At 61.4% G+C, this 55,718-nt stretch carries 57 protein-coding genes and 1 riboswitch (1 of these 58 running past the window's edge); of the genes, 23 read left to right on the top strand and 34 right to left on the bottom strand.

Annotated elements, in window-relative coordinates; genetic code table 11:
* The first annotated feature begins 34 nt into the window (after positions 1–34).
* From guaB to Q0L94_RS09475, 4 genes are all read left to right on the top strand, one after another.
* The gene (gene guaB / locus Q0L94_RS09460) at positions 35–1,495 is read left to right on the top strand and encodes an IMP dehydrogenase (RefSeq protein ID WP_296752807.1); all 1,461 of its coding nucleotides are present in this window, start codon (positions 35–37) and stop codon (positions 1,493–1,495) included.
* 31 nt (positions 1,496–1,526) lie between these two features.
* Entirely contained in the window at positions 1,527–2,237 is a 711-nt protein-coding gene (locus tag Q0L94_RS09465) for an SIMPL domain-containing protein (RefSeq protein ID WP_296752808.1), read from the top strand.
* Positions 2,238–2,254: 17 nt separating this feature from the next.
* Complete coding sequence (gene guaA / locus Q0L94_RS09470; RefSeq protein ID WP_296752810.1) at positions 2,255–3,832, top strand: glutamine-hydrolyzing GMP synthase; 1,578 nt, start codon at positions 2,255–2,257, stop codon at positions 3,830–3,832.
* A 296-nt stretch (positions 3,833–4,128) separates the two neighbouring features.
* Complete coding sequence (locus tag Q0L94_RS09475) at positions 4,129–5,382, top strand: tyrosine-type recombinase/integrase (protein ID WP_296752812.1); 1,254 nt, start codon at positions 4,129–4,131, stop codon at positions 5,380–5,382.
* Here Q0L94_RS09475 and Q0L94_RS09480 read toward each other — a convergent pair.
* From Q0L94_RS09480 to Q0L94_RS09570, 20 genes are all read right to left on the bottom strand, one after another.
* Positions 5,360–5,710, bottom strand: a complete 351-nt coding sequence (locus Q0L94_RS09480) for an AlpA family phage regulatory protein (protein ID WP_366799419.1) — start codon at positions 5,708–5,710, stop codon at positions 5,360–5,362. The two genes, Q0L94_RS09475 and Q0L94_RS09480, sit on opposite strands and share 23 nt — an antisense overlap.
* A 94-nt stretch (positions 5,711–5,804) precedes the next feature.
* Positions 5,805–6,062: a DUF2274 domain-containing protein gene (locus Q0L94_RS09485; protein ID WP_296752814.1), complete on the bottom strand. Its 258-nt coding sequence runs from the start codon at positions 6,060–6,062 to the stop codon at positions 5,805–5,807.
* A complete protein-coding gene (locus tag Q0L94_RS09490; protein ID WP_296752815.1) occupies positions 6,059–7,345 on the bottom strand; it encodes a TrbI/VirB10 family protein in 1,287 nt (428 codons plus the stop codon). Before Q0L94_RS09490 ends, Q0L94_RS09485 begins: the two co-directional genes overlap by 4 nt.
* 2 nt (positions 7,346–7,347) lie before the next feature.
* The gene (gene trbG / locus Q0L94_RS09495; RefSeq protein ID WP_296752817.1) at positions 7,348–8,352 is read right to left on the bottom strand and encodes a P-type conjugative transfer protein TrbG; all 1,005 of its coding nucleotides are present in this window, start codon (positions 8,350–8,352) and stop codon (positions 7,348–7,350) included.
* 2 nt (positions 8,353–8,354) lie between these two features.
* Positions 8,355–9,053, bottom strand: a complete 699-nt coding sequence (trbF, locus tag Q0L94_RS09500; RefSeq protein ID WP_296752819.1) for a conjugal transfer protein TrbF — start codon at positions 9,051–9,053, stop codon at positions 8,355–8,357.
* Positions 9,054–9,065: 12 nt separating this feature from the next.
* Positions 9,066–10,445 (bottom strand): P-type conjugative transfer protein TrbL, encoded by a 1,380-nt coding sequence (gene trbL / locus Q0L94_RS09505; protein ID WP_296752821.1) that lies wholly within the window; start codon positions 10,443–10,445, stop codon positions 9,066–9,068.
* An 11-nt stretch (positions 10,446–10,456) separates the two neighbouring features.
* Entirely contained in the window at positions 10,457–11,188 is a 732-nt protein-coding gene (gene trbJ / locus Q0L94_RS09510; RefSeq protein WP_296752822.1) for a P-type conjugative transfer protein TrbJ, read from the bottom strand.
* Positions 11,185–13,635, bottom strand: coding sequence for a conjugal transfer protein TrbE (gene trbE / locus Q0L94_RS09515; RefSeq protein ID WP_296752824.1), 2,451 nt, complete (start codon positions 13,633–13,635; stop codon positions 11,185–11,187). The genes trbJ and trbE overlap by 4 nt, the downstream gene beginning before the upstream one ends.
* Positions 13,636–13,645: 10 nt before the next feature.
* On the bottom strand, positions 13,646–13,915 hold the full coding sequence (locus Q0L94_RS09520) for a VirB3 family type IV secretion system protein (protein WP_296752826.1): 270 nt from the start codon (positions 13,913–13,915) through the stop codon (positions 13,646–13,648).
* Positions 13,912–14,289, bottom strand: a complete 378-nt coding sequence (locus Q0L94_RS09525) for a TrbC/VirB2 family protein (RefSeq protein WP_296752828.1) — start codon at positions 14,287–14,289, stop codon at positions 13,912–13,914. The genes Q0L94_RS09520 and Q0L94_RS09525 overlap by 4 nt, the downstream gene beginning before the upstream one ends.
* Entirely contained in the window at positions 14,286–15,326 is a 1,041-nt protein-coding gene (gene trbB, locus Q0L94_RS09530) for a P-type conjugative transfer ATPase TrbB (RefSeq protein ID WP_296752830.1), read from the bottom strand. The genes Q0L94_RS09525 and trbB overlap by 4 nt, the downstream gene beginning before the upstream one ends.
* Positions 15,323–15,787: a CopG family transcriptional regulator gene (locus Q0L94_RS09535; protein ID WP_296752831.1), complete on the bottom strand. Its 465-nt coding sequence runs from the start codon at positions 15,785–15,787 to the stop codon at positions 15,323–15,325. The genes trbB and Q0L94_RS09535 overlap by 4 nt, the downstream gene beginning before the upstream one ends.
* The gene (locus Q0L94_RS09540; protein WP_296752832.1) at positions 15,784–17,790 is read right to left on the bottom strand and encodes a conjugal transfer protein TraG; all 2,007 of its coding nucleotides are present in this window, start codon (positions 17,788–17,790) and stop codon (positions 15,784–15,786) included. The genes Q0L94_RS09535 and Q0L94_RS09540 overlap by 4 nt, the downstream gene beginning before the upstream one ends.
* A 221-nt stretch (positions 17,791–18,011) precedes the next feature.
* On the bottom strand, positions 18,012–18,287 hold the full coding sequence (locus Q0L94_RS09545; protein ID WP_296752834.1) for an EexN family lipoprotein: 276 nt from the start codon (positions 18,285–18,287) through the stop codon (positions 18,012–18,014).
* Positions 18,284–19,228 (bottom strand): LysR family transcriptional regulator, encoded by a 945-nt coding sequence (locus tag Q0L94_RS09550; RefSeq protein WP_296752836.1) that lies wholly within the window; start codon positions 19,226–19,228, stop codon positions 18,284–18,286. Before Q0L94_RS09550 ends, Q0L94_RS09545 begins: the two co-directional genes overlap by 4 nt.
* A 174-nt stretch (positions 19,229–19,402) precedes the next feature.
* Positions 19,403–20,602 carry an MFS transporter gene (locus Q0L94_RS09555; RefSeq protein ID WP_296752837.1) on the bottom strand — a complete coding sequence of 400 codons (1,200 nt, stop codon included), beginning with the start codon at positions 20,600–20,602 and terminating at the stop codon, positions 19,403–19,405.
* Positions 20,599–21,720, bottom strand: coding sequence for a sedoheptulose 7-phosphate cyclase (locus Q0L94_RS09560; RefSeq protein ID WP_296752839.1), 1,122 nt, complete (start codon positions 21,718–21,720; stop codon positions 20,599–20,601). Before Q0L94_RS09560 ends, Q0L94_RS09555 begins: the two co-directional genes overlap by 4 nt.
* Complete coding sequence (locus Q0L94_RS09565; protein WP_296752840.1) at positions 21,717–23,414, bottom strand: S-ribosylhomocysteine lyase; 1,698 nt, start codon at positions 23,412–23,414, stop codon at positions 21,717–21,719. Before Q0L94_RS09565 ends, Q0L94_RS09560 begins: the two co-directional genes overlap by 4 nt.
* A 10-nt stretch (positions 23,415–23,424) precedes the next feature.
* The gene (locus Q0L94_RS17910; protein WP_366799424.1) at positions 23,425–24,009 is read right to left on the bottom strand and encodes an acyl-homoserine-lactone synthase; all 585 of its coding nucleotides are present in this window, start codon (positions 24,007–24,009) and stop codon (positions 23,425–23,427) included.
* 83 nt (positions 24,010–24,092) lie between these two features.
* Entirely contained in the window at positions 24,093–24,530 is a 438-nt protein-coding gene (locus Q0L94_RS09570; RefSeq protein ID WP_296752842.1) for a DUF4902 domain-containing protein, read from the bottom strand.
* A 159-nt stretch (positions 24,531–24,689) separates the two neighbouring features.
* On the opposite strand from Q0L94_RS09570, the gene Q0L94_RS09575 reads away from it, so the two are divergent.
* Positions 24,690–25,403: a LuxR family transcriptional regulator gene (locus tag Q0L94_RS09575; RefSeq protein WP_296752843.1), complete on the top strand. Its 714-nt coding sequence runs from the start codon at positions 24,690–24,692 to the stop codon at positions 25,401–25,403.
* A 56-nt stretch (positions 25,404–25,459) separates the two neighbouring features.
* A riboswitch (FMN riboswitch) is annotated at positions 25,460–25,604 on the top strand.
* A gap of 97 nt (positions 25,605–25,701) precedes the next feature.
* Positions 25,702–26,346 carry a 3,4-dihydroxy-2-butanone-4-phosphate synthase gene (gene ribB / locus Q0L94_RS09580; protein WP_296752845.1) on the top strand — a complete coding sequence of 215 codons (645 nt, stop codon included), beginning with the start codon at positions 25,702–25,704 and terminating at the stop codon, positions 26,344–26,346.
* A gap of 62 nt (positions 26,347–26,408) precedes the next feature.
* On the opposite strand, the gene Q0L94_RS09585 is transcribed toward ribB, so the two are convergent.
* The 10 genes from Q0L94_RS09585 to Q0L94_RS09630 all read right to left on the bottom strand — a co-directional run bounded on the left by Q0L94_RS09585 (position 26,409) and on the right by Q0L94_RS09630 (position 33,899).
* Positions 26,409–28,367, bottom strand: coding sequence for a relaxase/mobilization nuclease and DUF3363 domain-containing protein (locus tag Q0L94_RS09585; protein ID WP_296752927.1), 1,959 nt, complete (start codon positions 28,365–28,367; stop codon positions 26,409–26,411).
* The gene (locus tag Q0L94_RS09590) at positions 28,364–28,807 is read right to left on the bottom strand and encodes a hypothetical protein (protein WP_296752846.1); all 444 of its coding nucleotides are present in this window, start codon (positions 28,805–28,807) and stop codon (positions 28,364–28,366) included. The genes Q0L94_RS09585 and Q0L94_RS09590 overlap by 4 nt, the downstream gene beginning before the upstream one ends.
* Positions 28,804–29,415: a S26 family signal peptidase gene (locus Q0L94_RS09595; RefSeq protein ID WP_296752848.1), complete on the bottom strand. Its 612-nt coding sequence runs from the start codon at positions 29,413–29,415 to the stop codon at positions 28,804–28,806. The genes Q0L94_RS09590 and Q0L94_RS09595 overlap by 4 nt, the downstream gene beginning before the upstream one ends.
* A complete protein-coding gene (locus Q0L94_RS09600) occupies positions 29,412–29,957 on the bottom strand; it encodes a DUF2840 domain-containing protein (protein ID WP_296752850.1) in 546 nt (181 codons plus the stop codon). The genes Q0L94_RS09595 and Q0L94_RS09600 overlap by 4 nt, the downstream gene beginning before the upstream one ends.
* A complete protein-coding gene (locus Q0L94_RS09605) occupies positions 29,954–30,214 on the bottom strand; it encodes a chromosome partitioning protein ParB (RefSeq protein WP_296752852.1) in 261 nt (86 codons plus the stop codon). The genes Q0L94_RS09600 and Q0L94_RS09605 overlap by 4 nt, the downstream gene beginning before the upstream one ends.
* Complete coding sequence (gene parA / locus Q0L94_RS09610) at positions 30,211–30,849, bottom strand: ParA family partition ATPase (RefSeq protein WP_167681844.1); 639 nt, start codon at positions 30,847–30,849, stop codon at positions 30,211–30,213. Before parA ends, Q0L94_RS09605 begins: the two co-directional genes overlap by 4 nt.
* Positions 30,850–31,114: 265 nt before the next feature.
* A complete protein-coding gene (locus Q0L94_RS09615; protein WP_296752854.1) occupies positions 31,115–31,972 on the bottom strand; it encodes a replication initiator protein A in 858 nt (285 codons plus the stop codon).
* A gap of 26 nt (positions 31,973–31,998) precedes the next feature.
* Complete coding sequence (locus tag Q0L94_RS09620; RefSeq protein WP_296752855.1) at positions 31,999–32,292, bottom strand: helix-turn-helix domain-containing protein; 294 nt, start codon at positions 32,290–32,292, stop codon at positions 31,999–32,001.
* 126 nt (positions 32,293–32,418) lie between these two features.
* On the bottom strand, positions 32,419–33,174 hold the full coding sequence (locus Q0L94_RS09625; protein WP_296752857.1) for a DUF2285 domain-containing protein: 756 nt from the start codon (positions 33,172–33,174) through the stop codon (positions 32,419–32,421).
* A gap of 374 nt (positions 33,175–33,548) precedes the next feature.
* Complete coding sequence (locus Q0L94_RS09630; RefSeq protein WP_296752859.1) at positions 33,549–33,899, bottom strand: DUF2958 domain-containing protein; 351 nt, start codon at positions 33,897–33,899, stop codon at positions 33,549–33,551.
* 316 nt (positions 33,900–34,215) lie between these two features.
* On the opposite strand from Q0L94_RS09630, the gene Q0L94_RS09635 reads away from it, so the two are divergent.
* Together Q0L94_RS09635 and Q0L94_RS09640 are read left to right on the top strand one after the other, a co-directional pair.
* Entirely contained in the window at positions 34,216–34,503 is a 288-nt protein-coding gene (locus Q0L94_RS09635; protein WP_296752861.1) for a helix-turn-helix transcriptional regulator, read from the top strand.
* Between the two features lie 25 nt (positions 34,504–34,528).
* The gene (locus Q0L94_RS09640) at positions 34,529–35,569 is read left to right on the top strand and encodes an endonuclease/exonuclease/phosphatase family protein (RefSeq protein WP_296752863.1); all 1,041 of its coding nucleotides are present in this window, start codon (positions 34,529–34,531) and stop codon (positions 35,567–35,569) included.
* A 53-nt stretch (positions 35,570–35,622) separates the two neighbouring features.
* Here Q0L94_RS09640 and Q0L94_RS09645 read toward each other — a convergent pair whose 3' ends face one another.
* Positions 35,623–35,937, bottom strand: coding sequence for a DUF736 domain-containing protein (locus tag Q0L94_RS09645; protein ID WP_296752864.1), 315 nt, complete (start codon positions 35,935–35,937; stop codon positions 35,623–35,625).
* Between the two features lie 898 nt (positions 35,938–36,835).
* Here Q0L94_RS09645 and Q0L94_RS09650 point away from each other — a divergent pair.
* Positions 36,836–37,699 (top strand): hypothetical protein, encoded by an 864-nt coding sequence (locus Q0L94_RS09650; protein WP_296752866.1) that lies wholly within the window; start codon positions 36,836–36,838, stop codon positions 37,697–37,699.
* Positions 37,700–37,828: 129 nt separating this feature from the next.
* Here Q0L94_RS09650 and Q0L94_RS09655 read toward each other — a convergent pair whose 3' ends face one another.
* The 3 genes from Q0L94_RS09655 to radC all read right to left on the bottom strand — a co-directional run bounded on the left by Q0L94_RS09655 (position 37,829) and on the right by radC (position 40,385).
* On the bottom strand, positions 37,829–38,653 hold the full coding sequence (locus tag Q0L94_RS09655; protein WP_296752868.1) for a DUF932 domain-containing protein: 825 nt from the start codon (positions 38,651–38,653) through the stop codon (positions 37,829–37,831).
* Positions 38,654–39,122: 469 nt separating this feature from the next.
* Complete coding sequence (locus Q0L94_RS09660) at positions 39,123–39,470, bottom strand: DUF2958 domain-containing protein (RefSeq protein ID WP_296752870.1); 348 nt, start codon at positions 39,468–39,470, stop codon at positions 39,123–39,125.
* Between the two features lie 408 nt (positions 39,471–39,878).
* Entirely contained in the window at positions 39,879–40,385 is a 507-nt protein-coding gene (gene radC, locus Q0L94_RS09665; RefSeq protein ID WP_296752871.1) for a DNA repair protein RadC, read from the bottom strand.
* A 410-nt stretch (positions 40,386–40,795) separates the two neighbouring features.
* On the opposite strand from radC, the gene Q0L94_RS09670 reads away from it, so the two are divergent.
* The 14 genes from Q0L94_RS09670 to qatC all read left to right on the top strand — a co-directional run.
* The gene (locus Q0L94_RS09670) at positions 40,796–40,990 is read left to right on the top strand and encodes a ribbon-helix-helix domain-containing protein (protein WP_296752873.1); all 195 of its coding nucleotides are present in this window, start codon (positions 40,796–40,798) and stop codon (positions 40,988–40,990) included.
* A 3-nt stretch (positions 40,991–40,993) separates the two neighbouring features.
* Positions 40,994–41,401, top strand: a complete 408-nt coding sequence (locus tag Q0L94_RS09675; protein WP_296752875.1) for a very short patch repair endonuclease — start codon at positions 40,994–40,996, stop codon at positions 41,399–41,401.
* Entirely contained in the window at positions 41,394–42,581 is a 1,188-nt protein-coding gene (locus Q0L94_RS09680) for a DNA cytosine methyltransferase (RefSeq protein WP_296752877.1), read from the top strand. Before Q0L94_RS09675 ends, Q0L94_RS09680 begins: the two co-directional genes overlap by 8 nt.
* Positions 42,582–42,600: 19 nt before the next feature.
* Positions 42,601–44,949: an ATP-binding protein gene (locus Q0L94_RS09685; protein ID WP_296752879.1), complete on the top strand. Its 2,349-nt coding sequence runs from the start codon at positions 42,601–42,603 to the stop codon at positions 44,947–44,949.
* Position 44,950: 1 nt separating this feature from the next.
* A complete protein-coding gene (locus Q0L94_RS09690; RefSeq protein WP_296752881.1) occupies positions 44,951–46,627 on the top strand; it encodes a DEAD/DEAH box helicase family protein in 1,677 nt (558 codons plus the stop codon).
* On the top strand, positions 46,624–47,160 hold the full coding sequence (locus Q0L94_RS09695) for a hypothetical protein (RefSeq protein WP_296752883.1): 537 nt from the start codon (positions 46,624–46,626) through the stop codon (positions 47,158–47,160). The genes Q0L94_RS09690 and Q0L94_RS09695 overlap by 4 nt, the downstream gene beginning before the upstream one ends.
* On the top strand, positions 47,153–47,881 hold the full coding sequence (locus tag Q0L94_RS09700; protein ID WP_296752885.1) for a hypothetical protein: 729 nt from the start codon (positions 47,153–47,155) through the stop codon (positions 47,879–47,881). The genes Q0L94_RS09695 and Q0L94_RS09700 overlap by 8 nt, the downstream gene beginning before the upstream one ends.
* A gap of 137 nt (positions 47,882–48,018) precedes the next feature.
* Complete coding sequence (locus Q0L94_RS09705) at positions 48,019–49,098, top strand: type IV toxin-antitoxin system AbiEi family antitoxin (RefSeq protein ID WP_296752886.1); 1,080 nt, start codon at positions 48,019–48,021, stop codon at positions 49,096–49,098.
* A complete protein-coding gene (locus tag Q0L94_RS09710; protein ID WP_296752887.1) occupies positions 49,098–49,994 on the top strand; it encodes an antitoxin in 897 nt (298 codons plus the stop codon). Before Q0L94_RS09705 ends, Q0L94_RS09710 begins: the two co-directional genes overlap by 1 nt.
* A gap of 18 nt (positions 49,995–50,012) precedes the next feature.
* Positions 50,013–50,930, top strand: a complete 918-nt coding sequence (locus Q0L94_RS09715) for a restriction endonuclease (RefSeq protein ID WP_296752889.1) — start codon at positions 50,013–50,015, stop codon at positions 50,928–50,930.
* Positions 50,931–50,933: 3 nt separating this feature from the next.
* On the top strand, positions 50,934–51,599 hold the full coding sequence (locus Q0L94_RS09720) for a poly-gamma-glutamate hydrolase family protein (RefSeq protein ID WP_296752891.1): 666 nt from the start codon (positions 50,934–50,936) through the stop codon (positions 51,597–51,599).
* Positions 51,596–53,539 (top strand): Qat anti-phage system ATPase QatA, encoded by a 1,944-nt coding sequence (gene qatA, locus Q0L94_RS09725; RefSeq protein ID WP_296752893.1) that lies wholly within the window; start codon positions 51,596–51,598, stop codon positions 53,537–53,539. Before Q0L94_RS09720 ends, qatA begins: the two co-directional genes overlap by 4 nt.
* Complete coding sequence (gene qatB, locus Q0L94_RS17915; RefSeq protein ID WP_366799432.1) at positions 53,539–54,423, top strand: Qat anti-phage system associated protein QatB; 885 nt, start codon at positions 53,539–53,541, stop codon at positions 54,421–54,423. Before qatA ends, qatB begins: the two co-directional genes overlap by 1 nt.
* Positions 54,420–55,718: the 5' portion of a Qat anti-phage system QueC-like protein QatC gene (qatC, locus tag Q0L94_RS09735; protein WP_296752896.1), read on the top strand. The gene runs 69 nt beyond the window's last position; 1,299 of the gene's 1,368 nt are visible here — the first part of the coding sequence; its start codon is at positions 54,420–54,422; its stop codon lies beyond the right edge, outside the window. Before qatB ends, qatC begins: the two co-directional genes overlap by 4 nt.

Genomic DNA, 55,718 nt, shown 5'->3' on the forward strand with positions numbered 1-55,718 from the left:
CGCGTATAATTCCGCTTTGCGTTAAGGAAAGCCCATGCGTGTTCTGCAAAAAGCGCTGACGTTCGACGACGTTCTGCTCGTTCCCGCCCATTCCGCCATCCTTCCCCGCGAAGTCAGTCTGTCCACGCAGTTGACCCGCACGATCACCCTGAACCTGCCCCTGCTGTCGGCTGCCATGGATACGGTGACCGAGGCGCGCCTGGCGATTGCGCTGGCGCAGGAGGGCGGCATCGGCATCATTCACAAGAACATGAGCGCCGAATTGCAGGCGGCACAGGTGACGGCAGTCAAGCGTTTCGAGTCCGGCGTAGTCAAGGATCCGATTACCGTCGCGCCGCAGATGACGGTGCGCCAGGTGCTCGAAATCACCCGCGCGAAGCGTATTTCCGGCCTGCCGGTGATCGACGGCGGCAAGGTGGTCGGCATCGTCACCAACCGCGATCTGCGCTTCGAAACCCAGCTCGACCAGACGATCGCCAACATCATGACGCCGAAGGAACGGCTGGTGACGGTGAAGGAGGGCGCCGGCCGCGACGAGGCTTTGGCGCTGCTGCATAAACATCGGCTGGAGCGCGTGCTGGTGGTGAACGACGCCTTCGAACTGCGCGGGCTGATTACCGTCAAGGACATCCAGAAATCCAGCGAGCACCCGCAGGCATGCAAGGACGCGATGGGCCGTCTGCGTGTCGGCGCGGCGGTCGGCACCGGCGAGGGTACCGAAGAGCGCGTGGCCGCACTGGTGGCCGCCGGGGTCGACGTGATTACCGTCGATACCGCGCATGGCCATTCCCGGGGCGTGCTCGAACGGGTGCGCTGGGTCAAGCAGAACTTTCCCGACGTGCAGGTCATCGGCGGCAACATCGCCACCGCCGCCGCCGCCGCCGCGCTGGTCGAACACGGGGCCGACGCCGTCAAGGTCGGCATCGGTCCCGGCTCCATCTGCACCACGCGCATGGTCGCGGGCGTCGGCGTGCCGCAGATCACCGCCGTGGCGAATGTGTCCGATGCGCTGGCGGGCAGCGGCGTCGGAGTGATTGCCGACGGCGGCATCCGCTACTCCGGCGATATCTCCAAGGCGCTGGCCGCCGGCGCCGACTGCGTCATGCTCGGCAGCCTGCTGGCCGGCACCGAGGAAGCGCCCGGCGATATCGAATTGTTCCAGGGCCGCTCCTACAAGTCGTATCGCGGCATGGGTTCGCTCGGCGCGATGCAGCAGGGTTCTTCCGACCGCTATTTCCAGGACACCGAAAAGAGCGCCGAGAAACTGGTGCCGGAAGGCGTCGAGGGCCGGGTGCCCTACAAGGGCAGCGCGCTGGCGGTAATCCACCAGCTGATGGGGGGGCTGCGCTCGTCGATGGGCTACCTGGGCGTTGCCAGCATCACCGACATGCACGCCAAGGCCGAGTTCGTCGAGATTACTTCGGCCGGCATACGCGAATCGCACGTGCACGATGTGCAGATCGTCAAGGAAGCGCCGAACTACCGAGTGGAATAATTCAGTCGGCGCCGATCGCATAGGGGGACGCATGGGGAACAACCGCCTGGCGGCAGCCTTGGCATTGGCTTTGGGGGTGGTGGTCGCGGCCTGGCTGCTGGCTGACAGCCTCGTCAAGTTCAAGCAGTTCGAGCGCAGTGTCGAGGTCAAGGGCCTGGCCGAGCGCGAAGTCCCCGCCGACACGGCGATCTGGCCGATCGCCTTCAGCGAGGCGGACTCTGACCTGCCCCGCCTCTACCAGACCCTGCAAAGCAAGAACGCAATCATCGTCGGCTTCCTGCAGTCGCAGGGATTCAAGACGGAGGAACTCTCCGTTTCGGCGCCTTCGATCACCGACCGGCAGGCGCAGGATTACGGCAATGCCGAACTGGCGAACCGCCTGCGCTACACCGGCAAGTCCGTGATCACCGTCTACACCCGGCAGGCGGATGCTGTGCTCAAGGCCATGCCCGAACTGGCGGTTCTGGGCGAGCAGGGAATCGCGCTCAACACCGGCGATTACGAGAACCGCGCACGCTTCCTGTTCACCGGACTCAATGCGCTGAAGCCCGCGATGATCGAGGAGGCCACCCGCAACGCCCGCCAGGCCGCGGAAAAATTCGCCAAGGATTCCGACAGCACCCTGGGCAAAATCAAGCGTGCCAGCCAGGGGCAATTCAGCATCGAGGACCGGGACGGAAGCACCGCGCACATCAAGAAGGTGCGCGTGGTTTCCACCGTGGACTACTTTTTAGCCGACTGAACCACCATACAAACCATATGCACCAGAAAATCCTCATCCTCGATTTCGGTTCCCAGACCACCCAGCTTATCGCCCGCCGCGTGCGCGAGGCAGGGGTGTACTGCGAACTGCATCCCAACGACGTCACTGACGCTTTCGTGCGCGAGTTCGCGCCAGCCGGGATCATCCTGTCCGGCGGCCCCAGTTCGGTTTACGAGGAAGAAACCCCGCGCGCGCCGCAGGCCGTGTTCGAACTCGGCGTGCCGGTGCTGGGCATCTGCTACGGCATGCAGACGATGGCGGCCCAGCTGGGCGGCCAGGTGGAAAGCGCGGCCCGGCGCGAGTTCGGCTATGCCGAAATCCGCGCGCACGGACACACCGCCTTGCTGCGCGACATCCAGGATCGCGTCAACGACGAGGGCCACGGCCTGCTCGACGTGTGGATGAGCCACGGCGACAAGGTCACCGCGCTGCCGGACGGCTTCAAGGTCATGGCGTCGAACGCCGCCACGCCGATCGCCGGCATGGCCGACGAAACGCGCAGGTTCTACGGCGTGCAGTTCCACCCCGAGGTCACGCACACCCTGCAGGGCAAGGCGCTGATCGCGCGCTTCGTGCACGACGTCTGCGGTTGCGGCAACGACTGGAACATGCCCGACTACGTCGACGAGGCGATCGGCCGCGTGCGCAGCGAAGTCGGCAGCGACGAAGTGATCCTGGGGCTTTCCGGCGGCGTCGATTCCTCGGTGGTCGCGGCGCTGCTGCACCGCGCCATCGGCGACCAGCTCACCTGCGTCTTCGTCGACAACGGCCTCCTGCGCCTGAACGAAGGCGAGCAGGTGATGGCGACCTTCGCGAAGAACCTCGGCGTCAAGGTCATCCACGTCGACGCGGCGGAGCGCTTCATGCGCGAGCTCGCCGGCGTCGCCGACCCCGAGCAGAAACGCAAGATCATCGGCCGCGAATTCGTCCACGTGTTCCAGGAAGAAGCCGAGAAACTGCCCAAGGCCAAATGGCTAGCGCAGGGGACGATCTATCCCGACGTCATCGAATCGGCCAGCGCCAAGACCAAAAAAGCGCACACCATCAAAAGCCACCACAACGTCGGCGGCCTGCCCGACACGCTGCATCTGAAATTGCTCGAACCGCTGCGCGAGCTGTTCAAGGACGAAGTGCGCGAACTCGGCATCGCGCTCGGCCTGCCGCACGACATGGTCTACCGCCATCCCTTCCCCGGCCCCGGCCTCGGCGTGCGCATCCTCGGCGAGGTGAAGCGCGAATACGCCGACCTGCTGCGCCAGGCCGACGCCATCTTCATCGACGAACTGCGCGCCCACGGCGACGGGGAAATATCCTGGTACGACAAGACCTCCCAGGCTTTCGCCGTGTTCCTGCCGGTCAAGAGCGTCGGCGTCATGGGCGACGGCCGCACCTACGACTACGTCGTCGCCCTGCGCGCCGTCGTCACCAGCGACTTCATGACCGCCCACTGGGCCGAACTGCCCTACACCCTGCTCGGCAAGGTGTCCAACCGGATCGTGAACGAAATCCGCGGCATCAGCCGCGTGGTGTACGACGTGACCGGCAAGCCGCCGGGCACGATCGAGTGGGAATAATTTCTATGCCTTCTTGGTCTATCGGCATCTATCAATATGTTCATGTAACATATTGAAAATAAATATAAAACATATCGAAGGCTATCGTCATCTATCGCTGGTAAGCGGACCGAGATGACGGTAAGTCTGACGGTAGCCAGAAGGCCTCCTGATGTACTACAATTTATACCGTCAGCCCGTTTTTGACGTGTGACGGTAAAAAAGTCTGGCGAAGCGCTAGATTTCATGCGGGTTTCAAGCGGGTGTGCAGTCTGAATTGCGGGTGACGGTAAAACGTTCCCGCACAGGAGAACGCCATGCTTACCGATACTGCGCTGAAGAATCTCAAGCCCAAGGAGGCTATGTACAAGGTGGCCGACCGGGACGGGATGTACGTTACTGTTTCCCCGGCCGGAACCATCACCTTTCGCTACGACTACCGGCTCAACGGCCGCCGGGAAACGCTCACAATCGGGCGCTACGGGCCAAGTGGCATTTCCCTGGCCAAGGCGCGGGAACGTTGTATCGAGGCTCGCCGTGCGGTTGCCGAGGGAGCGTCTCCCTCGCAGGAGAAGCAGCGACAGAAGCGTCGCGTGGCTGAAGCAAAAACTTTCGGAGAATTTACCGTCAGGTGGGCGGAGGAGGCGCGTATGGCCGACAGTACGCGTTCGATGCGTCAGAGCATCTTGGATCGCGACATCCTCCCCGTCTTTCAGAATCGGCTTCTGACCGAAATCACCGCAAACGATCTGCGTGACCTATGTAACAAGGTCAAGGCACGGGGCGCACCGGCTACGGCTGTTCACGTGCGCGACATCGTCAAACAGGTCTACGGTTTCGCCATCCTGCATGGCGAGAAAGTACCCAACCCCGCGGACGATGTGGGGCCGTCGTCGATCGCCACCTTTGTGCCGAAGGATCGCGCACTCTCACCCAGCGAGATCCGCATCATGCTCTCGCAGATGGAGCATGTTGCATCCTATCCGACGATCAAGCTTGGTCTGCGCCTGATTCTGCTGACGCTGGTGCGCAAGGGGGAGCTGATTCACGCGACGTGGGATGAAGTGGATTTTGAGAAGGCTGTCTGGAGTATTCCCAAGGAGCGCATGAAGACATCCAAGCCGCACAATATCTATCTCTCGCAGCAAGCCCTCGACATCATGGTGGCTTTGCGCACCTGTGCCGGCGGATCGCGTTACCTGATCCCATCGCGCTACGACGCGGACAAGTGCATGTCCAATGCCACGCTCAACCGTGTCACCCAGTTGATTGCCGAAAGGGCCAAGACCAACGGACTGACTCTTGATCCCTTCACAGTGCACGATCTCCGGCGCACTGGTTCGACGATCCTCAATGAATTGGGCTTCAACAGCGACTGGATCGAGAAGTGTCTGGCTCACGAAGACGCCCGCTCCTCGCGCGGCATCTACAACAAAGCCGAATATGCCGAGCAGCGGCGCCACATGCTTCAGGAGTGGGCTGACATGATCGATGCTTGGGTCGCGGGCAAGCCTCACACGCCGACGCTGCTACCGCCCTCGATGCCGGTCATGACGACACAGGCGATTTGACGGGGCGAGTCTTTCGCTGGCGTACATCGGGAGATGGCGCGCGTTTGATCTGTGCCTGTTCCGAGGCAAGTCGGCGTTCGGCCAACCAAGCCTCTACCTCGGCCAGATCCCAGACAACGCAGCGAGCCGTCAAGTTGAATCGCCTGGGGAAATCGCCGCGACGTTCCATCTCATAGATGGTGGTGTCCGCCAGCGGAACCATTTGACGCAGCTCGCTACGGCGAAGCGTGCGCCGATACTGGGCCGAGACAGGCAACGACTGTCGTAAGGAAACATCTCCAGGTCCTGGGTTGGAAGAGCTTTTGCTCATTCTGACATCGCGTTCCATGATCGGCTCCCGGTGCAATCGCCATGCTGGGGGTGGCGATTAGTTGCCTACATGGTGCACGTTCCAGCATCTATCGAAAACCTGCGCGGTCGCGTCATGGCGTAGTCGCGCCAGGCTTTTCTGGCCTTGCAGGGCGTGCGCACGATGATCTGAATCCCCGATCCCTCGCCATGAAGGCCTCCAGCATATGGGGGATCAGTGTTGCCGCATCGACCGCCTCGCCATAGGCCTGCGCGTGCAGCGCGGCGTAGCGGTCGAGGTCCGCCTTGAGGCTGGCGTGGCACGTGAAGGTCAATTTGATGCTCTCGGTCTTGGGCAGCGGACCCAGCCGCAGCTTGCGCGTGGTGCTCATCGTGAAGTTCCTCGATTGAAGAACAGCGGCTGATAAGCCCGCAGCACCAGATCCCGATTGACGATGATGCGGACTGGCAAGCCCGGCCGCTCCGTCAACGTGGGCTGGATGTTGAGGTTGCGCCGGGTCATCTCTTGGCCGGCCTGGTTCACGCTGTCCTGCAGGCTGTCGCGCCCAGCAATGATGACCCGATTCCCGTCTTGGCGGCTCTCTGGCGCGGCCAACTCGGCACCGACACCCAGCAGCGTCGTCAGCGCTGCGCCGGCAAAGATGCGGTCCCAATGCCAATCGACGCCATCCTCCAGGCCGGCGTAGCCGGCCGGGTCGGTGCCGGCCAGGTTGTCCAGCGTCAGCGAAGACGTGTCGGGCAGGATGATCCGATTCCATACCACTTGCACCCGGCTTTGCCCGTAGCTCACCTGGCTGTTGTAGCGGCCGAGGACGCGCGAGCCTTGCGGGATTAGCAGAAACTTACCGGTGGCCGTGTCGTATATCGACTCGGTCACCGTGGCAATCACGTCGCCCGGCAGATCGGACTTGATGCCCGTGACCAGCGCGCCAGCGATCACCGTGCCGGCCATGACCTGATACGGCGAAGCCGGCATTTTCAGATTTCCGGAATTACGGGTTTCCGTAGTTCCGGCTTTCAGGAACGCCTCTTTCTGGTCCTGCCGGTTCTGCACGGCGGTCGGATCGGCCGGCTGAGCCGCTGTCGAGGCTGGCCCTGCGGCCATTGGATCGAAGCCCGCAAGGCCGGACGCAGGATTGGCAGCAGCCACCTGCGTTGACGCAGCAGCGGCGCGCTGGTTGCTGGAGCGGAAAAACACCGATGCCGCCGCCGCTTCTGCTTCCTTGCTGTGCGCGTCATGCTGGGCGGTAGCCGGAGCATGGCCGGGCGGCGTGTAGGTGGGCGCCGCAGGCTGCTGCGATTTCACGATGGCCGGCCCCAGGTCGCCGGGTAGCGGCGGCCCAAGCTCGGGTACATGCGGTGGCAAAGCCGGCGGCAGTTTGGAGTAATCGGTCGGAAGCCGGTCCAGCCCTTCCGAGCGCGAGACACGATCCACGTTGTACAGCTCGGTCTGATCCCCCACGGTTCGTTTGCGCGGTTGCAGCGACCACATCGTGGCGCCCAGCACGGCCACGGCGAGGCCGCCGGCCAGAATCGCCAATGTGCGCCGGTTCAGGCGTGTCACCGGACGCGGCTGGGCGCGCAGCGCCACCGCCTCGGGGGCTACCTTGCCCGCCTGCGACATGGCAAGGTCTGGGGTGTCGTCCAGGCTCATGGTCAGTTCCTCCGCGCTACGCCGTCCGTGCGCTCGATGCGCACCACGTCGCCCTTGTCACCACCCAGGCGCAGCTCGGCTGCGCCGAACAGCCGATCGACGATGTAGTACGGCGGACGGAAACGGTAGTTCACCAGTTGCCCATCGCCCTGAGCGCCGATCACGAACAGCGGTGGCAGCTCGCCTTGCGCGATGCCCGGCGGGAACTGGATATAGACCTTCTCGCCGTCATCGAAGGCGCGCAGCGGCTTCCACGGCGGCGTGCTACCGCTGATGGCGTAGCGGAAGCGAATCTTCTCCAGCGACAAACCGGTATCGATCGGTGCCGTCGCCTGCGCGGCCTGCGCCTGACGCTGCAAGGCCAGCATCCGATCCTTCGGGTACTCCCACGATACCGAAGCCATCCAGGCACGTTCTGTCGAGGTCAGCTCGATCAAGTAAGTGCGCCGACTGGTGGTTATGACCAGATTGGTCTTGAGACCTGAGCGGATCGGCTTGACCAGCACGCTGACGCGCAGGGCATCGCCTGTACCACTGGAGGTGTCACCGACAATCCAGCGCACCGTATCGCCAGCGGCAACCGTTACCAGCTCCTCGCCCGGTTGAAGGGAGATCACCGTAACCCGTCCCGGTGCCGCATAGACCTGGTACAGCGCGCCATCCGTGAAGGGCCAGACCTGAATGGCGTTGACGTAGCCCTCGCGCGTGGGCGCGATGCGCGCCTCGGCGTTGGCACGCGAGACCCGCAGCTTTTCATCGGCGGGTTCAGGCGCAGCCTTGGCTTCGCTGCCCTCTGGCAGCGGTTTCATCTGCGCCGGCATCGGCAACACTTTCGGCACCTCGACCACTTCGACTGGCTTGGGCGGTTCGGGCAGCGGTTGCGCCTGCACCGGCTGATCGAGCGAGATGACCGGTGGCGGCGTGCCCCGCGTGGTGCAGCCCTGCAACGACAGTGCAGAGGCTGCAAGCATCAACACAAAAGCGTAATAGCGGAAAGACTGGTTCATGGCTAGGCTCCTTCGGCGGCATCGAGTTCGCGGCTCCACGACAGGCCGTTGACGTAGATGCCCAATGGGTTCTTGCGCAAACGCTGCTCGGTGCGCGGGGTTTGCAGGACGGTGGAAATCACGGCGTTCCAGCGTTCGGTGCCGGTCGGCGCGCCGTTGACGAAGCGCTGCTCGGTCCAGCGCACGTTGAAAGACGCATCGCTGGCGCGCACGACGCTGGTGATCTGTACCGTCACCGACTCTTTGCCAACGCGCGCGAACGGGTCATGGGTACGCGCGTACTCGTTGAGTACGCCCGCGCCGCGATCGGTGGTGTAGTCGTAGGCATCGAGCCAGTTCTGCCGCACGACGATGGGATCGATGGACAGCGAACGAACCAGCACGACGAAGTGCGCCAAGTGGTAGGCGATCTGCGCATCGTTCGGTCGGTACGGTGTGGCAGCCTCACCGACCGCCCGAACCTGGCCAGCCTGATCCACCTCTACCACGTAGGGCGTGACGATGGACTGCGCCGAGCGCCAGACCAGGCCACCGGCCATCAACAAGGCAAGCACCAGACAACCGAAGGCCATCAACCGCCAGTTCTTTGCCTGCACGCGGGCCGAACCGATGCGCTCGTCCCACGCTTGCGCAGCGGATTGGTATGGAGTGGCAGGCTGCGGTGTATCGGCATAGCGCACCTGCGGTCGTTTGAATCGCATGGTTTGTTCTCCTTATGAATCGGAATCGTGCAAGCTCGGGCCGCTGCTTGAACCACCGCCGTCGCCTCCGCGCAGAGTGTGGGCGGCGGTCGTGGCGGCATGGCCGATCTGCTGGCGACGATGCAGGCGATTGGCCCAGGCGGGTTGGGCCTGTTGCCGCTGGTTGGCAGCGCCGGCATTGGCTTCGCCGGTGGCAGATTGACCCGTTGCGGCGGCGCCACCGGATGCAGACCCAGCTTCGTCAGAACGGAAAGCGGCCGCTGCGCGCTGCCCGAGGGAGCGCATCCCGGCGGTGGCCTTTTGGCCGACTGCCTGCGCACCGGTCTTGGCGACGTTGCCCACGCCGGCAGCGGCGCCCTTGAGACCACCGCCGGCCGCTACAGAACCCGCTTGATATGCCGATCGCGCACTGCCTGTGGTCGAGGCAGCGGCACGCGCACCGCTGCCAGCTATCTTTGCGGCGGCGGGTGCCATGCGTGCCCCGGCTACAACCGCGCTGCCTACGCCGGTCGCGGCAGCACCGACCGCGACGGCTGCACCGGCCGCGCCCAACGCTGCACCGGCCATTGCACCCGCACCAAGCTGCGGCGCACCGGACACCAAGCCCGTAGCGATGCCAGGGCCGAAAATGCCGAGCGCCAGCATGGCGAGCGAAGCCAGCATCACCACCAGCGCGTGGTCAATGGATGGCTCACTGGGTGTGACCTGGAACTCGGCGAACAGCCCCGTACCAATACCCACGATCACGGCCAGCACCAGCACCTTGATGCCCGAGGACACCACGTTGCCGAGCACCTTTTCGGCAAGGAACGCCGTCTTGTTCCAGAGTGCGAACGGCACCAATACGAAGCCGGCGAGCGTGGTCAGCTTGAATTCGATCAGCGTGACGAAAAGCTGCACCGCCAACACGAAGAAGCAGACGATGACGGTCAGCCACGCAAGGAACATCACGACGATGGGCGCGATGTTGATGAACACCTCCGGGAACCCGGCCATCTCGCTGATCTGCTGCAGGATGGGCGCAGCGGCGTCGATGCCGGTCTTGGCCAAACGACCCGGCTGCAGGAAGGTCGCCATGGTCAACGTCGAACCGGACGCCGTCAGGCCGAGGCCAGCGAAGGACCGGAACACGATGCTCGCCAGCCAGTTGAAGTTGCCGATGATGTAGGCGAAGGCGCCGACGTAAAGCACTTTGCGCAGAAGCTTGGCCATCACGTCGTCACCCTGGCCGGTGGCATGGCCTAGCGCCCAGTAGAGGCCGGCCAGGGTCATATCGATCGCCACCAGCGTCGCAGTCAGGAAAGCGACTTCGCCGTGCAGCAGGCCGAACCCCGAATCGATGTACGTGGAGAAGACATTGAGGAAACGGTCGATGACGGAGACGTCGTTCATGGCCGCATCCGTCAGTTGCCGTAGAAGTTCACGGACTGCGGCGTGTATGCTGTGCCGCTGCCGAGGAAGCGGCGCGTCACCTCGCGTCCACGCTCAACGGCGGCGGCTTGCCGAGCCAGTTCCAACGAGGCTGCGCGCCCCTGTGTGAGCTGGAGCTGCTGTGTCTGGATGGACTGCTTGGCTTGCAGGGCCAGGAGCTGATTGGTGGCTTGCATGGCCTGCAAGGCGCCGGTGGCTGATTGACTCTGGTCGACCAGATCGGCCAGCACACCCTCATCCTGGTTCAGGTTCTGCGACACCTGCGCCTGCATGCGCATGGCGGTCTGCAAGCCCTGGAGCGTGTTTTGCCAGCGCTGGTGCGCGTCCTGGAACATCTGGTTGCCGCTCACGGTAGCGGCGTACTGCTCCGGGTACAGTTGCGCGAACTGCTGGTCCATGTTCTGGATGTCGAAGGCCAGCCCTCGCGCCTGGGCGATCAGTTGCCGCGTGGTGTCCAGGTTGCTCCGCAGGCGATTGACCACGTTGAACGGCAGGCTCGCGAGGTTGCGGGCCTCGTTCATCAACGACTGCGCTTCGTTCTGAAGCTGCTTGATCTGGTTATTGATCTGCTCCAGCGTGCGAACCGCCGTCATCGTGTTCTGCACGAGATTGGTCGGATCAATGACGACCCATTGCGCTTGTGCGACCGGCATGGCGCCGACGAATGCGAAAACAAGAGCAGCGGCAAGAAGACGTTTTTTCATGGCGAAACCTCCAGAGGTTGGGAAGCAAGGAAGGACGCGGCCGAGGGAGCGGACGGCAATAGGTCGGCCGCCCAATCGAGGCTGCGGTGACGCAGCCAGGCACCGACGAAGCCCGGTGTTCCGGCATCGCGCAGCACGCTGTCGATAGCGCGCTGGTCTTGGGGCGTCGAAGCGCCCGCGAAGGCGAGCGTGACCGGCCCGAGGTCCAGGTCGAACAGACGGTTGCCGAGACGCGACTGGTAGTAGTAGTCGCGCTTGGGCTGCGCGGTGGCGACGATCTCGATTTGCCGGGCATTCAGCCCGAAGCCCTCGTAGATGGTGCGAATCTGCGGCTCGGTCGCCTGCGGATTCGGCAGGAAGATGCGGCTCGCGCAGCTTTCGATGATCGCGGGCGCGATGGTCGAGTCTTTGATATCGGCCAGCGACTGCGTGGCAAAGATGACGCTGACGTTCTTCTTGCGCAGCGTCTTGAGCCATTGGCGAATGCGCGCCGCAAACACCGGGTCGTCCAGGAACAGCCAGGCTTCATCGAGGATCAGCAGCGTTGGCGCGCCATCGAAACGCTCATCGAAGCGCGCGAACAGGTAGCCCAGCACGGCCAGCACCGCCGCCTTGCTGTGCATCAGTTCCTCCATCTCGAAGCCCTGAACGTCGCCCACGCCCAGCCGGTCGCTGTCGGCATCCAGCAGCTTGCCGTGAGCGCCGCCGAGCACGTAGGGCGCGAGCGCCTGGCGCAGCACGTTGGATTGCAGCAGCACCGATAGGCCGGTGAGCGTGCGCTGCTCCACGGGCGCGCCTGCGAGACTGCCGAGCGCCGACCAGATAGCCACCTTCTCATCGGGGCCGATCGCAATGCCTTCATGCCGCAGGCGGCCTTCAACCCACTCGGCCGCCCAAGTGCGATAGCCTTCCCGGTCGATGCGTGCGAGCGGCTGAAACGCGATCGCACCGTCGGCGCCCAAGTCGTAGTGCTCGCCGCCCAGGCCGAGAATGGTGGCGCGCATGGAGCGCCCCATGTCGAAGGCGAAGATGCGCGAGCCGGGATAGCGGCGGAACTGCATCGCCAGCGTGGCGAGCAGAACCGACTTGCCCATGCCGGTCGGGCCGGCCACCAGCGTATGTCCCACGTCGCCGATGTGCGTCACCAGCCGGAACGGCGTCGCGCCCTCGGTGCGCGTGACGATCAGCGGCGGGCCGTCGAGGTGGGCGTTCTTCTCCGGCCCGGCCCACACCGCCGACACCGGCATCAGATGCGAGAGGTTCAGCGTCGAGACGATGGGCTGGCGCACATTGGCGTAGGCATTGCCCGGCACCGAAGACAGCCAAGCCTCCACAGCATTGAGCGTTTCAGGGATGGTCACGAAGCCACGCCCCTGGATGACGCGCTCCACCCTGCGCAGCTTTTCGTCGGCCGTGTTGGCGTCAGGGTCGAGCACTGTCACGGTCGCGGTGACGTAGCCGAAGGCGACTTGGTCGCTGCCCAGTTCCTGCAAGGCCGAGTCCGCGTCAGCGGCCTTGTTGCTGGCATCGGTATCGACCAACGGGCTTTCCTGTTGGAAGATGGTTTCGCGTAGCAGCGCAAGGACGTTCTTGCGCTTGGCGAACCACTGCCGGCGCAGGCGGCCCAGCTCTTTCTCGGCCTCGGCCTTGTCCATACAGAGGAAGCGCGTGCTCCAGCGGTAGGCGAAGCCGAGCCGGTTGAGGTCGTCCAGAATCCCCGGCCAGGTCGAGGTCGGGAAGCCGCGCACCGTCACCACACGCAGGTGCTGGTCGCCCAGCATGGGTGCGAGGCCGCCGACCAGCGGTGCATCGGCCAGCAGCGCGTCGAGATGGAACGGCACTTCCGGCACACCGATGCGGTAGCGATGCGCCGAGACAGTCGCATGCAGGTAGGTCAGGGTCTGGCTGTCGTCGAGCCAGGTGATCTCCGGCATCACGCCGTCCAGCAGGTCATAGATGCGGTCGGTTTCGGCGACGAAGGCCGACAAGCGTTCGCGCCAGTCCACGCCTTGCGTGGGCGTGTTCTCGTAGAGCATCTTGGCCGCGCGAGCGCGGGACTCCTCGGGCGGCAGGCATAGGAGCGTGAGGTGATAGCCACTCTCGAAGTGGTTGCCCGATTCCTCGAAAGTCGCGCGCCGCTCCTCGTCGACCAGCCAGGACAACGGTTCTGGGAAATCCGAGTGTGGATAGTTCGCCGCCGGCCGGCGTTCGGCTTCGACGAACAGTGCCCAGCCCGTGCCAAGCCGGCGCAGCGCGTTGTTCAGCCGCGCCGTGGTGGCGATCAGCTCACTCTGCGTCGCACTGTCCAGGTCCGGCCCACGAAAGCGCGCCGTGCGCTGGAAGCTGCCATCCTTGTTGAGCACCACGCCCGGCGCGACCAGACCGGCCCAAGGCAGCCAGTCGGCAAGCAAGGCCGGGCGCTGGCGGTATTCGGCGAGGTTCAGCATGGCATGGTCCTCACACGTCCAGCAGCGGCTTGTGTTTCAGGTGCGTCGCAAACACCTGCATGAACTGCGGATCGACGCGCGCTCCCCACATCGCCAGCGAGTGGCCGACGATCCAGAGCACCAAACCCGGAATCCACAGTTGCAGGCCTAGGCCCACGGCGGCGGCCATGGTGCCGTTGGCAATCGCCACGGTGCGCGGTGCACCGCCCAGCAGGATCGGCTCGGTCAGCGAGCGATGCAGCGGAATCTCGAAGCCCGGCAGGTCGTTGGCCGTGCTCATACGACGGCCCCGCCGGAGAAGCTGAAGAACGACAGGAAGAACGAGGATGCGGCAAACGCGATGGACAGACCGAAGACGATCTGGATCAGCTTGCGAAAACCCCCAGACGTGTCTCCGAAGGCCAGCGCCAGGCCGGTGGAAATGATGATGATGACCGCGATGATCCGCGCCACCGGCCCCTGGATGGAGTCGAGGATAGACTGCAGCGGCCCTTCCCAAGGCATCGAAGAGCCGGCTGCTTTCGCCGTTCCAGCCGTCATCAGCATCGCTGCGGCCAGCAGCAGGCCGTGATGGGCAGGCTCGGCCAGACGGCGCAGGCGGACGAGGATCGAAGCCGGATTTGCGGAAAAGCGGAAAGCATGGGTGTGCGTCATGGCAGTTCTCCAGTGTGGTTGGGGGACGGGGAAGGAACGACGGAAGAAAGTGGCAACAGCTCGGGAAACGGTGTTTCCAGCATGTCCGCCAGGCGATAACCCGCGCCATCGAAGCCGGCGACGCGGGCAATGGTTTCGATGCGACGCTTGCGACCGCGGCCGACGATGAATACGACGACGTTCACCGCCTCGGCGATCAGTGCGCGCGGCGGATTCACCGCGACTTCGAGAACCAACTGTTCCAGGCGCAGCAGCGCGCCCAACGCGGAGCCGGCGTGGATGGTGGCGATGCCGCCGGGATGGCCGGTGCCCCAGACCTTGATGAGATCCAGCGCCTCGCCGCCGCGCACCTCGCCAACGACCACGCGGTCGGGGCGCAGCCGCATCGTGGCGCGCACCAGCTCGGCCATGGACACGACGCCCGCGCGGGTGCGCAGCGGCACGTGGTCGCGCGCGGCGCATTGCAGCTCGATGGTGTCTTCGAGCACCAGCACGCGGTCGCCGGTGACGGCGATCTCTGCGAGCAAGGCATTGGCAAGTGTGGTTTTGCCGGTACTGGTGCCGCCGGCAATCAGGATGTTCCGCCGCTCGCGCACCGCGCGGCGCAGGAACTCGGCCTGTGGTGCGGACAGGATGCCGTCGGCCACGTAGCGATCCAGGCCGATGATATTCACGGCCCGCTTGCGCAACGCAAAGGCAGGCCCCGGCGCGGCCGGCGGCAGGATGCCCTCGAAGCGTTCGCCCGTTTCGGGTAGCTCGGCGGTCAGCAGCGGTTGGCCGCGATGCACTTCAGCGCCGACGTGCGCCGCGACCAGTCGGATGATGCGTTCACCGTCTTGCTCGGACAGTTCCACGCCCAGCGGTGCGCGGCCGGACGACAGGCGATCCACCCACAGTGACCGGTCAGGGTTGAGCATGATTTCCACCACGTCCGGGTCTTCCAATGCGGCGGCAATCACTGGTCCCATGGCCGTGCGCAACATGCGGATACGGCGATCCAGCGACGTGGTGATGGGCGACTGCGGAACGGCACTCATTGGGCACGCTCCTGCGCTTCGGCCAACGCAGCCGCGTCGTCCAATCGAACGCTGTCTGGCTGCAATTCCTCCACAACGTCGCGCACCAGACTGCGCCCGCGCAGCAGGTGGCGACCGAGCTGTTCGACGAACTGCTCGAAGCGGACCTTGCCCTGGGCGCGGGCCGCGTCCTGATGCGCCTCGGGAACCGGCGTGCTGACAGTGAGGAAGTAGCGGATGAACAGTGCCAGCGTCTCGATCTCGATGTTCTGATCGCGCTCCAGTCGCTCGAACTGGCGTGTCAGCCGGTCGAGCCGCTTGGCGATGGCCGCCTCGCGCTGGTCGCCCGCGTCCGGCGATAGCCAGGACGCCAGCGCCGCCGCGACGATGGACGACTTGGACACGCCTTTCTTGGCGGCCAGTTCGTCCAGACGCTTCGCATGCTCGGGCGGAATGAACAGGTTGAGGCGGTATTGGCTCATAGCTGGATTCCGTCGTCGGGATCGAGGGACGCCAGCCGGGCCGTGCGCTGCATGGCCGGGTCAAGCTGGCGAGGGAGCGGCAGCGGCAAGTCGTCGTCATCGAGCAGCGCGAGGTCGTTGCTTGCTGGCTCTTGCTCGGGGCTGTACGCGGCAACCTCGGACAGCTCGGGTTGCCGACGTGGCCCGCCGTCGTCGGCGGTGCTGGTTACGCTGATGGTCAGGGCTGCGGCTGTGGTTGGTTCTGTCGGCACGGCCGGGATTGCGATACCGCTCCAGTCGTCGGGACGCAAAGGCGGTGCGTCGGTGTAGCGGTTGGCCGCAAGTGTTGGCGGCGGCAGCACGCGCCGCTTGAAGTTGGCATCCGCGAAGTAGCGCAGCTTCTTGGCCTTGATCGGCGCCACGCTGGACACCATCACCACAGCTTCGTCGGGCGGGAGTTGCATCACCTCACCAGGCGTCAGCAGCGGGCGGGCCGTTTCCTGGCGCGACACCATCAGGTGTCCCAGCCACGGCGCAAGCCGGTGACCGGCGTAGTTGCGCTGCGCGCGTAGTTCGGTGGCCGTGCCCAGCGTCTCGGAGATGCGCTTGGCGGTGCGTTCGTCGTTGGTGGCGAACGTCACCCGGACATGGCAGTTGTCGAGGATGGAATGGTTCTGGCCGTAGGCTTTGTCGATCTGATTGAGCGACTGCGCGATCAGGAAGCTGCGGATGCCGTAGCCGGCCATGAACGCCAAGGCCGTCTCAAAGAAGTCCAGGCGTCCCAATGCCGGGAACTCGTCGAGCATCAGCAGCAGTTTGTGGCGACGTGCGATGCCGTCGCTGCCGTCGAGCGATTCGGTCAGGCGTCGGCCGATCTGGTTGAGGATCAGACGCACCAGCGGCTTGGTGCGGCTGATGTCGGATGGCGGCACGACAAGGTACAGCGAGACGGGATGCTCGGATGCGATCAGGTCGGCGATACGCCAGTCGCAGCGCGAGGTGACTTCGGCCACCGTGGGATCGCGGTACAGGCCGAGAAAGGACATGGCCGTTGACAGCACGCCCGAGCGCTCGTTGTCGCTCTTGTTGAGAACTTCGCGTGCGGCCGAAGCGACGACGGGATGCGGCGTGTCACCGAGGTGCCGCGTCGTCATCATCCGATGCAGCGTCAGCTCAAACGGGCACGCCGGGTCGGACAGGAAGTTGGCTACGCCACGCAGCGTCTTGTCTTCCCCTGCATAGAGCACATGCAGGATGGCACCGACCAGCAGCGCGTGCGAAGTCTTTTCCCAATGGTTGCGGCGTTCGAGTGCACCTTCGGGATCGACCAGGATGTCGGCGATGTTCTGCACGTCACGCACTTCATGCGCACCGCGTCGGACCTCCAGTAGCGGGTTGTACGCGGCTGATTTAGGATCGGTGGGATTGAACAGCAGGCAGTGCGAGAAGCGCGAGCGCCAGCCTGCGGTGATCTGCCAGTTCTCGCCCTTGATGTCGTGGATGACAGCAGACGCGGGCCAGGAAAGCAGCGTTGGCACCACGAGGCCGACGCCCTTGCCGGAGCGCGTCGGCGCGAAGGTCAGAACGTGTTCTGGTCCTTCGTGCCGTAGGTACTGATCGTCATACAACCCGAGAAAAACGCCGGCTGGCTGATTCAGCCCGGCTTTGCGAATGTCGGCTGCATCGGCCCAGCGCGCCGAACCATAGGTCGTGACCAGTTTCGATTGCCGCGAACGCCACACCGACATGCCGATGGCAACCAGCACGGCGCCCAGGCCGCTGCCGCCTGCGATCGCGCCGCCGATGTCGAAGACATGCGGCGCGTAGGCATCGAAGAAGAACCACCACTCGAACAGCCGCCAGGGGTGATAGACCGGCGTACCGAAGAAATCGAACCACGGCGAGCCCAGGCGTAGCTGGTAGCCCAGGGCGGCGGCTGTCCATTGCGTGGCTCCCCACACACCGGCGATCACGATGCTGAATACAGCAACGATTTGCCCGAACAGCACACCCTGACCTTGCATCTTGACCTCCCGATTTCTCCTGCGCGGCAAATGGCACGAAAACATGCCGCACACGCGAGATTCGGGTCTGGATCAAGGCCGGTCAAAGACCGTTATCGGGACAAAGATGCTTGATAAAACATCAATTCATGTAGCGGCGAAGTCAATAAAAACGCCGCAAGCGACGGAGCGTTGCAGCGTATCGAGCAAATAAATGCGGTTTTGTTGCAAGTCGTCCAAGATCAGAACTTGGGCTGCTCCTTCGACGGCGTGTAGGGTGTTTTGCCGTCGCCGAGAAAGCGTCGGTTCGTCGCTTCAGCCACTCGGTTGCAGAGTTCATCGCCGAGCTTCTCGCGATCGGTCTTGCACTGCTGGCGCAGTTCTTTCAGGCGTTCTGGATTGGCTGCGAGCGATTCAACCGTTTCGTTTGGCACAGACCTCCTACTCGCCTCGGTCGACTCGGGTTTGCCGCAAGCCACAAGCATTGCGGTAAGCAGAAGCGGGGCAATTTTTCTCATGGCCCGATTTCCTCCGTCGGATCAGGTTTTTCTCTTGCTGCAGATATCTTTCCGTTTGAAGGCTCAACGGCATAGACCCTTTCGATGAAACGGATCAGAGCATCCGAAGGTTCGCTCCCCACTCGCAGTAGGTAAGTAGTGAGCGTGTGCGAGCCACCGGCCAGCGGTCGCGCTACGACGCTTGGTTCACGGCTGGCGGCTATTTGGGAGGCGCCGGCCAATCCCAGTGCAAAACCCGCTGACACCAACGTCATCATCAGGTCGAAGGACGCAACCCGTTCGGCGATCAACGGTTCTTGATCAACCCGGCGCAGCACGCGTTCGACTTGGCGAGCATGTCCCTCGCATGCGTTCGTGTCGCCGAGTACCAAGGGGTAGCGCAGCACCTCATCCAGAGGCACTTGCTTGTAAGCAAGCAAGGGGTGGCGTGCAGGCACTGCCACCATCAATGGATCATGCCAGACGGGTTCCGCAATAAGTTCATCGCCGACCTCATTCGATTGAGCGAACCCTACGTCATACAGATCGTCGTGCAGCCCCTTGATCTGTTGCGACAAGGGAACCACCGCGAGGCGAACCTCGATCTCTGGCTCTTCCTGCCGGCTAAGCGCCAGAAGGGCAGAAAAGCACGTCGGTGTAATGCAGTCAGACAAGGCGATGCGCAATTGACCGTGGAAGCCGTTGGTGGCGGCCTTCACGCTGTCGCGAGCCTGCTGAATGGCAACGAAGACACGTGGCACGTGCTGCAGAAAGAGTACTCCCGCGCGCGTCAAACGGGTGCTGCGCGTAGTACGGGAGAATAGCTGAGTGCCCAACTCCTCTTCTAGATCCCTTATGGCACGTGACAGAGGCGACTGCTCGATATGCAACCGCTCGGCCGCGCGAGCGAAGTGGAGTTCTTCCGCTACCGCAAGAAAGCAACGAAGGTGGCGAAGCTCCATCTATCTCCCCCTCTCGCTCTTTTCCCACAAGGACGCCAGTGCGCAGGAAATGTCAATTGTGTAGCGTTGCGGGAGATGAACCATATGTGCAGGGTAAGCATTCCTCCTACAACCTGTATGCTAAAAAGGGGATAGGTCAATGTGTTCCTAAATATGCTCTTGTAGAGCCGGAATCTACTTGTTCTGCGAGTCGGACGGCTCTGCGATCAGAAACGGGATATCTTCGCTGGATTTCATCTTGGTGGCGATAGTCAGACCAGCAAGCGTGCACAGCAGACCGAGCAAGTACACAACTCCAATCGTATATGCATCAGCGAGAAGGCCTGCTAGCGGTATAGCTGCTCCGAATGCCAGATCGAAGAAAGCCAAGTACCCAGCCATGGCCGCGCCGCGGTTTTGATGGGACACGCGCCGCACCGCTTCCACCCCGAACGCAGGTACGACCAGAGAGAACCCGGCTCCACTTAATGCCGCGCCTAGTAACGCCACATATTCGTTTGAACCAAAGAAAAGCAATGCCTGGCCCGTTGACTCGATTATCAATGACCAGATAGCGACTTTCACGCCGCCGTATTTGTCTGGTAGCCCGCCAAAAAAAACTCTCACCGCGACATAGGCGAATCCAAAGCAGGAAATGGCGAAAAAGCCGGAACTCCATCCGTTATGTTGGAAATACAAATTGACGAATCCCAGAATTGCCCCGTAGCCGACACTTGCCAACAACAGGCCTAGTCCCGGCTGCGCGACCAAGCGTAGCGTATGGCGGAATGGTGCGCGTATACCGCCTATTGGGCCGTATGGACACAGACGAACAGAAATGGATATCCCTACGATGGCCAACAAGATCGATACCCAGGCTACAGGTTCGAAGCTACCTGAAACGCTCAGCAGACCAGCAAGCGGCGCTCCAACGGCGATGCCTCCATACATCGCGTTGCCGTTCCAAGCCATGACCTTGCCAGCATGAGCGGGACCAGCGTGTCTTATTGCCCAGCCAAGCGCACCCGTTACGATATAGCTCTCCGCGATGCCGAGTATCAGCCTGGCAACTATGAGTACAACCAATTTGATAGAAGCGCCATCGGCCATCGCTGACAATAGATAGCCGATTCCAGCTAGCAGGAAAAACAGCAAGCCACGTTGAAGAGCAATTCTTGGTCCATTTGTGTCGACTGTGCTGCCAGCAGCAGGACGGGCAAGCAGCATCGCTACGTATTGGGACGCCACCACCATTCCGACGACGAATGAGCCAAATCCGAGCTGCGCGCTGACATAGACGGGTATTACGCTAATCGTCGCGCCGATGCCGACAAAACAGAAAAATACAGCCCACACTGCCGGTGCGATGCGCGCTAATCTGAAGTCAGAGTTCATGCGGCAACTTCATCGCCAAATTCTCTTTCGAGAATTTCAACCGCACTACGTATCTCATCACACCTCAGATCATTGATGAAATCGCAGGCACCGATGGCTGTCGGAACTGGAATCGACTGCTTTCCGTCTCGGTGCATTACTCTTTCACTGACCCCGTCCCAGAGCAAGTCGGGCGTGATATGACTGCTCCACATCGGGATGCCTAGGGATTCATACAGGGCGACAATGCGCTCAAACTCCCGGATAGAGAGGATTCCCCTCTGAAGGGATAGGTACGAGGACAGCAGTATGTCAATCGCAACTGCCTCGCCATGCATGATTTTGTAGCCCGACTCGGACTCGATGACCAGGCTGAAGGTATGACCGAAGTCCACTTTCCGCTGCAGCTCTGTTTCATACAGGTTGGGAGACAATTCGCGGACCATCCCCGTAATGGACTTGTCGAGGACGACTTGACCCAACTCGTCCTGGAACTTGTTCAAGACGAGCGATTCCCCTCCGCGTTCCATGTCCTCGAAGAGACCAGCATCGAGAATGACAGCCAATTTGATGATCTCCCCGATGCCGTTGACAAGATTCCGCTTGTCCAGTGTCCTCAGAAACGCCTTGTCGAGAATGACCCCTGCCGGAATTTCGAAGCTTCCCATTCTGTTCTTGAATGCTCCGAAATTGACCCCGGTCTTGATGCCCACGGAAGCGTCGATATATCCCATCAGAGTGGTAGGTACTTTGAGGTGAGGAATACCCCTCCGATACGTGCTGGCAACAAATCCAGCAAGATCAGTTACCACGCCGCCCCCAATGGCGATGATCGGCTCACTACGTCGTTTGAGATCGTATTGGCATAAGTCGCCGAACAAGGAAATGTAGTTCGTTTCTGACTTGTGCTTATCCCCAGCATTGACCACCCTGATGTTCGCCGCCACTCCCCTTTCGGCGAAATAGCATTCAATTTGCGAACCGTACAGGCCATAAACATTCTTGTCGACGATGATGAATCGCCGCGCACCGGGGTGGGCGTCGCCCCCGGACAGCAAGGCATCGTTATCGATGTCGAAAATGCTCTCGGTTCTCGTAATTGAATATGAGTAGCTTCGTTCACCTTTAACAGTAATCATGGCGTATTTCCCAAAGTGCGTGTCATCGCCGCCGCGACGGAGCCCGCGATGGATTTCGCTCCGGGCAGGTCATGATTTTTCGCCATGCCGCAAAGGATTTCGTTTCGATACGGAACTTCTTCCATTTCCATGATTCGATTGAGTGCGATGGTGATCGCTTCTTTCATGAATCCGCTCTCAAGGGGATACGCCGTCGTGAGATAAAGGCCCGTCTGACATCCCATCGGAGCGACGCAAAGAAATCCGGGTACAAGGCCAGGCAGAATCCAGAGAAGGCAATGTTCCAGGGTATGGAGCGCGTTGGCGGGGAGCGCAACCGTATTGGGCTGACATAATCGCAGATCGTAGAGAACTGCAACACCACCTTCCTGTCCCATTTGAGCATCGGCAACCCGAATATATGGCGCGACCACTTTTCGATGATCGATATGACCAAAACGGGAGGCATCCCAGCCGAAATACCCGATTACATGAGAGAGGATGAACTTTGCGGAACGTGGGGCGATGTCGCGCCAAAGCGACGCGTGGTTATACAACTCGACGGTGCAGTATCCCGCGTATCCAGACGTGATGAGCGCGGAAATGGTCTTCGCATAATCGATTCTCCCGTTGCCGAATAAGTCGTGGTAGTGGACTTTGCCCTTGATGGTGTTGCAGACCGTTTCCACAATTACTGGCGGCCGCAACGAATTGCCAAGGCGAAGACAGGCAACCGCGTCATAGGCACGCAACACTCTTTCGTAGTCGATGCCGGATATCGAGTCCAGGTAGGCAAGAATCTCGTGCTTTATGGCCACAGTCTCATTTGCATTCAAATGCGCTTTATCAATGATCAATGCTTCCACTGCGTTGTATTGGCGAGCAGCGTCCTTCGCCGCGCTTTCGGATGCGACAAATATCCGCCTTGCACCGTGAACAAACAGATACAACCCGATATTGTCAATGTCATATATTGTTGCTGCCCCGCGGTCTGACTCAGGGCCCAGAAGCCTTCCGACATCCGCAGTGGACGCGGCTTGGTACTTTAGATTGAAGCCTTCTTGGATGTCGGCGATATGCACGTATTTCACGTCACGGGCAAACGCACGTATTGTTTCGAGGTAGTCTTCCTCGGAGCAGAACACATGGCCGACATCCATGTGCAGCCCAAACCTGGCGTCGTCAACTTGGCCAATCAACTCCCTTGCGTCCGCGATTGTTTCGATGAACATTCCGGGTTCGGGCTCGATTACCAAGTTCACGGTGCTCCGAATTTGTGCCAGGAGGGCCTTGATTTCGGCGGTTAAGGTTTGCAGAACGGCTGACCGCGACAAGCCAGCGTGTTCATCGCGAAGATATCCGCTTTGGAACGATACGAGAGGTATCCCGATCATGTCGGCCAACTTGATTCCTTGTCCGATCAGCGCGCTGCGAAGGGCGCGGTTTTTCTCATCGATATTGATCAAGGACGGTTCATGCGGAACATTGGATAGAAACTTCGTGGTCGCGGTGGAAATGCATACCGGCTTAATCAACGCGTGTGCAAAATACTCACGCAATTCTTCGACCCTCGTTTCGGATATTTGGAACGGATCGAATTGACCGCGTTGAAAGGAGAGTTCAACGCCGGAGTAGCCAAAGGACAGGAGGCTGTTGCACACCTCTTCCACTGGGAGCAAGTCGGCGCTATTTAGGCTGTAACTGAGTTTGAACATCACTGTATTCCTATGGTGCTAGCTGCGCCGGAACGATATTTCCGGCCACTTCGATCCAGCAGGCAACGATCGGATGCCCATCGACAACCATTGGCGGGCCGGCTCGATGCGCGTGAATACCTGCTCTACGTAAGAGTCGTTCAATCCCAATCGGAGATACGGTAATCAATCGTCTTGCGCCATGTTCTGCTGCGCATGCGATGGATTCCCGGAGCAACTGGATAGCTATAGACGACGAATATTGGCCCAATGGCGATGTCATCCTTGAGTTGAAGTCCACTGACGCAAATCGGGAAAGCTCCCAGATGTCAGGCGAGCATGGGTGGGGTAGCCCATTGAGAAGTTGGGGAAAGACTTCGCTTAGAAGATAGGGGCGGGTCGTGGGGAGTAACCGAGCGCATCCGAAGATATGCCCATCTTCATCTTGTGCCACCACGTAGACAGTATCTGACCGGTCAAACTGATCCTGCTCTCCCTCTCCGAGGGTTGGAAGCTGCCAGCCGAGCTGTTCTATGAATACCTTGTGGCGGTAGTGAGCGACCTTTGAGAACAGGCCCTGCGGAAGTGTTCGTGGTGCGCCAGAAATGACAACCATATACCCCCCAAGCAATGACGATAAGATCAGGGGGATTGGACTGTGCCACTGGAAATTACGTAACTGGCAACCTTGACAGGTTGCTAGGCGTAGCGGGCGACGATATGCTCGTCAACCTCAGTCTGCCAGCGCATTAGGTCGATTATGGATTCAAGCAAGGCCGCAGTTTTGGGGGCTCCCAAGTCGCGCAAATGCTCATCGATAAGCATGACGTTGCTATAATGGCGACCTAACCGGCAGTACGAGTACTGAAGGGTGGCTTGTGACACCCCGAGCTGCCAGTCCCATCCTAGACTGAGTAGCGGTTTCGATGTGCTAACCCACTCGGTGTAGCCGTAAGTGATTGAGAGGCGCGCTCCTTCACCGGCAGAAAATACAGTGTCTTCGTACACGCCTGATATCGAGTGGGAAAACTGAATAGTCAGCAACGTATCCAGCGTTAGGCGCACATAACCGTCAGCGGAGAGGGTTATCTGAGGGGGCTTGGTACGGATCCCGGCATCGGTTTGTCGATCCTTCATGGCATATCCGCAAGAGTCTGACAGTGATTACGGTACATGACAGGATTGCCGAACAACAGTGTCAAGTCTGACAGTTGAATTGTGGCAACTAAATATTGGCGGCATTGTCACAATGACAGACAAATAAAGAAATTGAGGGTGTTTTTCAACGGAGCATTCGTGGAAGCCTGGCAGGAAGATCAGCTATCAAAGCTGCACTCCATCCACTGCGAGAATAAATTGTTTGATGCGCTCGCAGAAGTAGCCCGCGACTTGGGCTTCGAGCATTGCGCCTACGGTCTGCGCACGCCGCTTCCTATTTCATGTCCGAAAACCGTGATGTTCAACAACTATCCGGCGGCTTGGCAAGTCCGGTACAACGAACGCAATTACCTTGACATTGACCCGACGGTACAACACGGCATACGTTCCCTGCGACCCGTCATCTGGTCAGATGATCTTTCCGTTCCAGTTCGTGAATTTTGGGAAGAGGTCTACTCGTTTGGGTTGAGATTTGGTTGGGCGCAGTCCAATCGCGACGCGAGCGGAACAGTCGGAATGCTAACACTCGCTCGCTCTGGCGAACCGCTATCCGATTCCGAACTACGCGACAAAGGCTTCAAAATGGCTTGGCTCGCCCAGATTGCGCACTTGGGAATGTCAGAACTCCTCACCCCAAAAATGATGCAGGAATCCACGGTTCAACTCACTGAGCGTGAAATTGTGGTGCTGCGCTGGACAGCGGAAGGGAAGACGTCGGGCGACATTTCCAGCATTCTTGACATCACCGAGCGTACGGTAAACTTCCATATTGCGAATGCGATGGTCAAGCTGAATGCGGTCAACAAGACTGCGGCCGTCATTCGTGCGGCGATGGTGGGCTTGTTGTATTGAGCCTCGTGACTCCGAGATTGCATACTCACTTTACATGCTCCCATGCTACTCTATGGTCACGTCTTCAGGGCGGGGCGAAATTCCCCACCGGCGGTAAGTTCATTTATGGACGAGCCCGCGAGCGCTTGCGGTTTCGCAAGGTCAGCAGACTTGGTGCAAAGCCAAGGCCGACGGTCATAGTCCGGATGAGAGAAGATGTGATACCCGTACGAGTTCCAAGAAATTGGCGCTCGGTGCGGGTGTTTACGTTTGCCCTGAAACGTTTTTCGCCACTTTATTTTTTTGCGAGGAGCGTTTCATGCTTGTTCAATCACTTCCCTCCAATTTTTCTGCTCTTACGGATGCCAGCCAGCGCATGAAGGATGCTCTTCATGCTATGCGCATTGGGCGTCCGGTGATTCTGATGGACGATGCCGATAGGGAGAACGAGGCCGATCTCATTGTGGCCGCCGAGAAACTTACGGTGTCAACCATGGCTCTCCTGATCCGGGAATGCAGCGGAATCGTTTGTCTCTGCCTGACAAAGAACGTTGCCAGGCGACTCCAACTTCCTCCCATGGTCACGCAGAATGAGAGCAGATTTAGCACCGCATTTACAGTGTCAATCGAGGCGCGCCACGGTGTCACCACTGGTGTGTCCGCTGCGGATCGAGTTACGACCATCAAGGCGGCAGTTGCCGATGACGCAACCCCCGACGACTTGGTGCGCCCTGGTCATGTGTTTCCGTTATGTGCTCATGATGATGGTGTATTGGGTAGGCGCGGCCACACGGAGGGCGCTGTTGATCTAGCCCGATTCGCCGGGCTTAATCCTGCTGCGGTGTTATGCGAACTCATGAACCCAGACGGTACGATGGCAAAGGGTGAGGATATCCGTCGATTTTCTCTGGAGCACGGTTTTCCTGTCATTACGATCGGCGACCTGATCCATCTGAGATGTTAAGAAGGATTCTGATTACGTAGAGTAAGTGTCCTGGTCTGGACTAGAGGCAACAGTTTTGTGGCTTATCCAATTGCGAGTCCGCGTTGCCGTCCAAGTTCCCAGGACACGCCATTGATACCCATCACCGCCGTCACGGTTTGCCCAAGATGCCGCTCAATCACGGGCTTCCACGGCACCAGCGAGAAGCCCATGCCGTCATCGAGCATCGCGTAACGGCCGCTAGCGAGTATGACGCTGCGGCGATAGATCCCGGCCACGCGCTGCCCCTCGGACACCGGCCGATGCTCCAGGCCGGTTTCTGTCGCTATGTCCTGCGCGACCTTCGTAAGCTCGCGCCCGCGAAGCGTCGCCAGCAGGTTGCGCGCAAGGATCACACGCTGCCCGCGTCGCTCGACCAGCCCCTGTTCGGTCAGGAAGTCGGCGCGCAGTTGCAGCGCGTCCTTGACCTCACTGCCAAAGCCCAGGTCGCCCAGTCCCTTGCTGCCGCCGATCAACTGCTGGTCGAGCCAAGTCGCACCGATCACGCGAGTCTGCCGCTCGATTGGCAGGTGCGATTTCAGCTCTACTGCCACTCCGCCGCCCAGGCGCTGGGTGTCGTATTCGCGCCCCCGCTCGGCCAGGTCGTTGGGCACACGCCAGACGCCTTCAGCCATGCGCTCCACGACGCCGGCGCGGCGCAGGGCTTCGAGTCGGCGGACGTGGGCCGCGACCACCTCGCGTGGGTCGCGGTCAGGCATTGCCTGGCTCTGGGCGACCGCGAGGTGATGGTCGGTGCGATAGATGCCAGCCGTCGCCAGCGCGGCGATGTTCCGGTCGGCCGCGCGCACGTCGGCCGAGCCTTTCACCTCCACCACGGCACCGGTCGGATACTGTTCCAGTTCCGACTGCGGCGGCAGCGCGACGTAGTGCGCCTTGCCATCGATCCCGTCGATGACCAGATAGCCCTTGTCGTACAGCTCGTCGGCCAGCCCTTTGCCGGCCACCCGGCCGACGATGGCGCGGCCTTCCTCGCCGGGCGGGAACACGACCAACTCACGCTGCTTGCCGCTTATGGCGCGCTGCATGGTGCGGATGATGTCGCCGCGCTCGCCCATGGCTCGCAGGGTTGGCTCAGCCTCGGCACGGATGGCCCATACGCCGGGTTGCTGCTCGGTCGCCAGCCCCATGCGCTGCAAGCGCTGCAGACGGCCGATCAGCATTTGCCGCTGGCGTTGCAGCCGGGGTTCGGCCAGCGTTTCCGTCCGCACCAGGCCATCCGCGGCCTCGCGCTGCAAGGTGCGATCCAGTCCCGTCCACCTCTCCTGATCGACTTCGCGCTGCATGGCGCGCTGGATGTCCAGCTCGGTGCGCAGCCCCAGCCAATCGGTCGCCAGTTCAGCGGCCCGGCGGCGCATCCCCTCGGCGACGTAGTCGCGGGAAATGATTAGGTCTTTTCCGGTGTCGTCCTTGCCGCGCAGGACGATGTGGGTATGCGGGTTGTCGGTATTCCAGTGATCCACTGCCATCCAGTTCAGCCGTGTGCCCAGGTCAGCCTCCATGCGCGCCATCAGGTGCCGGGTATAGGTGCGCAGGTCGTCGAGCTCTTCGGCATCCTCTGGCGATACGATGAAGCGAAACTGGTGCCGATCCTCGCGCCCGCGTTCCTCGAAAGCGGCGGTGTCCACCGCGTCGGTCGTTGGGCCATAGGCCCGGCCCGGCCCGCCTTGGCGATCAACCCCTTCGCGCTCGATGTAGCGCAGGTGCGCGGCGGTCGAACGCGGCCCAGCCGTGGTCAGATTGACCAGCCGCGCTTTGATCGTCACACGTCGGGCGTTGGGCATGAGCGAGGCCCCGGCGAAGCGGGCTGCGACGTGGCCTCGTCCCAGTCGGGAACCGGGCCGCTGGCCGACTTTGCCGACCGTCTTGCAGAGCTTGGCGCCGGCCTTGTTGGTCTGGCGCAGCACCTTGTTGATGAAGGCGTCGTCGCGCTGTTTCGGCGCGCCAGGCCGCACCCGGAAATGGTCGTCGTCTTGATTGCTCAGGCGGTGCCTCCATCCAAGATCAGCGCAGCCGGGCGGGCGAAGCACGCGCCTTCGCCAATGCCGATACGGCCTTGCGCACTCTCGCGGCACGCTGCCGCCTCTTGGCGCGTGCCGCGCCACCCCCAAGTGCAGACAGGGTTTTCAAGCGGCCAGGTGCCGCGACCTTTTATCTTGCCTTCCGCCTTTGCCCTTCGCTGTCGCTCCGGGCGTCGGCGGCCCGGCGACTCGGTGCTGCTCGCAGCCAGCCCGCCGGCGAACGCGGCCACGGCCACCGGCCGGTTGCGTTCGAGGCAAGACGCTTGCACGTGGAAAGACGGCGCCGGATGGTGCGCGAAGTGCGGTGCGAATACACGTGCACTGTATGCGCAATGACACGGCGGCGGCCACCGGAACGACACGCCGGATGGCACGATGAAGCGCAGCAAATCGTTAGCCATCATCGGAGCGTCTCCAGCCAGACTGGATGCGCAACACCGATCACGTCGGACGCAACAATCGGCCCGAAGTAGCGGCTGTCGAACGACGCCGGGTTGGTCGTGCTCAGCAGGAACAACTCCCCGGGGTGAAGCAGCCGGCATTGCTGCCAGGATGGCAGCGGCCGGCCCATGCGATCGGCAGGCAAGACAGCGGCCACCGGCACGCCGTCAATGCGCACGCTGCGGCCGACGATGCACACTCGCTGCGGCGACACCGCGCCCACGCGCTTGAGCAACGGAATGCGCGCCGGCAGGTAGCCGCGCTGCGCAGCCAGCTCGGCGGCGTCGGCCGGAAGCTGGGCCAGCACGATGCTGCCCACGGCCAATGGAGGTGGCAGCGAGTCGGCCCGGCGGTCGAGCGGATCGACGCGATACCAGCCAACTGCCACGCTGTCGGACGGGTTGTAGATCAGGCGCGGCAGCGGCCGCATGTGGTCAGGAAGGAAGGACGCCCAGGCCAGCGCAGCGAGGCCGCAGGCGGACAGACCCGCCTGCGCGATGCGAGCGCGCAGGCGCGAGCGGGGACGCGGCGCCGTTTCCGTGGCGTTGGCGGACGTGGAAATCGTCGTCATGGCAGCGCCTTCCAGGCCAGCCAGGCAGCGTGCCGTTCGGCCGTGTATTCGGGCAGCGGCAGGCGTGCAGCGAGCCGGTTGCCAAGCGTGCGCCAGTACGCGGGCGACACGTCGACGGCGGCTATGCCCAGCGCCTCGATGGCGTCGATCTGAGCCAGCACAGCGCGCACGGCCGGCTCGCCCTCGGCGTGCAACACCAACCGCGCACCGGGCAGCACGCCGGGGATGCGCTGCGCCGCGTCCAGCGGCGTGCAGGCCTGCATGACCATGAGCTGCCATCGGATCGTCCCGTAGTCGTTGGCATGCCAGCGGATGCGACAAAACATCGCGCCGGGCGGGAACACCGCGACGCGCCGCCAGCGGTCGAGCCGGATGATGCGCGTCGGCTCGCCGAAGCGCAGGTAGAGGTCGATGCGCTGTTCGACGTAGGCAAGCGATACGTAGGTCAGCGGCGCGCCGCCGGCCCGCCCGGCGAGCACTGCGAGTGGCCGCGCAATTGTGGATGACGTGGCTGCCACGGCCGCCAACGCGTGAGTGTTCATGGTGCGTTCTCCGGGAACTCGCGTTCCAGCAATCCACGCAGTAGTTCGGCCACCGTCACGCCCTGCGTGAAGGCCGACACCTTGATGCGCGCCCGCATCGCGGGCGTGATGTCGAGGGTCAAGCGCGCGGTGTAGAGGTCGCCTTTCTGGAGGTCGTTGGCTTCGCCCTGGCGAACCCACGCCTCGGCGTGCGGGTTCGCGGGCGGACGCGCGCCGATGCCGACGCGCTTGCCGCGCGTAGGTGGTTCTGTGGTCATGTCGGCCACCGCAGCAGTTCATCGACCAGCGCGGCGATCTCGCGCGTGGCGGCGCTGTCGGGTGCCGTCTCGCGGGCCAGCCGACCGGCGGCCACGCTATCGGCGAAAACGATGCGCTGATGCACCTCCGAGCGCAGCGCGGGCAACGGCTGGTCGGCCAGCGCTTGGCGCGCTTCGCGGCCAATGATGGTCGTGCTGACGCGCCGATTGATGGCGAAGGCCGCGCGCAGCGCCGGCCGGAACACCTGCGCCTCGCGGATCAGCGCGACCATCTCGGCGGATGCCCACAAGTCGTAGGGACTGGGCTGTACCGGGATCAGCACGCGCTCGGCCGCGAGCAGCGCCGAGCGCGCCAGCGCAGCGATGCGTGGCGGGCCATCGATGACGACGTGATCAGCCCTGCGTGCCAGCTCTGGCGCTTCCTGATGCAGCGTCTCGCGTGCGAGGCCAACAGCGCTGAACAAGCGTGGCAAGCCCTGCTGGGCGCGCCGCTGCGTCCAGTCGAGCGCCGAGCCTTGCGGGTCGGCGTCCAACAGAACGACTTGCTGACCGCGCATTGCCAGCTCACCGGCGATATGTGTGGCGAGCGTGGTCTTGCCCACACCGCCTTTTTGGTTCAGCAAAGCGATGATCATGGCGCGGCCCTCCTTTCTGGAAAGCCGGCTTTTCTTCGCCGTGCGAAACGCTGCGAGCCGTGCCGTTTGGCGGTTATCCACCGAAACGGTGCGCTTCTATTAAAAGTTAAAGAATTTAAGTTAGGGAAGTTAGAGGGTCCGGAAACCAGCGTCGTTATTGGCTTTCCGGCTGTTTCGCACGCCTGATAGCACGATAGGGACACGCCCGATAGCACGATACCCGGCACGCCTGATAGCACGAGGCCATTCACAGCTTCTCCCCGAGTTATCCCCGTGCCGTCCGCAGCACGGGCCGGAAAATCAGCAGTTCGGCCCCGTCGTCCGGCATCCGTTCGATGCCCAGGACGTAGCCCGGCATTGACTGCCGCGCCACCAGCGCACGCAAGTCGCAGGCGAAGTCGTAGGGCTTGGCCGTGCTGCCCGATTTGCGGTGCAGGTGCTTGAAGTCGAACTGCCAGCCGCCCGGCTGCTTGCCGCCGTGCTTGCGCACCAGGCGGTACAGCCAGCGCTCGATGCCACCCGTCAGCTTGAAATAGGCCGGGTCGATGGTCAGCACCAGCGCCGCATCCATCACGCCCGCGTAGAACCAGTCCGGCAGGATCAGTTCGATGCCCAGCGGCGTGCCGCGGGCGTCGGCCAGTTCCTTCCATTCGTTGATCCACGAAAAGCGATGCAGGCGCCGCCCGGTCGTCTCGCGGATGGAGGTGGCCACCGTGGTCGATTGCAAGCGATCCAGGGCCGCCTTGAGGCGCTGGTAGTCGCGCAGCGACGTGCCGCGCCCGATGAAGCGCAGGATCTCGTAGGGCGTGGCGCGCATGAGCCGCGACGGGCGAATGCCAGCGTCGCGCGCTTCCACGATCTGGCTGGCCGCCCAGATCAGGATGTCGGCATCCCAGATCGTGGCGATGCCGTGCTCCTGCGTCCCCTCCACGCGGATCGTCACGCCGCCGGCGCGGAAGTCGATCGGCTGGACGCGCTTCGACTTCGCCAGCGAGAAGAACGGAAAGGCCATCAAATCCTGGCTGTCGCGCGGCGCCATGTCGCCCGGTAGCGCGCGGAACAGATCGAGCTGTTCCCGCTCCTGCGCTGGCCGCTGTCCGGATGGCAGCGAAGGACTTAACATGGCGATGGCCACCGGCGAAGCGCCGATCAGCGCGCACGGCTGTCGGCCGAGTGGTGCTCGGCGTATTCGGGATCGGACGTGGCCTCGAAGCTGCGCTGGTCGGCCCAGGCATCGAGGTCGGCCACCGCGTACATGACGCGACGGCCAAACTTGCGGAAACGCGGGCCGCCGCCGATCACGCGCTGCTTTTCCAGCGTGCGTGGCGACAGGCGCAGGTATTCGGCGGCCTCGTCGTTCGTCAGGTAGCGTTGGGGTTGTGCAGCAGCGGGTTGCTGCTGCGTGGCGGGTGCGGCAGCAGGTCGCAAGGGAGCGGGTCGCATCGGGTAAGCCTCCATCGGTCAGGACAGCCCAGCCGCACCAGCGCGGCCAGATGTAGGCAGTCTCAAGAAAGGGGTGCGTCCCGTTGAGGGTCGTTTTGCAGTGAAGGCAAAACGACCCTGCTCAAGTCACTGGAGTTGAGCCAAGCGGCGATACCCACCGCGCATCAGCGTCAGGCCGCGTCGCACCAGGCGGCGTACGCGGGAACGCAGACCGCCATCGGTATACCAGCCCGTGACCACGGCATCGGAACCGAACAGCCCCTCGGCGACTTCACGCAAGGACGCCCCTGCCAAGGTGGCGTCGAGCGCCTGCAAGGTATGCAGCTCCTGCAGCGCAGTCGGCGCGGGCCGGGGCCGAGCCGCTGCTGCGGGCGTGCCTTCGGGTGCCACGGCCAGCTTGTCCAGTTCGGCCCGGAGCACGCAATGGCGCGCGCAAGGCATGTCGCGCGCGCGGATGGCATAGACGTAGGCCATGCCATCCTCCAAGCCCGGTGCCAACGTCAGACGCAGGCAGCAGCCGGGCCAGCGCGTGGCGAGCATCAGGCGTCGGCCATCATGAACCAGGTGCTTGTGACCGGGGATGCGCCAAAACTCAAACGTGGCGGCTTCCGACGGTGGGTCAATGTCCGGATGAAGCTGCGCTATGCAGGGATGGCCAGAAAACCATGCAGGATGCGCATCGCGCGCATCCAAGGCCGGGTCTTCCAGCATGCTCAGCCCCCAACTGTGGGCGGCGTCCGGTTGGCGGTGACGGCGCAGCCAGTCGCGGCGGTAATCTGGATGGCGGCGCAAATACTCCCAAGCCAGTGCCAAGTCATCCAGATGCAGCACGTAGAGATACGCGGCGGTGGGATACCAGGGTTCGGCGCTTCGATCAGCCATGACGCAACCTCCTGTTGGGCAGGGATCGTCGCCACGGTTGTCGGCACGCTGGGGCTACGCCATCAAAAGCTCAACGCGCCACCAGCAAAGGGATAAACTCAAGCTGTAATGAGCGGTGTCAAGACTGATTGGCTCTGAAGTCTTACGTGGATTGTCCGAATGTGACGGCTGCGCAGCCCGGAAATGGGGCGCAGCACCGGACATCCTGCCGCAAGCCGCTCAGTACATCATGTCCCTTTCGGTCAGGGCCGTACCTTCTTGTGGCAAGAGTGGCGATTCTGATTGCCTGCGTCATAACACAGACCGAAAAAGACACAATGCGCCGCAAGGGCGTGTGTCTGGATGGCCCGCCGCAGTGGGGCCGCACGGATTGATCAGTCGGGGATCGAGCCGTCAATCTGCGCCAATCGGACATACTCCGATAACGGCCGCGATGCGTGGAAATACAGGTCGCGTTGGATGGGCCGCTGACGCGGCCCGACGATGCCTGCCAAGCCGGACAGCTTGACCGTCCCCAATTCCGGCATGCCGATGCCGAGGTCGATGAGGCCCCAGGCCGTATCGCCATCGGCCGGGTCGAGCGCAGCCAGCAACCAGGTCGCGTGCGCATCCGGCGTGAACAGCCTCACCACTGGTAGCGGGTCGATGATCTGACCAGCCGCGCGCACCTCGCCGTTGGCGAGCAGTTGCGCGCGTTGGTCGGCGGTGGTGAGTGGCTGGGTCATGGTCAGGAACCCCACGAAACCGTGGATGCACGAATCCGCCTTTCCGCGAAAGCGTAGAACCACCGAACCGGATGTGCGCTTTCGTGCGGAAACACGGAAGCGCAAGCCATCCAATCCGTACATGCACGGAAACGGAAAAGCGAAATTGTGGAGGTCAGGAATGACACGGATGCGGCTCTCCGGTTCTGGCGAAATCCGCAGATGCGGTTTTCTGTAAAGGCGCAAAGCCGAAAGGCTTACCATCAAATGAACACTATAGATTGTAGCCCTATAGGGCGCAATCGACTGTCATCTTGGTTTTTGAGGGAACCACCGGATGACAGCGAAAAACTCATTGGCGAAGGCACTGAAGACGGTCAGGAGGGCACGCGGCCTGAGCCAGGAAGCGTTCTCCGACGTGTCCAGCCGGACCTATCTGAGTTCGCTGGAGCGTAACCTGAAAAGCCCGACGCTCAACAAGCTGGCCGAGTTGTGCGAGGTGATGGAAGTGCACCCGCTCACGCTGCTGACGCTGGCCTATGCTGGCAACGACCCGGCCAAGACCGATCAACTACTGGCGCGGGTGCGCAAGGAACTGGAAGCAATAGCGGACACGGCCGGATAGATGAGACCGAACATGGGAGGGAAATATGCCTTACTACGCCGGGTTGAAAAAGATCAACGACACCGCGGTTCGCCGACGCACCATCGACGGCCTGCAGCGCCTGCGACCAGCATTGGCCGAGGCCATCCCGAAGCGCACGGCCACCGACACGCTGCTGCTGGCGACGTGGAACATCCGTGAGTTCGACTCCGGCAAGTACGGCTATCGGAGCGATGAACCTTACTACTATATCGCCGAGATACTGAGCCGTTTTGACCTGGTCGCCATTCAGGAGGTGCGGGACGGTCTGTACCCCTTGCAGCGCCTGCGGCGCATGCTGGGCGACGACTGGGATTTCCTCGTCACCGACGTGACGCTGGGCACGTCCGGCAATGCGGAGCGGATGGCCTATCTGTACGATCGTCGCAAGGTCAGTTTCACCGGCTTGGCGGCCGAGTTGGTGCTGCCCAAGGCGAAGAACGCCAAGGAGGAGCCGGTGCAGTTGGCACGCTCGCCCTATGTGGCGGGATTTCGTGCCGGCTGGGCCTACCTGACGCTGGCCACGGTCCATATCTACTACGGCAAGGGCGTGGCCGTTGACCCGCGCCGGTTGGCCGAGATCACAGCATTCGGTCAGACGATCGCCAAGAACGCGGTCAAGCTCTCCGGGGCACCCCAATACGAACCCGGCGCGCCACCGCTGCCCGACAACCTCATCATGCTGGGCGACTTCAACATCTTCAACCGCAAGGACGTGACGATGGAGGCCATCGAACAGGCCGGCTTCATCGTCCCCGAAGAACTGCAGACCATTCCCGGATCGAACGTCGCCAAGGACAAGCACTACGACCAGATCGCCTATTACAAGCACCTGGCGCGCTTGAAACTGACCGGCCAAGCCGGTGTGTTCGACTTCTTCGAGCACGTCTACCGGCTCGAAGACGAAGCGGCTTACGCCGCCGAGCGGGCCGAGAGGCCCGGTCGCGGTTTCAAGGACTGGCGCACCTACCGCATGAGCGATCACCTGCCCATGTGGATCGAGCTGGGCATCGACGACAGCGATGCCTATCTGGGCACGCTGGCGTGATGTAGCGAGAACCAAGCGCCCCGCCGCAATGGGCGGGGCGCTTGGGGTGGCCGTCAGGCCACTTGCGGCTTGTTGCGCGACCAGATCAGGTTGTGCGTGCCGTCCTCTTCCTCGATCAGGCGGGCATAGATCGTCGCCGGGAACGTGGGATCGTCGAGGGTCACGGACACGTAGGGCCGCTCGGCCTTGCTGACTTTCTTCCATGCCGCGCCGACGTCGTATCCGCCTGCCGCCTGGACGCGGAAGTCGGGGGCGTTTTCGCTTTCCTTTTCGTTGGGGACGAGCTTGACCTTGACGTTGAGCGCCAGGGTGCGGATCGTGCCGGTGAAGCCGTCTTTGTCTGCGGTGAAGGTGCCGATGGTGGCCATGATGATTTCTCCTTGCGGGTTAACCAAGGTCGCGCCCATCGCGTCCTTGTTGTGATCCGTCAGGTGGGGGACGGGCGGGCTGCATCGCTTGCGGCCGAAACGCAGTGGAGGACCGGGAGGCGCAAAAAATTTGTCCCGCGAGGAATGCGCCGAACGCAGTGATAGCGCAGGGGAAATTGTTTGCGCCGGACGGTTGCGGCCATGAAGCCCGAGGCGCAGCTGTGCCCCCGCCAGGATTCACGACAAGCCAAGGACGCATGGGCCGATCGCCCCGCAAGGGGACAGGGCGGCCTCGGCATCCCACCGCAGGCGGCTTCATCGGCTTGCCCCCTGATGCGGGCAAGGTCCATCCCCCCAAACGGCGAGCGCTAACGACCCTGCCGCATCCTGTGGTGGCATGCTTGGGGTGCGGTGTGGAAGTTCCATGGCGGGGCAGGGCGGCGTGTCCGTGAACCATCTCTCGTGATAATGTGGCGACGAACCGCCAGCGTCGAGGACGGCACGCATTCGCACAACCTGCCGCAGCAAGCCACGGCGTATCCGCTGCGCTCTGTCCATCGCTGGCGGGGCGCTGACCTGGCCGATCCGGCGCAAGCCGGTTCGGCACTCTCACAGGGGCGCCTAGCGGCGCGCGGCGGGGATAGGCCGTGCGCCGATCCCTTGGAGGCAAGCGAAGCGCGCAGCGCCACAGGCGCGGAAGTGCGTGAGGGATTGAAGCCGAATGGCCGTGACGGCAAAGGCGGCACGGGGCGCAGCCCGAAAGCCCGGCGGCGCATCGCGCCGACACACCTGCGCAGGCATACACCATGGCAGGAATGAAAATTCGGATGCGTGCCCCGGCAGCATCCTGACCGTATAGCCTATGCTATTCCGTGCCCAGTCTGAATGAGGAGATGAAATGTTGAGTTTTTACGTGACGAATCTACTGATACCAGACGATCCAGACGATCTGACGATCACCACACCCGCAGGACTGTGGACCCTGACCAAGGCGCCAAACTTCGTAACAACAAAAGCTGCCATCACAGGGACGACTTTGGCACGTCAACAGCATTTGCCAGTGGGCGAGACCTATTTCCTTGAAAGCCCAATCAGCATGGACCGAGGTGCAGCCGCGGTGGATCGGGCATTTGATGAGATCACGCCAATCCTGCTGGCAGCGAGCTATGCGACGGGTATGAGTGTGACGATCAACCGATCGACAATGGGCAGTTCCGTATCGATCATGCAACCGTCAGACCACTGGCCTCGCGCACGCGCGCTCGGTTCTGGTTCATATGTCATCAGCACATCCAACGAATTCAGCCGACTGGTCGAGGTCTTCGTGCGGGTTTGGCCAACCATGGGGCAAACCGAAAAGGCACGTTTGCTGGTACATCACTGGCTCGATGCTCTCGCCTGCTGGTCAATGGAAGACCAATACCTGAGTGCAACGACGTTGTTACAGATCATCGTTGCAACCGAAGCCCAGAAGCAGGGGAAGGCAAGCCTGACGTACTACAACGGCCTCGAAGACGCCGCAAATCGCATGGGGATCGCACCGCTCAGTCAGGATTTTAAGAACATGCGCAATGAACTTATCCACGATGGCCAATTGATTGGCTCCCGATTCGTTGGCCCGCGATCAGCTTGTGACCAAGTCGTCGCGGACGTACTGAACTGGTTCGATACATATGTCCATGCCGGGCTTGGGCTTGGACCGGTGGCGAAGACACGTTTCGGGGCGAATGACTTCGCTACGCTGAATGCCTACTCGATCTAAAATTGCCACGAGGAAATATTTTCCTTGAGCACTGAAATATAGTGCGGTGCCGTAATTTGGCTGTTGGATCAGGGATGCAGCAGCGAGAGAAGCGGCAGGGGCTGCTGTCTGCCCCAGCCGCATGGAGAATCAGGCTTTCAACTGGCGCAGGCCATCGGCCAGCAGCCAGAGGGCGCGGTTCAGGCGGATGCCGTTGTCGATGCCCTGCACGGGCCGGGTGGTCTGGCGGCGACCGTTGGCGGCGCGGGCGCGCAGGCCGCCTTTGATGAGGTTTTCTTGCGCGCGGTTGAACACGCTCCACAGGTCGGCCCGGCTGTCGTCGGTGCGACGCGGCATCAGGATTTGGCTTTCCGTGATGGGTGCGGGCTTGTCCTCGTCGTACTTGAGGGCCAGCGCGGCGCGGGCGAACACTTCCGACTCCCCGGTGTCCAGCGTGATGGCGCTCATGGCATCACGGGATTCCTGCGCCCGGTCGAAGCCGCGCAGGACTTCGTAAGCGCCTTCGATCACCTGCGTGGCCGCGTCGCCCTTGTGGGGCACGCGCACATCCGCCACGGTGTCGCCACAGACAAGGCCGTTCTGGCATACGAAGCGGAACATGCCGGCGAGCATCTGATAGCTGCTGGTGCCATCGTGCGAATTCAGCAATATTATTTCGTTGGCCTCGCGACCGTTGATCTGGCTGGCATGGCGCAGCCGGATCATATGCTTGGTGTAGTCGCGGCGGTTGTCCTGCCGCACGCGGGTCTGGCACACCATGAAGGGCTTGAAGCCTTCGCCGCGCAGTTCCTGCAAAACGGTGGCGGTCGGAATGTAGCTGTACCGCTCCGAGACGCTTTCATGCGGGGCCTCCGCGAAGATGGACGGGGCCACGGCCCGGATTTGGTCGTCCGACAAGGGATGTTCCGAGCGCAGCACCGGGGAACGGGAAGCGAAACGGGTTGCGAGTTGCATGGTCTTTCTCCTGACAAAGGGTTTGCTGTTGAAACCACACACCGGATTCCTAGATTCGGAGCCCGCCTTTCGGCTTTCCGGTGGGGTCGGCGCGGAGACCTGGGCCGGCCTCGTTGCCACCGTTTTTCCTGAGTTCATCGCCCGCGACGGTCAGGAGCGCGCGGACGGGAGCCGTCAAGGAGGCAAGCGCCGGGTGGGTGCGGCCCGCAGCGCAGCGAGGACCCGGCCCGGCGCGCCTTGATGGCGCACGGACGCGAGCTACGGTCGCGGACAAGGTGATGGGCGAAGGAAGATGGCTAGACAGGCAATCGGCCGTAGTTGGCGCAGGCCCACGCAAGCGAAGCGCGCAGCGCCGTGGGCGCGAAGACCGATCCCGTTTTGTTCGGTGGTCTTTGATGGAGCGCTAAGCTCGATGCCGCCAATAATTCAAAAAGGGCGCCGCCGAAACCGACGACGCCCGTAGCGACGGCTAAGTCAAGATGCGTCCCGCAAGACGTGCCTCGCGCGCATAGGCGCTAATCGACTTGGTCGCAGTGAAGTTTTGGTCGCGTTCCACTGGGAGTCCAAGTTGCCCCCGGATCGCTACCAACTCCGCCAGGCTTACCCAGCCCAGTTCGGGGCACCCCAGGCCCAGGTCGCAGAGGCCAAACGCATGGTCGTGCTCGTCTGGATCAATTTCCGTCAGCAGCCAGGTGGCGCCGGCATCCGGGGTGAACAGCTTGACCACAGGCAGTGGGTCGAAGTCCTCGCTCTCAAGCGACTGCCGGCCGTTGGCCAGAAGTTCCGCACGTTGTTCGTCGGTGATCAGCTTCGTCATGGTCTTCTCCTTGGAAGGATTCAGGGCGGGATTGCCCGAGACCGCGACAAGCACGGCGCAGCGCAGCAGTCAGGGTTCGCAGACGGCCGCAGGACGCCAGCGTGCAAGGCACGCGCAGACCTTGACGGTGAGAACGTCGTGATAAGGTGAAGGGAACAGCAAGCCAGCCCACATTACGCTCCGCAATCGCCTGGGGGACGTACGGAGTTACTTAACCCCGAAAAGGATCAAAGTCGTTGCCCTTGAAGTAACGGAAGCGTAAAGCCAGCGGGCAAACCGATCAGGCGCAGCCTGTTCGGTGCTCTTGGGGCGCCAAGCTTGCGCGGCGGGGTGGGCGGAGCCGACCCCTGGAGTTGGCAAGACATGTATCGACGGTCGCGGCAAAAAAGGGGCGCAAGGCCCCAGGGGTTAGAGAAGCCCGCGTTCGGCGAACGACAGGATGTTGGCGCCAGCGACTACCAAGTGATCCAGCACCCGCACATCCACCAAGGCCAACGCTGACTTGAGCGTCTGCGTCAGCATTTCGTCCGCCCGCGACGGCTCGGGCACACCGGATGGGTGGTTATGCACCAGGATCAGCGCCGCCGAGTTGCGTGCCAGCGACTCCTTGACCACCTCGCGCGGATACACCGATGTTTGGCTCACCGTGCCGCGGAACATCTCGACGTAGTCGATAACACGGTTCTGCGCATCCAGATGGATGATCGCGAATACCTCGTGCTCCAGTGTCCCGAGTTTGATCCGCAGGAAGTTGCGCACCACCTGCGGCGAGGTCAGCGCCTCACTGCCGTTCATCTGCCCGGACAGCACGCGCAGCGCTGCCTGCAGTACCTCGTCGGCCTTGGCCGGACGGTAATCGCCAGCGACATCGCGAACGAGAAGGGAGGAATCCAAAGAAGAGGAATGTTGCGACATGATCGTGCTCCGGTTCGAATCGGGCGGAATTGCCCGGAACCGGCGACACACGGCGCAGCGCAGCGGTCAGGGGTCGAAGACGGCCGCCAGGCCGCAAGCGGTCAACCGCAGGGCAGGACGCGCAGCCCTTGATGGCGAGAACGACGTGGTACGTTGAAGGGAACAGCAAGACCGCCTCTCACACACCAACAGCAGTGGGTGGCAAGCAGGGCGCGCAGGCCGGAACGCAGAGAAGGCCGGAGGCGTCAGGGACCAAAGCCGAATGGCCGCGATTCGGCACGAAGCGTGGGGCGTAGCCCGCGAGCCCGACGGCGGTACGCCGGGACGCAGGAGCAAACAGGGAAAAAATTCACGAGACATAATGCAGCAATGTGGTGTAATGTGGTGCAAGGTAGCGTTCGAGGCGCCCAATGAAGCAATCAAAGCTTGATGATGAAGTGAATTTGCCACCCATTGTTCGGGTGTCTGTAAGCCTTCCTCGGGGGCTTCACGCCGAGTTGGAGCAAATCGCGCGCGACAAGAAAGTCTCGCTGGCGTGGGTCATTCGGGACGCGGCGGAGAAGTATGTTGCCGACCAGTGGCCTCTGTTGGCCCAGACCAAATGACATATGGACAGCGTTACTCCCGCTCGGCGTTCGGAAATCATGGGGCGAGTGCGCTCGCGCCACACCAAGCCGGAAATGACGATTCGACGGATGGTGCATGCGATGGGCTATCGATATCGCCTGCACGCGAAGGATTTTCCTGGCAAGCCAGACTTGGTGTTTCGCGCCCGCAAGAAGGTTGTATTCGTTCATGGTTGCTTTTGGCACAGGCACGCGGGGTGCGCGTTGGCCAGACTGCCAAAATCTCGCCAGGAGTTCTGGCTTCCGAAGCTCGAAGCGAACCGGCAGCGTGACATGAAGAACGAAAGCGCGCTTCGAGACGCGGGTTGGGATGTGCTGACGATTTGGGAATGCGAGTTGAGCGATATCGCTCGGCTCAAGACAAGAATATGGGGATTTCTCGATGCGTAGCGTCGAACTTTTCGCAGGGGCGGGAGGGCTCGCCATCGGCATGGCGAACGCTGGATTTCAGCACGCGGCTGTCGTTGAATGGGATCACGACGCTTGCGAGACATTCCGCGAGAATCAACGTCACCATGCCCACGCGGTGGAAGGTTGGCCCGTGCATGAGGTTGACGCGCGGACCTTCAATTTCAGTTCGCTCGGTCGGGATATCGAAGTGGTTTCCGGAGGCCCTCCATGCCAGCCATTCTCGATGGGCGGCAAGCATCAGGGACAGCGCGACGATAGAAACATGTTCCCCGAGGCGGTCCGGGCGGTACGCGAGTTGATGCCGAAGGCGTTCATTTTCGAGAATGTCAAAGGGCTCACACGGAAGAGCTTCGCTTCATATTTCTCGTACATCCATCTGCAACTTCAGTATCCGGAATTGGCACGGCGCAAAGGCGAGAACTGGATGCAGCACCGTGCGCGTCTGGAACAGCACCATTCCTCCAACAAGGGGGCGGCGACATACAACGTGTTGTTCAACGTGTTGAACGCCGCCGACTATGGCGTGCCGCAGAAGCGGCAACGAGTGTTTCTTGTTGGTTTTCGTTCCGACGTGGGCGCGCGATGGTCTTTTCCAGAGCCGACACATTCCGAGGAAGCGCTGCTAATTTCAAAATGGATCGATGGCGCCTATTGGGATGAACACGGCATCAGTCGCAAGCGAAGGCAGGAAATCCCGCCACGGTATGCTAAACGTGTTGAACTCTTGCGCTCCACGCCTCGCTTGCTAACGCTTGACCGTTGGCGAACCACCCGCGACGCGTTGAGCAATCTTCCCGATCCGGAGTCCGATCGAGATCACGAAATTCCAAACCACGTGTTCACCCCGGGAGCCAGAACTTATGTGGGCCACACGGGGAGCGCCTTGGATGAACCGTCAAAAACGCTAAAGGCCGGATATCACGGTGTTCCGGGCGGCGAAAACATGTTCGTGAAGGATGATGGCACGGTTCGCTATTTCACGGTTCGGGAATCCGCGCGACTGCAAACCTTCCCGGACGAATACGAATTCCGAGGCTCGTGGAGTCAAACCATGCGTCAACTTGGCAACGCCGTGCCGGTGAAACTGGCGGAGGTGGTGGCTCGCTCCGTGGCGGCCAGTTTAAGCGCGTGCGCGAATCCAACCCGAATCAAGAATTGATCAAAGGACAAGGACTGACATGGCCAACGATTTCGATCTGACTCCCGATCCCCGTGTTCTTCAGATTCTTGGCGAGATTAATCTCGACCAATGGAAGTGTCTGGCGGAACTGATTGACAACGGTGTGGATGCCTTCATCAATTCGAATCGCGCAGGAGAGCCAGTTGACTCGCCGTGCGTGTCGATCAGTTTGCCCACACAGGATCGGGCCGATGCCGCTGTGGCAATCCGGGACAACGGTCCCGGTATGACGATCGAACAGTTGGAGAGGGCTGTCCGGGCCGGTTGGAGCGGAAACAATCCGTTGGACAACCTTGGCCTTTTCGGCATGGGTTTCAATATCGCCACCGCGCGCCTGGGCATGGTCACCGAGGTTTATGCGACGCGCGCGGGAGATCAGGAATGGACGGGCTTGCGGATCGACCTCAATGAGTTGCGTCGCACTCGGAGTTATCACACGCCACGCCTCACCAGGCCGAAGCCCGATCCTTCAGCGCACGGGACGGAAATCAAGATTCTCCAGCTCAAAGCGGATCAGCGTCTGTACTTTTCGAAGAACGCCAATCATCAAAAGATTCGTAGGCAGTTGGCGCGTGTCTATGCGCCACTGCTCCTTTCCAAGGAGAACTCGTTCACCCTGCAACTCAATGGCCAGAACGTTCAGGCGAAGCGCCCATGTCACTGGGACCCGGACCGGTCCGTGCAAGGGAGCGATGGGAAGCCGGTCCACGCCGTGGAAAGTTTCGATTACGCGCTCCCTTCACGCCACTATTGTTTGACCTGCATGATCTCCTTTTCAGGGCAACAAGGCTGCCCGACCGGCGGCCCGGACTGCAAGACAATCGAGGTCAAGCGTCGGCTGCATGGTTGGGTGGGGTTGCAGCGTTACATGCACGAGGAGGACTTTGGCATAGACATCGTTCGGAACGGACGGGTCATCGAAGTCCAGAACAAGGATTTGTTTGTATGGACCGGAGGCGAGAGACCCGAACGCGAATATCCGATCGACGATCAGCGCAATAGAGGACGATTTATCGGCGAGGTGCATCTAGACCATTGTCGGGTGAGTTACACCAAGGACCGGTTCGAACGTGATGACACGTCCTGGGCGGAAATGGTGAACCTAATCCGCGGGGATGGGCCATTGCAGCCTCAGAAAGCTCGCGCCTTGGGGTACGAGCCCCCGGATGCGCCATTGTATCGTCTATTCCAAGCTTTCCGCCGAAGCAGCCCCCAGGGCAAGACTGGGCGTTGGTCTCGGATTCTCGCTGTCAAGAACAACGAACGCGCCATGGAAATGGCCGACTTGTTCTACAAGGGCGATCCAGAACACCAAACGGACGAGAAGTGGTACGCGCTGGTGGAGGAGGAGGATCGTGGAATTGTGGGCGCAACTCCGATCGCCACCGGGCCGGGCTCGGCGGCACCGGCGGCTCCCGATGGCTTTCTCGACGAGGGTGATTCGGCATCGGAAACGGGTGGCACGGACAACAAGATACTCGAACCGGCGAGTGGTACGGATAAGACGGAAACAGTTGTGGTTCCGGTTCGCCAGAAGTTGCATGAACTGTCCCGTGTGTACAAGCATCCTTTGCTCAAGGTCGAATTCACGGTTGAGGCGTTCGTGGTGACCGCGAACGATCCGGATCTGCCGCGCAAGTCGCCCTGGATTCTGAAAATCGAGGATCCGGGCACACGCACATTCCTGTTTCTCTTCGATCCCGATCATCCGGTGTTTCGTTCCGTCACGATGACACCAATGGACGCGGTTCTTTGCGAACTCGCGTTCAAGACTTATGAGTTCCTTCGAGACACGAGTCCCGACTCGGCGGTATTCGCCACCATTCTCGCGGATTTCCGTGGCGAGTACGCCGATGACACAAAACTTGATCCGAAAAGCATCATTGCGTTCGCCGACGCGGCGCTTAGGGAAATCGCCCAATCCATTGGACCCATTGGCGACATAAGCGTGTTTGGTTCGTTGTTCGGGGGATTGCCACAACCCGCGCAGGACAGAATTCGTCGCAAGCTGGCGTCGACGGGTATATCGAGCGTGCAGGCGGTGATCGACTCCGGCGAGTTCCTCGCATATGCCGAAGCCGCCGATATTCGGTCCTTTGTGCGTCAGCACCCGGGGTTGTTTTTCGATGGCAAGTTCTGGGCGCAGCCCTATGCGAGCTTGGATTACGGTGATGAGAAAGTTAACGCGGAAGCTCGTGACCGGGTGATCGAACGATACGACGCATATTTGGCGGATGCTGTTTGGTTGGCTTCACAGAGCCCACGCGATCTTGATCGATGCGATCGGGACGAGTTGATCCGCGCGACTCTCTCCGTCCGCATTCTTGGGTCGGACGGAAACATGTGACATGGAGGGCTACTTCCTCGATTCGCGACGGCTCCTTAATGGTTCCTGGCGCGCCTTTGAGCGTGATGTCGCTCGACTTCTGGTGCAGAACGCCTTTGAGGATGTTCGCATCGTCGGCGGGTCGGGGGACCGTGGCGCCGATGTTCTGGGAGTTAAGAATGGGCAGCTCTGGGTTATCCAGTGCAAGTTCACCAGTGATAGCTATCCCGACCCCCATGCGGTTGACGAAGTGGTCGAGGCGTCACGTTACTATGAGGCGGATAGGCTGGCGATAGCGACATCCCGCGCTTTCGGGCCAGCGCTGAACACGGCGATTGACCGATGGGGGCGTCTTGGCATCCGTATTGATCCGCTGCCGCCCGGCACGCTGATCGAAATGATGCGACGCAGCCCGGAGTACCCGAGGGCTCGGCGCGATCTGCGCGATTACCAGGATGATTGTGTTCAGCGTCTTGGTGCCGCGCTTCGGGAAACAGGACGGGGGCAACTGGTTCTCGCCACCGGCTTGGGGAAGACGGTGGTGATGGCCGAGACAACGGCGCAGCTCCTTCGAGATGGCGTAATCGATTCTGGGCGGATATTGGTACTTGCCGACAAACGCGAACTGGTCGAACAACTTCAGCGTGAATTTTGGCAACAATTACCGAAAAGCATCCCCAGCCATCTTCTGGTGGGCGGCGAACAACCGACATTCTGGGATGGCATCACATTCGCGACGGTTCAGAGCGTTCTACCGCGGCTGGGGACGTTGCCTCAGTTTGGCCTCGTATGGGTGGACGAGGCTCATCATATTGGCTCGGAAAGCTTCCGTCGCGTGATTGACGATCTTGCAGCTCCCATGGTGGGAGGTGCCACGGCTACGCCATGGCGGGGCGATCGCTTCGATATCGACACTATTCTAGGACAACCCGTTGCGAAAATCGGCATCGACGAGGGGCTGCGTCGAGGTTTCCTTTGCGAGGCGGACTACCGTCTGCTGGCGGACAACATCGATTGGGAGTTCGTTCGAACGCAGTCGAGGCATGAATATTCACTCAAGGAATTGAACACTCGTCTGTTGATCCCGACCCGCGACGAGGAGGCCGCGCGTGTCATCGCGGACACCTTCAAGACCGAGGAGCGCCGCAGTGTCATTGTGTTTTGCGCGGGTGTTGAACACGCGAAAACCTTCGCCGCGATGTTGCGCCTGTATGGATTCAAGTCCGCGTTCATAACCGGGGAGATGGAGCCCCGTGAGCGGGAAAAGACCATGGCCGGCTTGCGGCGCGGGATCATCAATGCGGTGACGACTGTCGACATTTTTAACGAGGGTGTGGACGTGCCGGATGTGGACATGCTGGCGTTCATGCGAGTCACCCACAGCCGACGCATTTTCGTTCAGCAGCTTGGTCGAGGCTTGCGTTTGGCGCCGAACAAGAAAAAGGTTGTCGTGCTCGACTTTGTAAGCGATTTACGCCGAATTTCCGAGGTCATTGATCTCCAGAAGTCAATCACGGGAGATGTGGAGCGACTCGATCTGGTGGAGCGGGTGGTTCAGTTTTCCGACCAAGGTGCCGGCCACTTCATGTTCGAGTGGCTCCTGGATCAAGCGGACCTTTTCAATCGAGAGGGGGACGCGAAATTGGAACTGCCAGAGTTCAACTTTCCCATGCCTGTCCCACCAGGAGCGGTCCAATGAGCGCGGCGCTGCCAACCGATATCAGGGATCGTATTCGTCAGAAAATCTGGGCCAAGGCGGATGAGCTGGACTGGCCCAGAATTTCGGACGTCGAGCGCACCACCTGGTATGAGAACTGGACAAAGGACAAGGATGTGGGCGGAGTCCTTTCCCATTTCATGGATGCGAGGAAAGTCCGTGTGTACATTAAGGATTCGCTGCTCAAACCGTATCTCAGATCCCGATTGCAGGATGGCTGGGGGCGAGTGCTGCTCGCCATAGGCATGGAGCAAGGCGACGCGTCCTCCACTAAGTCCTACGATAAGCCGCATGGCCGTCAGCTTCCCGATGGCCGGATCATCTGCTGGGGTAACAGCAGGGAATGGAAATCGATCCTCATATCGGTCTTTGAGCGCGCGTATCGGATCGAGGCGGGAATTCCGTACGCCGTAGTATTGATGGAAACCGGGAATACCACGAATGCGGGAATGCGCGAAATGATATTGGATGCTAGCCAAAGGTTGGGGGTGCGCCACCTCGCCTGGATTGACTGACAACATCCGGTGGTACATGCGGCAACTTCATGACGATGGCGCGGATGATCGCAACAAGGGCTTCTGTGTCCATTGCGGCGCGGCCGGGGAGACTCGCGATCACTGCCCGTCAAGGGTCTTTCTGGACGAACCATTTCCGGAAAATTTGCCACATAGCCCGGCCTGCCTTGGATGCAATAGCAGTGCATCCAAGGATGAGGAATACCTGGCATGTTTGCTTGAGTGCGTCATGGTTGGCGACGTGATTCCATCGATGGTTCATCGCGAGAAAATCGCGAATTGTCTTCGCCGTAGTCCGGCCCTGGTTGAATCCTTACGGCAAGCGCGGAACGAGCTTAACGGGCAAGTCCGCTGGACTTATGACGACCATCGTGTTCGCGCTGTGATTATGAAATTGGCGCGCGGACATGTCGCGTATGAACTCAGCGAGCCTCGAATTGATGAACCATCATCGATATGGTTCAAGCCGCTTTGTGAAATGAGCGACAAGGAATGTGAGTTTTTCGAGCATGGTGAAGATGGTGTGTCTCACGCGATTTGGCCCGAGGTGGGAAGTCGAGCCATGCAGCGAATCCTTGTTACCGGTATTGGTGTCGCGGTCGAAGACGAGTGGCTCCTTGTTCAAGCAGGACGTTACCGATATCAAGTATCTTGGGGTGGCCAGGCGAAAGTGAAAATTGTTATTCGGGAGTATTTGGCCTGTGAAGTGACCTGGGAATAAACGATCAGTGAGGGGAAGCCGATTCAGACCGTGGTTGCCGTGGTCGTGCCTAGAATTTCGCTGTACAGCGAATATTGCCTTTCCGTCGAATATTCGGTATTGTGGCCATATTCGCTGTACAGAAAATAACCATAACCATGATCGAATCATCCGCTGCCGAACAAGCCATGATTGAGCAGTTCCTGGAATCGCTCCGGGAGCTGCCGGACGCGCATGCCGAGTTGGATTCACTGGAACCCGCTGTGCAGGCCGCCGACCGACTCGACGCCAAGATCGATCTGCACGTCGCCGGCAAGTCGATCGTCTTGCTGGTCGAAGTAAAGAAGACGGTTTACCCCCGAGATGTGCGCCAGGTGTTGTGGCAATTCAAGTCGCTGCACCACGGCCAATATGCCGACGCACAGTACCTGCTCATTGCCGAATCCCTTTCGCCTGGAGCGAAGGAACTGCTCAGGGCCGAGCGTATCGGCTATTACGACAGCGGCGGAAGCCTATTCTTACCGGCCTCTGGCGCCTTCGTCTTCATCGACAAGCCGCCTCCGAAGACCTTGGAAAAGTCGGTGCGGTCGTTGTTTTCGGGGCGGCGCGCCCAAGTGCTGCATGCGCTTTTGATCAATCACGAGGAATGGTTCGGTGTCACCGAGGTGGCCGAGCAGGCGCAGGTGGCGCCGTCAACCGCTTCCGATGTGCTGGGCGAGCTGGAGCGGTTCGACTGGCTGGTGTCGCGTGGGCAGGGGCCGAGCAAGGAACGCCATCTGCGTGAACCCGGTGCATTGCTCGACGCCTGGGCCAAGCAGCTTGCCACGCAGCGTGTACCGGCACTGCGTCGCTACTATGTGCCCGGCCTGAAGTTCGATGCCCTGATCGAGCGGCTCGGCCAGGTCTTCGATGCGTATCAGGTCAGTTACGCTGTGAGCCACGAAGCCGCCGCACAGCGCTATGCCCCTTTCCTATCCGGTATCTCGCAGGTGCGGACCCGGCTGCTGCCCGGCGCTGGCGCCGACACGGCGATGGCCGAACTGGACGCGCGCGTCGTCAACGAAGGGGCGAACCTCGCGGTCATCGAAACGAAGACGGCGGGAGAACTGTTGTTCCGGCAGCAAGTCGGCGGTGTTTGGCTGGCGAGCCCTATTCAGGTCTATCTCGATTTGTTGCGCGGCGAGGGCCGGGCCAAAGAGATGGCGGAGCACCTGCGTCGAGAAAGGATCGGTTTCTAATGGCCAAACCCGCAACGCTCGATGGCTACAGCGACCAGTACACGCTCGACTGCGAACGCGTTCTCGTGACGCTGCTGCGCGGGCTCGGGCCATGGAAGGACTCCGTCTACCTAGTCGGCGGTCTCACTCCGAGGTACTTGGTCGCGGCCAGGCCGCCGGTGGTGCCGGCACATGCGGGCACGCTCGATGTCGACATCGTGATTGACCTGCAAATCCTGGCCGATACCGAGGCTTATCACACGCTTGAGGACAACCTCAAGAAGATGGGCTTCGAACGGGCAGAAAACAGCGCTGGGACAAAGCTCTCCTGGCGTTGGCAAACCCGCACGGAACACGGTGCGCTGATGGTGCTGGAACTGCTGGCGGATGCGCCGGACATCGCCGGCGGCAGGGTACAGCCGTTGCCGACCGAAGGCACGATTTCGGCACTGAACATCCCTCATTCGTCCATCGTCTTCGACCTTCACCAAGTCACCGAGATCCAGGCCGAACTGCTCGGCGGCAACGGCATTGTCACGGAGCAGATCAAGCATGCCAACCTGGTCAGCTTCACCTGCCTGAAGTCGTTCGCGTTCGACCAGCGCTTCGAGCGCAAGGACGCGCACGACCTGATCTATTGCATTGAACATGCGCCCGAGGGGGCGGAAGCCGTCGCCGAGGCCTTCCGCAAGGAGCTAGCAGGCAAGCACGGCGACGTGGTCAATGCTTCTCTGTCAATCTTGCGCGACCGTTTCGCCCAGGACGAAAAGACCGAGGGTTACCGCAAGGATGGCCCTGTGTCTGTCGCCAAGTTCGAGCTTGGCGAGGGCGACGAACCCGAACTGCGCGAGGCGAGGGCGTTACGCCAGCGCCAGGCCAGCGATGTGATCGAGCAACTCCTTGGCCGGATCGCATGACAGGGCAGGTGGCATGACATGAGTTTTCCGGCGGACATCAAGGGGTGCATGAAGGACTGCATCTTGTCGCTGTTCTGGCCGCGCAAGGACATTGTCGGCTTCTTCGAGAAGCACGGATGCACCAAAGCCGAAGTTGGTAGGCTGCAGATCGAAGGCGAGAACGGGCTCAAGCGCCATGAAATCGTCGATGCGCTATTCGAAACGCTGGCGGCGCGTGCCGACAACGGGTTGGGACCGTTCCGCGCCATGCTGCAAGCGCTGCTGAATTGGTCGCATTTCGACCCGTACTACTTCGACAAGCTCCGCAAGCTGGATCGAGCATCAGCATCCAGGAACCTCGATCACCTGCGTCAGCTACAGGAGATTCGTGACGCGAGGATCAAGACCGATCGCGAACGACGTGCTGCCCAGGAGACAGAGCGCCAACAGGCCACAGCGTCACTGGATGAGCTGCGTGCCGAATATCTCGATCTGCTCGCCAACAAGACTTCGCGCCAGCAGCGCGGCTATGCGCTGGAACGCATTCTCTGCGAGCTCGCCCGTCTCTCGCGGCTGGAGACCACGGAGGCGTTTCGCGTGAATGGTGAACAGGTCGACGGCGCGGTGAAATTCGAGGGAGAGCATTACCTCATCGAAGCCAAGTGGCAGGAAAAATCCGCGAGTAATGAACCGGTCTATCAGTTCGCGGGCAAGGTGGCTGGCAAGCTGTATGGACGTGGCTTGTTCGTTTCCGTGAATGGCTTCAGTCCAGAAGTCATTCGCAGCCTTGTAATGGGCAAAGAGATTCAGACGCTCTTCGTCGATGGCGAGGACTTGATCCTAGTGCTGGAAGAACAGCTGACCTTGCGCGACATGATCGACCGAAAGGTCAAGGCCGCGCAAACCAAAGGGCTCATCTACGTGCATCCGATTTCCGGTGCGGAGAAGAAAATCTAGAGAATGACGAAGGCATACAATGCCATTCAAAAAATTGTCAGCGACCACAGGGTCTCCGGAATGAATGGCCTTGCCGACAGCTATAGGGGCTTTGCCGATTTGGCCAATGCTCACGCCGAAGGCGCCGACTACAGGGTGCATATACGCCCGATCGTGAGCTCGTCGATCGCCGTCATAGCGCCGCACGGAGGAAGGATCGAGCAGTACACGTCGGACATCGCGCGCGGCGTTGCCGGAGGAGATTTCAATCTCTATCTGTTCGAGGGAATCCGACAAGCCGGCAACTACGCCACGCTGCATCTGACCAGTCATCGATTTGATGAACCGCGTTGTTTGTCCCTCCTGTCCAAGTGCGACCACGTGGTAGCGATTCACGGATGCGGCGGCGATGACCAACGGGTGCTCCTCGGTGGGCTCGATGAGGCGTTGAAACCCGCAGTGGGGCAAGCGCTGGCCGCGCTGGGCGTCGAGGTCCGAAGCGATGGGCACCAGTTCTCGGCAACCGATCCTAAGAACATTTGCAATCGAGGACGCCGCGGTGTCGGCGTGCAGGTCGAGATGACAATGGGACTCAGACGGCATGGGCCACGCGATGCGATATGCGCAGTCATCCGTTCGGTACTGTTGACGTTGCCGCACGAGCGCCAAAGAGGAGTGCAAAGTCAATGATTCTGACCGACAACGAAACCAAGATCGATCTGCTGAACAACGAAGCTATCGCGACCACGATCATTGGACTGCTTCGCGCGAAGCCCGACCATCCGGTGACTATCGGCGTGCACGGCGATTGGGGAGCGGGCAAGTCGAGCGTGCTCGAAATGATCGAGGCAGGGTTCGCCGACAAGGATGATGTCCTATGCCTCAAGTTCAACGGATGGCGCTTTCAGGGCTTCGAGGACGCGAAGATCGCCCTGATCGAGGGGATTGTCACGGGCCTGGTCGAGAAGCGTCCGGCATTGAACAAAGCGGCGGTCGCAGTCAAGGATGTCTTCCGCCGCATCGACTGGCTGAAGGTCGCCAAGAGAGCCGGTGGTCTGGCCTTGACTGCATTCACGGGCATTCCGACGCCCGAGCAAATCGGAGCCATCGTGGGCTCACTCGAAGCGGTGGTGGCGGATCCCGCCAAGCTCGCGACGAAAGAAAACCTCTCGACGGCCATCGACGAGGTGAAGGCCGTACTAAAGCCTGGCGAGTCCAAGAATGTGCCGGAGGAAGTTGAGGCGTTCCGCAAGGCGTTTGACCAGCTCCTGAAAGATGCGGGTATCAAGCAGCTCGTTGTCCTGATCGACGACCTCGACCGCTGCCTGCCCGACACCGCCATTGAAACACTCGAAGCCATCCGGCTGTTCGTGTTCACCGCACGGACGGCGTTCGTCGTCGCTGCCGACGAGGCAATGATCGAGTACGCGGTGCGCAAGCACTTTCCAGATTTGCCCGACAGCACGGGACCGCGGGACTACGCCCGCAACTACCTCGAAAAGCTCATCCAGGTTCCATTCCGCATCCCGGCATTGGGGGAGATGGAGACGCGGATCTACGTCACGTTGTTGCTGGCTGGCGCCGAGATTGGCGAGGACGACGCGGACTACGTGAAGCTGATCGCCGTGGCGCGGGAGAACCTGAAACGTCCTTGGACAAGCGGCGGTCTGGACGCTGCGACCGTCAAGACGGCACTCGGTAAGCAAGCCGAGAAGGCGAACAACGCGCTGGCACTCAGCGATCAGATCGGTCCCATCCTGGCGAGCGGCGCGAAGGGCAACCCGCGTCAGATCAAACGCTTCCTCAACACACTGTTGCTGCGCGAGAGCACCGCGATCGCGCGCGGATTTGGCGACGACATCAAGCTGCCCGTGCTCGCGAAACTCATGCTCGCGGAACGCTTCATCCCAAGGTTGTTCGAGCAGATCGCGTTCGTGGCGGCGGTTCATCCACAGGGATTGTGCGAAGACCTTGAAGCGCTGGACAAGAGTTTGGCGACGGCCGATGGCCAAGAGTCCCATGCCGGTGAGCGGAAGGGGCAGAAGGCCGCCGAGCCTGCTCCTGCATCCGACAGCGCCATGTTAACTGAGTGGAAGTCGTCGGAAACAGTGTGCGACTGGGCGCGCCTCTCGCCGAAGCTGTCGGGACTCGATCTGCGACCCTACTTGTTCGTGACAAAGGACAAGAAGGACTACTTCGGCCCGGTGTCGGTGCTGGGTCACTTGGCCGGAGTAGTGGAGAAGCTGTTCGGCGGCAAGATGACCGTCCAAGGCTATGAAGCCGAGTTGAAGCAGCTCGTGCAGCCCGAGGCCGAGAAGGTGTTCGAAGCCGTGCGTACCAAGATCATGAGCACCGGCACCTTCGACACCAAGCCGGCGGGTGTCGATGGCCTCGTCGTCCTCGTAAAAGCGCAGCCTGATCTGCAAGGCCGATTGATGGACTTCCTGGAGGCACTGCCCAGCGTCAAGTGCGGCCCTTGGGCTGTCAGCGGCTGGCAGGGCGTCATCAAAGACACCGATTGCGCCGCTCGCCTGACAAAGCTGCTGGGGGAGTGGAGCAAGGTCGCCAATAACCTCGGCCTCAAAGCAAGCGCCGAAGCGGCCCTTAAGGACGTGAAGGGAGGGCGCTGATGGGAACCTCGACGGCTTACGGTGGGCCTGGTGGTGGAACACCGCTTGTTCCGTCATGGCTGGGCGGCGCCGATGGCGGTGACGCTCCTGCTGCCCCTGCGGGGACAGGCGCAGGGCAGGACGGCCAGCCACCACCGGATGGCGCCGCGCCGCCGGTGCCGCCGAACCGCCCACCTATTCCCAAGACGGCGGACCCGCAACGCTTCTCCGGTGCTCGCAACAACTTCACGCGATTCGCCGGTTCTGGTGGCGGCGACCGGGCCAACCTGGGCCGCGCCGTCTCAAGGTACGTCTCAACATCTGCGGGCGGTGCGCGTCAAGCAGCCCAACGTATGGGCGCCTCTCGCGGAGCCGGCGCGCGGCTCCTCGGTTTTCTGGCTGACGCACAAGCGCGCGGCGTGCGCGAGGCGTTGCGCGCGCTGGACTTGGAATCGTTGGCTGGTCGTCCGATCGCCGAAATCTTCGTGGGGTTGGCCGACTACATCTGTCCGGGCGCGGGCACCGTCGATGAGGGTATCGCCCGCGAGGCATACATTGAAACCATCGTTGAACTGGCAAGCGAAGGGCTCACCGATCTGACCACCTTCACACCGGATCAGATGCAGACGGTCTTCGAACTGTATGCCACCCACGCGATCGAGGCGCGCATCTGCAATGACATCGGCACCAAGGCTGTGGCCATGCCGGCAGATGCGCAGGCTGCACATCGCGTCGAGCAGCAGTTGCGAGACTTCATCCGAGGCGGAGTGAGCGACGCGCTGACGCGGGCCCGGACGGAGACACCCAATCTCACGCCCGAGAGGATTCAGGGCTTCGTGGATGCTGTGTACGAGTCCGCATTTTCGATCCTGCAGACCTTAGGCGATGCGGAGGCCAACCCATGAAACGACAACTCTTGGCGGGCCGTTTTGGCCCTGATGACCACTTCGAGGTGACGGTGGGCGTCGATGAGCAAAGGACCTACTTGCAACTCGTTGCCGGCGAAAAGTCCTTGGACCATGGCATCGGTGGAGCGCTGACCAGCCTTAAGAAAATCGGCGTGTTCCCCTCGGAGATTGGCATAGACCTGTTGGTGGTGGCCGCTCATGTCCATGCGGCGGACACACGCATCTCACGTGCCGATCAGTCGCAGGATTCGTGGACGCGCGAGATACGCCTGGTCGTCCCGGTCAGCGACCCGGCTCGCTGGGGTACAGCGGGGCCGACGTTGAAGAAAGCGCTGGACTTCTTGACGGGCGATCGCTGGGTGATCGGCTTCAGGGCACGTCCGGCTCGATTCGCGACGATCGCCCAGGCGGCGCCTCCGAGCCTGATCGCTCCACCCTTCGATTCCCTCAGCCTGTTCTCAGGAGGATTGGACAGCCTGATTGGCGCCATAGACGTGCTGGAGGACGGCGCCACGCCTTTGCTGGTCAGCCACTTCGGCGAAGGCGCGATCAGCGACGCGCAGCGCAAGTTGTTCACGGGTTTGAAGAAGCACTACGCCAAGTCGTCCTTCGAGAGACTGCGTGTGGGCATGACTTTCAAGAAAGGCCTTGTGGAAAACGTCGGTTCGGAGGACAGCACGCGCGGTAGGTCGTTCCTGTTCTTCGCGCTCGGCGTGTTCGCGGGCACTGGGATGGGGCGGCGATTTGTCCTGCGCGTTCCAGAGAATGGGCTGATCGCTCTGAATGTGCCTTTGGACCCTCTGCGGCTAGGCTCGAACAGCACACGCACCACGCACCCTTACTACATGGCAAGGTGGAACGACCTGCTGAGTGGGCTCGGGATAGATGGAGAGGTTTTGAATCCTTACTGGAACAAGACGAAGGGCGAGATGGCCGCAGGGTGTCGCAACCCTGCATTATTGAAGCAACTGGCAACGGACTCGTTGTCCTGCTCGTCCCCCGCCAAGGCCCGATGGCAAGGGCATGGCATCGAACACTGTGGCTATTGCTTGCCGTGTCTGATTCGCCGTGCAGCGTTGACTGCGGCATGGGGTATGGGGAACGACGCGACAACGTACACTGTGCCGAACCTTCAAGCGCAGCCGCTGGACACGCGCCAAGCGACTGGAGTACAGGTCAGGTCGTTTCAGTACGCGATCGAGCGCTTGAAAGGGAAACTGCAGCTCGCGAACCTCTTGATCCACAAACCCGGCTCGCTTGCTGACGAAGCCGCGCATCTTGCTGAGCTTGCC

It is taken from the genome of Thiobacillus sp. (genome assembly GCF_024708915.1).

Coding starts and splice junctions, on each gene's coding strand:
- guaB (WP_296752807.1), top strand. CDS start 35: ATGCGTGTTCTGCAAAAAGCGCTGACGTTCGACGACGTTCTGCTCGTT.
- Q0L94_RS09465 (WP_296752808.1), top strand. CDS start 1,527: ATGGGGAACAACCGCCTGGCGGCAGCCTTGGCATTGGCTTTGGGGGTG.
- guaA (WP_296752810.1), top strand. CDS start 2,255: ATGCACCAGAAAATCCTCATCCTCGATTTCGGTTCCCAGACCACCCAG.
- Q0L94_RS09475 (WP_296752812.1), top strand. CDS start 4,129: ATGCTTACCGATACTGCGCTGAAGAATCTCAAGCCCAAGGAGGCTATG.
- Q0L94_RS09480 (WP_366799419.1), bottom strand. CDS start 5,710: ATGGAACGCGATGTCAGAATGAGCAAAAGCTCTTCCAACCCAGGACCT.
- Q0L94_RS09485 (WP_296752814.1), bottom strand. CDS start 6,062: ATGAGCACCACGCGCAAGCTGCGGCTGGGTCCGCTGCCCAAGACCGAG.
- Q0L94_RS09490 (WP_296752815.1), bottom strand. CDS start 7,345: ATGAGCCTGGACGACACCCCAGACCTTGCCATGTCGCAGGCGGGCAAG.
- trbG (WP_296752817.1), bottom strand. CDS start 8,352: ATGAACCAGTCTTTCCGCTATTACGCTTTTGTGTTGATGCTTGCAGCC.
- trbF (WP_296752819.1), bottom strand. CDS start 9,053: ATGCGATTCAAACGACCGCAGGTGCGCTATGCCGATACACCGCAGCCT.
- trbL (WP_296752821.1), bottom strand. CDS start 10,445: ATGAACGACGTCTCCGTCATCGACCGTTTCCTCAATGTCTTCTCCACG.
- trbJ (WP_296752822.1), bottom strand. CDS start 11,188: ATGAAAAAACGTCTTCTTGCCGCTGCTCTTGTTTTCGCATTCGTCGGC.
- trbE (WP_296752824.1), bottom strand. CDS start 13,635: ATGCTGAACCTCGCCGAATACCGCCAGCGCCCGGCCTTGCTTGCCGAC.
- Q0L94_RS09520 (WP_296752826.1), bottom strand. CDS start 13,915: ATGAGCACGGCCAACGACCTGCCGGGCTTCGAGATTCCGCTGCATCGC.
- Q0L94_RS09525 (WP_296752828.1), bottom strand. CDS start 14,289: ATGACGCACACCCATGCTTTCCGCTTTTCCGCAAATCCGGCTTCGATC.
- trbB (WP_296752830.1), bottom strand. CDS start 15,326: ATGAGTGCCGTTCCGCAGTCGCCCATCACCACGTCGCTGGATCGCCGT.
- Q0L94_RS09535 (WP_296752831.1), bottom strand. CDS start 15,787: ATGAGCCAATACCGCCTCAACCTGTTCATTCCGCCCGAGCATGCGAAG.
- Q0L94_RS09540 (WP_296752832.1), bottom strand. CDS start 17,790: ATGCAAGGTCAGGGTGTGCTGTTCGGGCAAATCGTTGCTGTATTCAGC.
- Q0L94_RS09545 (WP_296752834.1), bottom strand. CDS start 18,287: ATGAGAAAAATTGCCCCGCTTCTGCTTACCGCAATGCTTGTGGCTTGC.
- Q0L94_RS09550 (WP_296752836.1), bottom strand. CDS start 19,228: ATGGAGCTTCGCCACCTTCGTTGCTTTCTTGCGGTAGCGGAAGAACTC.
- Q0L94_RS09555 (WP_296752837.1), bottom strand. CDS start 20,602: ATGAACTCTGACTTCAGATTAGCGCGCATCGCACCGGCAGTGTGGGCT.
- Q0L94_RS09560 (WP_296752839.1), bottom strand. CDS start 21,720: ATGATTACTGTTAAAGGTGAACGAAGCTACTCATATTCAATTACGAGA.
- Q0L94_RS09565 (WP_296752840.1), bottom strand. CDS start 23,414: ATGTTCAAACTCAGTTACAGCCTAAATAGCGCCGACTTGCTCCCAGTG.
- Q0L94_RS17910 (WP_366799424.1), bottom strand. CDS start 24,009: ATGGTTGTCATTTCTGGCGCACCACGAACACTTCCGCAGGGCCTGTTC.
- Q0L94_RS09570 (WP_296752842.1), bottom strand. CDS start 24,530: ATGAAGGATCGACAAACCGATGCCGGGATCCGTACCAAGCCCCCTCAG.
- ribB (WP_296752845.1), top strand. CDS start 25,702: ATGCTTGTTCAATCACTTCCCTCCAATTTTTCTGCTCTTACGGATGCC.
- Q0L94_RS09590 (WP_296752846.1), bottom strand. CDS start 28,807: ATGATGGCTAACGATTTGCTGCGCTTCATCGTGCCATCCGGCGTGTCG.
- Q0L94_RS09595 (WP_296752848.1), bottom strand. CDS start 29,415: ATGACGACGATTTCCACGTCCGCCAACGCCACGGAAACGGCGCCGCGT.
- Q0L94_RS09600 (WP_296752850.1), bottom strand. CDS start 29,957: ATGAACACTCACGCGTTGGCGGCCGTGGCAGCCACGTCATCCACAATT.
- Q0L94_RS09605 (WP_296752852.1), bottom strand. CDS start 30,214: ATGACCACAGAACCACCTACGCGCGGCAAGCGCGTCGGCATCGGCGCG.
- parA (WP_167681844.1), bottom strand. CDS start 30,849: ATGATCATCGCTTTGCTGAACCAAAAAGGCGGTGTGGGCAAGACCACG.
- Q0L94_RS09615 (WP_296752854.1), bottom strand. CDS start 31,972: ATGTTAAGTCCTTCGCTGCCATCCGGACAGCGGCCAGCGCAGGAGCGG.
- Q0L94_RS09620 (WP_296752855.1), bottom strand. CDS start 32,292: ATGCGACCCGCTCCCTTGCGACCTGCTGCCGCACCCGCCACGCAGCAG.
- Q0L94_RS09625 (WP_296752857.1), bottom strand. CDS start 33,174: ATGGCTGATCGAAGCGCCGAACCCTGGTATCCCACCGCCGCGTATCTC.
- Q0L94_RS09630 (WP_296752859.1), bottom strand. CDS start 33,899: ATGACCCAGCCACTCACCACCGCCGACCAACGCGCGCAACTGCTCGCC.
- Q0L94_RS09635 (WP_296752861.1), top strand. CDS start 34,216: ATGACAGCGAAAAACTCATTGGCGAAGGCACTGAAGACGGTCAGGAGG.
- Q0L94_RS09640 (WP_296752863.1), top strand. CDS start 34,529: ATGCCTTACTACGCCGGGTTGAAAAAGATCAACGACACCGCGGTTCGC.
- Q0L94_RS09645 (WP_296752864.1), bottom strand. CDS start 35,937: ATGGCCACCATCGGCACCTTCACCGCAGACAAAGACGGCTTCACCGGC.
- Q0L94_RS09650 (WP_296752866.1), top strand. CDS start 36,836: ATGTTGAGTTTTTACGTGACGAATCTACTGATACCAGACGATCCAGAC.
- Q0L94_RS09655 (WP_296752868.1), bottom strand. CDS start 38,653: ATGCAACTCGCAACCCGTTTCGCTTCCCGTTCCCCGGTGCTGCGCTCG.
- Q0L94_RS09660 (WP_296752870.1), bottom strand. CDS start 39,470: ATGACGAAGCTGATCACCGACGAACAACGTGCGGAACTTCTGGCCAAC.
- radC (WP_296752871.1), bottom strand. CDS start 40,385: ATGTCGCAACATTCCTCTTCTTTGGATTCCTCCCTTCTCGTTCGCGAT.
- Q0L94_RS09670 (WP_296752873.1), top strand. CDS start 40,796: ATGAAGCAATCAAAGCTTGATGATGAAGTGAATTTGCCACCCATTGTT.
- Q0L94_RS09675 (WP_296752875.1), top strand. CDS start 40,994: ATGGACAGCGTTACTCCCGCTCGGCGTTCGGAAATCATGGGGCGAGTG.
- Q0L94_RS09680 (WP_296752877.1), top strand. CDS start 41,394: ATGCGTAGCGTCGAACTTTTCGCAGGGGCGGGAGGGCTCGCCATCGGC.
- Q0L94_RS09685 (WP_296752879.1), top strand. CDS start 42,601: ATGGCCAACGATTTCGATCTGACTCCCGATCCCCGTGTTCTTCAGATT.
- Q0L94_RS09690 (WP_296752881.1), top strand. CDS start 44,951: ATGGAGGGCTACTTCCTCGATTCGCGACGGCTCCTTAATGGTTCCTGG.
- Q0L94_RS09695 (WP_296752883.1), top strand. CDS start 46,624: ATGAGCGCGGCGCTGCCAACCGATATCAGGGATCGTATTCGTCAGAAA.
- Q0L94_RS09705 (WP_296752886.1), top strand. CDS start 48,019: ATGATCGAATCATCCGCTGCCGAACAAGCCATGATTGAGCAGTTCCTG.
- Q0L94_RS09710 (WP_296752887.1), top strand. CDS start 49,098: ATGGCCAAACCCGCAACGCTCGATGGCTACAGCGACCAGTACACGCTC.
- Q0L94_RS09715 (WP_296752889.1), top strand. CDS start 50,013: ATGAGTTTTCCGGCGGACATCAAGGGGTGCATGAAGGACTGCATCTTG.
- Q0L94_RS09720 (WP_296752891.1), top strand. CDS start 50,934: ATGACGAAGGCATACAATGCCATTCAAAAAATTGTCAGCGACCACAGG.
- qatA (WP_296752893.1), top strand. CDS start 51,596: ATGATTCTGACCGACAACGAAACCAAGATCGATCTGCTGAACAACGAA.
- qatB (WP_366799432.1), top strand. CDS start 53,539: ATGGGAACCTCGACGGCTTACGGTGGGCCTGGTGGTGGAACACCGCTT.